We start from the raw sequence: 57,296 nt of genomic DNA, 5'->3' as shown, positions 1-57,296 counted from the left end.
CCAAGTGTCGAGATCGTGACTGGCCTCAAAGTCGTGGCGCTGGAACTCTTCGAACAGGATATGGTGGGCGTCAAAGGCTATGACGCGGCCATTCTCGAGGCGCTCAAGCGGCACAATGTCTGGATCGTGTCCAAGACTTCGAACGCCAATACGATCACCCACTATGTTCAGGCATCGCTCAAGGTTGTCCGGCGCGTGGCGCGCGATCTCGAAGAGATTTACCCCTCGGCCAAGGTCTCGGCCCGCACGCTATCGCTCGTGTCGCCCATCGGGCGTGATTTGAGCGGTCTGCGCGTGCTGAGCCGGGGTCTCGCGGCGCTGGAAGAGGCTGGCATCGAGGTGATCGCCGCGCATCAGACTCCGCGCAGCGTGGATGTCCAATTCGTCCTTGCCGCAAAAGAGATGGAGGCGGGTATCACCGCACTGCACCGGGCGCTGATCGAAAGCACGGTGGCGCAACTCCCTAGAAAGGCCGCCTGAGCGCGGCCGATTCACCGGGTGCGCTGAGCACAATTTGAAACGAATGCGCGGCAGTCTCTGTTTGGAGAGGCCGCGCATTTCGCGTATGATGGGATTGTTAGGGCCAGTATGGCCGAGACCTGATCAAGTTACACGTGTGGTGCGTAGGGAGCACGTGGGGAACGGAGGGTGTCGGCATAGGCTGGCATCCTCCGTTTGGGTCCTTCACAGGCGCTATCTGCTCCGCGTCAGTTCCAGAAACACATCCTGCAAATCCGCCTGTTCGGTTTTCACATCGCGGATGGTGATTCCTGCGGCACGGACAGCGGCAAGCACAGCTTCGGCAGGCGTCGCCCCGGATTTGTAGGAAATCGCCAGCGCGCCATCGCTGCGCCGCGTGACCGTAAGACCCTCACCCTCTGGCAGAAGCTCCGTAGGTTTGTCGGGCTGAATGATCATCGTCTTGGCATCCAGCCGGCCCAAGAGATTGGCGGTGCTGTCGCGCGCCACGACCTCGCCCAGATTGATGATTGCGATCTCGTCGCACATTTCCTCGGCCTCTTCGAGGTAATGCGTGGTCAGAATGATGGTCATGCCCTGCTGGTTCAGCCGCCGCACATTTTCCCACAGCATCTGACGCAATTCGATGTCAACGCCGGCGGTCGGTTCGTCCAGAACAAGGATATGCGGATGATGCACCAACGCCTTGCCCAGCAAAAGCCTGCGCCGCATGCCACCAGACAGCGTGCGCGCATAGGCCTCGGCCTTGTCCTCTAGCCCGATGAGGCGCAGAATTTCGTCGCTGCGCCGTTCGCGCCTGGGCACGCCGTAAAGCCCCGCCTGCACTTCGAGCGCGCCGCGTGGCGTGAAGAACGGATCGAGGTTCAGTTCCTGCGGCATGACTCCGATCGAGGCGCGGCTCTGACGCGGGTTGCGGTCCTGGTCAAAGCCCCAGATCGTCACCTGCCCCGCGGTTTTGACCACCAATCCCGCCAGAATGTTGATCAGTGTCGATTTGCCCGCGCCATTCGGCCCCAACAGGCCAAAAACAGACCCCTGCGGCACGTCAAGGTCGATCCCTTTGAGCGCCTGTTTGGCCGGGCTGTTGCGCCCCCCGCCATAAGTCTTGGTCAATCCGCGGATTTCAATGGCATTGGACGCCATGCTGCTCTTGCCCCTCGGCTTGTGTTCACTCATATTCGCACCTAGTGGAAAGCACGGCAAAAGGAAACGCCCCGATGGTAACGCAGGCCCCGGAAACCCGCATTGTGGACAGCTATCGCGTCGCCTGCGACGGGGGCGAGGGTGCCTTGGGCCATCCCCGCGTCTGGCTGCAGATCCCTCATGAGACGGGATTTGTCGAATGTCCCTATTGCGATGCCAAGCTGGTCCACAAGGATTTCGAGGGCAAGGTCTGAGCCATCGACCGGGCGCCCGGATCGGGCGTTGGGATATGAGTATTTACGCCAAGAAGAAGCCTGATCGGGAGGGCAATCCATGTCATTCGGAAAAGGCTGTCATCTGCATCTGATCGACGGCTCGTCGTTCATCTTTCGCGCCTATCATGCGCTGCCGCCGCTCACCCGCAAATCCGACGGGCTGCCCATCGGGGCGGTGTCTGGCTTTTGCAACATGCTGCAACGCTATGTCGAGGGCAACAACGGCCATGACGCGCCCACGCATGTGGCGGTGATCTTTGACAAGGGCAGCTATACGTTCCGAAACGAGCTCTACCCCGATTACAAGGCCAACCGAGAGGCGATGCCCGAAGATCTGCGCCCGCAGATTCCACTGACGCGTGAGGCCACGCGCGCCTTCAACATCGCCTGCGAGGAAAAAGAGGGATTTGAGGCCGATGACATCATCGCCACGCTCGCCTGTCAGGCGCGCGATCTGGGTGGACGGGTCACGATCATCAGCTCTGACAAGGACCTGATGCAGCTTGTCGGCGACGGGGTCGAGATGCTGGATGCGATGAAGAACCGGCGCATTGATGTCGAGGGCGTGCGCGAGAAGTTCGGCGTGGCCCCGGACCGGGTGGTCGATGTGCAAGCCTTGGCCGGGGACAGCGTCGACAACGTGCCCGGGGCGCCGGGGATCGGGATCAAGACGGCGGCGCTCTTGATCAACGAGTTCGGCTCGCTTGAGGCGCTGCTCGACCGCGCCGAAGAAATCAAACAGCCCAAGCGGCGCGATACACTTATTGAAAAGCGCGCGCAGATCGAGATGTCCAAGCGCCTGGTGCAGCTGGATTGCAAGACACCGCTCGACTTTACGCTCGACGACCTCGAAGTCCGCGATCCCGATCCCGAGGTCTTGTTGGGTTTTCTGGCGCAGATGGAGTTTCGCACCCTGTCGAAACGCATTGCCGAGGCCTTGGGCAAGGAGGCTCCGACCATTCCCGAGCCTGTCGCGCGACCCTCGGATGACACGCCCGAACAAACTGCCGATTGGCCCGCAATAGAGCCTGATACATACCACTGTGTGTCGGATCGCGCAGCGCTGGACGCCTGGATCGCCACCATCCGCGCCCAAGGTTATGTCGCCTTCGATACCGAGACCACCTCGCTCAACGAGATGCAGGCCGAACTGGTAGGAATTTCGCTGGCCACGGCACCGGGCCAGGCCTGTTACATCCCGCTGGCGCACAAGGACGGGACGGCGGATGACCTCTTTGGCTCGGACAAGCGGGCCGAGGGGCAATTGCCGCTGGAGGAGGTTCTGAAGGCCCTCAAACCCGTGCTCGAGGATGAGGCCATCCTCAAGATCGGGCAGAACATGAAATATGACGCCAAGATCCTGGCCGCCCATGGCATCACCGTGGCCCCCATCGACGACACCATGCTGATGTCCTACGCGCTGCATGCCGGTCTGCATGGGCATAGCATGGACACACTCTCGGAGCGCTATCTGAGCCATAGTCCGATTCCGATCAAATCCCTGCTGGGCAGCGGCAAATCCGCCGTCACCTTTGACCGCGTGCCGGTCGCCGAGGCGGTCAAATATGCCGCCGAGGATGCCGATATCACGCTGCGCCTCTGGCTGACGTTCAAGCCGCAATTGCACCGTGCCCAGGTCACCACCGTCTACGAGACGCTGGAGCGCCCGTTGGTGCCGGTTCTGGCGCGGATGGAGCGGCACGGCGTCTTGGTCGACCGCGACACGCTGCGCGCCATGTCGGGCAAGTTCGCGCAGAAGATGGCAGCGCTCGAATCCGAGATTCACGAATTGGCGGGGCGCAGCTTCAACGTCGGATCACCCAAACAGTTGGGCGAAATCCTCTTTGACGAAATGGGCTTGCCGGGCGGGGAGAAGGGCAAGACAGGCGCCTATGCCACCGGCGCCGACGTGCTGGAGGATCTGGCAACCGAGCATGATCTGCCGGCGCGCGTGCTGGACTGGCGGCAGTTGAGCAAGCTCAAGTCCACCTACACCGACGCGCTTCAGGATCACATCGACCCGGACACAGGCCGGGTGCACACCTCCTATCTGCAAACCGGGGCCAGCACGGGGCGGTTTTCGTCATCCGATCCCAATCTGCAGAATATCCCCGTGCGCAGCGAAGAGGGGCGGCGCATCCGCGAGGCCTTTGTCGCCGCGCCCGGCAACCGGCTGGTCAGTCTCGATTACAGCCAGATCGAGCTTCGAATTCTGGCGCATATCGCAGGAATAGAGACACTCAAGCAAGCGTTCCGCGACGGGCATGACATCCACGCCATGACCGCGTCAGAGATGTTCAACGTGCCGCTTGACCAGATGACGCCCGAGATTCGGCGGCAGGCCAAGGCGATCAATTTCGGGGTGATCTATGGCATCTCCGGCTTTGGTCTTGCGCGCAATCTGCGCATCCCCAGAGGCGAGGCGCAGGGATTCATCGACCGCTACTTCGAACGGTTTCCGGGCATCAAGGATTACATGGACGCCACCATCGCCTTTGCCAAGGATCACGGCTATGTCCAGACACTGTTCGGGCGGAAAATCCATACGCCCGAGATTGCCGCCAAGGGCCCGCGCGCCGGCTTCGCCCGCCGCGCCGCGATCAATGCGCCGATTCAGGGAACGGCGGCGGACATCATCCGCCGCGCCATGATCCGCATGCCCGAAGCGATCGAGGGGTTGCCTTGCAAGATGCTGTTGCAGGTTCATGACGAATTGATTTTCGAAGTGGCCGAGGACAGCGTAGATCGCTTGATCGACGTCGCGCGTGCCGTGATGCAAGGGGCCGCGGACCCGGCGGTGCATCTCGATGTGCCCCTAGTGGTGGATGCGGGCCATGGCAAGAATTGGGCCGAGGCGCATTAAAACTGCGCTTTAATGCCGAGAATCAAGTAATTTTCCGACAGAAGCAATCCGCAAGAGGATAGCGGAGCTCAGGCGAGGCTGCTTGCTCTATGCCCCCAAGGCGGTGTTCGTCGCCATGTTCGATCCGGGGGCAATGACCATTGTATGTCGCAATGTTTGCCATAAATTCACCGCCACTTGGTGTGCCCGGTTTCGATCCATTTCCGCTTTCGTGAAGACTCGGAAAGGGTGAATGTTTTCCGATTTTTTCCTGAATTTGCGTGAAACGCTCCACCAAACGCAAAGGGGCACGCTACCGCCTAAAAAGTCTAATGATAGCGCGCGCAGGAGCGGTTATACGCCATGAGGTCGAAGTGTAGACTGATTGGAGTGCATAAGTCAGTTCTTCTACGCAGCGCTGATACTCCGTCTCAAGATCTTGTTTCGCGCTCTCGATTACCCGCCTTTCCAACACAGCATTCTGGTGATCACGGTCTAAGGCAAGAAGGGCAGCTTCGAGATCGACTACCTGCTCCTGCAACTTGGAGCCAATATGTTTTTCATTCTCTAGTTCGGTATGAAGTTCTTCTACTTGGCCTTGCGACTCCGGGCACCGTTCCGCCAGCGTCGCCAATTCTTGAAGGTCTGCCTCAAGCCGAATTATGGTTTCCTGAGCCTGGCGCTCTGATATGAGTTGAGCGCTCAATGCCGACGCTAGAGCTTCTAGAGCTTCAGTATTGTCAGGCGTGTCAATAAACCCGCCACGGGTTGCAGCCTTTAGCTCTTCGGCCAACTCCCGAGTGGTAATATCCAAATCCAGTAGAAGTGCAGCTAGAGGTTCAAAGGTCTTGGCTCGTGCGGACCAATTCTGACACTTGGGCAGGGCTGTAGATTTTACTGCCTCGCCAAATGCCGCTTTCGCCTCAAGGTTGGGATTCTCCTCGTCGGGCGCTTCGAAAAAACTCATCCGGCGGCGGTACTTTCGCTGAAGTTGCAGCAAACTTGCTACGATCTTAGTCCAACCAGTCAAAGCATCAGCCGTGCTTGCGCTGGCGCTTAGCTCTGCCCCCAGAGCCTGAACCGGTGGCCGATAAAGTACTGACAGGTTTGAATCAGGCTTTTCCCGCAGAATAGAAGCCGCTTCGGATACGGTACAGGCGATTAACTTATCAGGTGTTCCAGTACTGGCAAAAATGCAAAAGCCATATCTGGACAAAGTGTCTTCGTTGTTGAGGAACGATGTCCAGTTTTTGTCCATGGTGTTGCCTACTCTCTTCGTTTGGGTGTCAAAGCCTAGTTCGGTGTATTGCTTTCTTTTATGAAGCAGCAAGACTATCTGGCGCAATGAGCGTTTCGGATGGTTGCCTCTCGAACTCCGACTCGTGCCTTGGATTTGTCGACCGCAAGTATCAAAACTGCGCTCACTTTTGCAGCCATTCGGTCTGCGTAGATAAAATCTAGCGCCAGCCTGTACGGCAGTTGCATTTAATTTATCGCTTTTGCTTTTAGCGTTGACTTGCTAATGCCCGTCCAAGACGGCAGTTGCAAAAAGGGAAATTGACATGAAAGTGATCATTCTGGGCGGGGACGGATTTTGTGGCTGGCCCAATGCATTGTATCTCTCCAACCGAGGGCATGATGTAATCATCGTCGACAATTTATCGCGTCGGAACATTGATGTTGAGCTAGAGGTCGAAAGCCTTACCCCGATTCGCCCTATTGGGGAACGGATTCGTGTCTGGAAAGAGTTGACCGGCAAGGAAATCAAATTTCATAACTTCACAGTAGGCGAGAATTATCATCGACTCCTGACGCTATTCAAAGAAGAACAGCCCGATGCGGTAATCCATTTCGCTGAACAGCGCGCGGCACCCTACTCGATGAAATCGAGTTATCATAAACGGTACACCGTCAACAATAATCTCAATGCAACCAATGACGTGTTGGCCGCAATCGTGGAATCCGATCTGGATATTCATCTTGTGCACTTGGGCACGATGGGCGTCTATGGCTACGGCACCGCCGGCATGAAGATCCCCGAGGGTTATCTCAAGGTCAAGATCGACACGCCCGAGGGCGAGGCTGAGCAGGAAATCCTGTATCCGACCAACCCCGGCTCTATTTACCACATGACCAAGTCGCAGGATCAGCTGTTCTTTCACTTCTACAACAAAAATGACCAGGTCAAAATCACCGATTTGCACCAGGGAATCGTCTGGGGCACCCAGACAGCAGAAACACGGATGGATGAGCGGCTGATCAACCGGTTCGATTATGACGGAGATTATGGCACTGTTTTGAACCGGTTCATTATGCAGGCAGCTGTGGAATATCCGATGACAGTACATGGCACAGGTGGACAGACCCGTGCGTTCATACACATTCAGGATACGTGCCGCTGCATCGAACTTGCGCTGGAGAATCCTCCGCAAAAGGGAGAGCGCGTGAACATCCTCAACCAGATGACCGAGACCCACAGGGTGCGCGATCTGGCGCAGATGATTCACGACATGATGGGTGCCGAGATCGCATACCTTGAGAATCCCCGTAATGAGGCGGCAGAAAACGATCTGCATGTGGCCAATGACCGCTTTCTCGGTATGGGTCTGGAGCCAATCAAACTCTCCGAAGGCGTGATGGACGAGGTACGTGAGATTGCGCAGAAGTATGCCGATCGGTGCGACAAGACTAAGATCCCTTGTGTGTCGCTCTGGCGCTAACCGATAGACTGAAGACCCAGATTGCCCAGTTTTTGGGCAATCTACACCCACCAAGACCGTGGACCCAGTTTAAGATTGATCCTGCTGCACTGCGGCAATATCAACGATTTCGATCAGATGAGGAATCTGTCCCCGCATCGGCAGGGAGAACCAATGGTACCTTTGGAGACCACAGCCAGGCTGGAAATGCGCAAGCGTGCGCAAGAGTTGACTGCCAGGCATGAGGGGCTGAGAGCCGAACAGGTTCTGAAGGAGGTCATCCGCCGGGACTTCCCAGGCCGGATCGGGCTTGTGTCCTCGTTCGGCGCAGAGGCAGCAGTACTCTTACACATGGTGGCGCGGATCGATCCCTATGTGCCGGTGATATTTCTAAACACTTGGAAGCATTTTCCCGAGACGCTTGACTATCGTGACCGGCTGATTGCTGATCTAGGTCTGTGCAACATCCAGACTGTACTACCGCGTCCCGACAGCCTGCGAGCCGAGGACCCCGATGGCACATTGTACGTGCGCAATGCCGACCTGTGCTGCCATGTGCGCAAGACACTGCCGATGATTAAGGCGCTGCGCGGTCTCGATTGCTGGATCACTGGGCGCAAGCGGGGACAGGCCGTAACCCGCTCCGACATGGAGCTCTTCGAGACACAGGACCGCTGGATCAAGGTAAATCCACTGATCGACTGGACACTCGACGATGTGGCCGCCTATTTCGCGGCCCATTCCCTGCCTGAACACCCGCTCAAGGCGCGGGGCTATCCGTCGATCGGATGTGCACCCTGCACCCGTGCGGTGCGTCCCGGCGAGGATGCGCGCTCAGGGCGTTGGGCTGACAGCGACAAGACCGAATGCGGCATCCATTTCGAGAATGGCAAAATTGTGCGGGGTCCGGTATAACCCGCAGCGATCACGTTGAGCATCCCGACTGCCTCAAAAATGCGCGATGCAAAAGACTAACCACTTGATACTTATAACAGGACGCATAACTCCATGACACATTCCCTGATCCTCGTCGGCGGCTTTGGCTTTGTTGGGCGAAACATACAGGACGCGCTGGCCGAGGATGAGAGATTTGCGCGTTCAGGCCGATAGTCATCGACGGTCTGTCTAATGCTTGCATGGAATATGAGGTCGACCTAGCCGCGACATATCAAGCCCGCTGCACAGGCCTTACTCGAGAGGCTGGACACGGGTAAGCACACCTTTGTTTTTCTCGTCGGAGAGAAGAACACGGAACTTGGAATTTAAATCGGAGACCAACATGATCATTTGCAACTCGAAAAATTTTATCTTTATTCACATCCCAAAAAATGGCGGGACTTCAGTAAGCAAGTGTCTAGAACGGAATTTGCGACCTCAAGACATATCGTTAAATCCAAACTTCGATGATGGTTGGGATAAATACGCTGAAAACTACAAAAAGAGATTTGGTCTTTTTAAGCATTCTCTTGCGAGAGACGTTGCAAAAGCCATGGGACCGGAAAGTTTCAAGGGATATTATGTCTTTACTTTTTCCAGAAACCCCTTTGCGCGGGCTTACTCGGCGTACACTTTCACGCTTAGGACTGATGCAAAATACAGACCTAATTCGGAGCGCTATCGAGAAATCAAGGACATGAGTTTTGAGGAGTTTCTAAAGAGCCGTTACGTCCAGAATCACGAACTTTTGCAGACAAAATTGCAGTCAAATTGGGTTAATGGATCGCCCAAACCGGTAGCAATTTACAGACTTGAAGAAGTCGAAGCTTCTTTGGTTAACTTGATGAAACGATTTTACGGCACAAATGATCATAAAGTCATTGTGCCCAAGGCAAATGCATTCAACGAACCTGATGCGTGGAAAAGAATGTCACCGGAAGCTGAAGAAATAATTCGCGCGCTCTATGCGGAGGATTTTATGACTTTCGGATATTCGGATCGTATTGAGAGATGAAAGGCGTACCTTGTTTTGAACGGAACCAAGGTGCGAGACTATGAATAAGACTATACCTAAAGCATTGGTCTCCCAAACCGATAAGTTTGTCGGCCGCCACACCCGCTATCCTGACCTGACTGGTAAGCGTCAGGCTGAGGGAGGCAAGCGCCTTCAAGGCGAAATCCCAGAAGGGCGGGAAGGCACGCCGCTGGTGACAATCATCACCGTATGCTGGAATTCGGCTAAGACGATCGAACAGGCCTTCCAATCAGTCCGCAATCAGACCTATTCCAACATCGAGTATGTAGTGGTCGACGGAGGGTCATCCGATGGCACGGTCGACCTTCTGAAAGCCCATGAAGACCTGATCGACTACTACGTGTCAGAACCGGACAAAGGGCTATATTTCGCTATGAACAAAGGGCTGGAGCTGGCCCGGGGCGATTACATCCTGTTTCTGAATTCCGACGACTGGTATGAACTGGAAACCGTAGAAAAGCTGGTTCAAGCCCATCAGGATAGTGGTTCCGATTTCGTTTCGGCCTTGGCCAACTACGTTGATGGCAACGGGCACTTCATCCGGGTGCAAGCACCATCGCCCTTCGATGCCGGGGTGGATTTCCGTATGCCCCTGCGTCATGAAACAATGCTGGTACCGGCATGGCTGTATGACGAATTTGGCCCCTATGACACATCCTATAGGGTGATTGCAGACCGGGTTTATACAGCGGGATTGTTCTGGAAGGGATACTCCCACTCCCTCTTACCCGAGCCACTGTTGAACTTTTCGATGGAAGGCGTGTCGAGCGTCAACCTCGACCAACTTTATGAAGAGCGTGAACGAGCACTGCGCGACCGTTACCCCAGCATGTCGGTGATGGCGATGCGTGACCTCACGGATCTCGAGCGGGTTTCGCCCGAGCGTCTGTGCGAAATTTCGCGCAATTATCGCAACCCGGAATTTCGCGCCGCCGCCACTGCCTATGCGTTGGATCGCGAGGCACAGGGCCACAAAGCCTGGCAGGACATAGATCTCAATGCCTTCTCCCCTACGCTGAAACCCCGCTCGGTCAATAATCAAGCCTCGGCCGCCGAACGCCGCGCCACTGACAGAAGACCCATCCCGACTGTCAGTGTGATTCTGCCGATCTACAACGCTCAAGAGACGTTGAGCGACTGCCTCAATAGCTTACTTGCCCAGACCCTTTCGGATATTGAGATCATCTGCATTGATGATGCCTCGCCGGACGGATCGGCTGCAGTCCTCGCCGATTATGCGCGTCGGGATAACCGCATCAGAATCCGCCGCAACGAAATTAACGTGGGCCTAGGGTCGACACGCAATCGGGGCATCGCTCTGGCCCGTGGAACGTACATCTTTCATATCGATCCAGACGATGTGATTCCGCCCGATGCGCTAAAGTCACTGGTTGAGCAGGCAGACAAAGATGGCGCCGACATGGTGCGGGGTGCTTTCATGCACGAACAGCTGTTGCTTGGGCAAGCATCCAAAGCCGTGCGCAAAGGGATTGATCCATCCGAAAGCCCTATCGTCAACACTTCCTTGGCCGCTCATCCAGACCTGCTGAAGTCGACTGAAGGGCACTGGTCGTATATTTACCGCACCAGTTTCGCAAAACGGGTGTTCTACCCTGAAGATTTGAAAATGGGGCAGGACAGTATTTTTCTTGTTCAGGCCCTCTGCCGAGCGCGAAAAGTCAGCGTGATCGCAGATGTCGTTTATAAGTATCGTGCAAATCCCAATAGTGCGATGAACGTGTTCAATTTTCGTAAATACCTTGACGAGATTGAGTGGCGGTATCGCGCTTGGACAGAACTGGTGGATAAGGAACACAGATCCCTCGGCGAACATCTGCTTTGCAACTATTGGAACATGAGGTTTTTCGAAACCCTGGATAGCCGGTTTGACGCCACGCAGAAATGCGATTTCTTCCGCCGCCTCGCCTATGCGTTTCAGGCTGCGGGAAATGGAGACCTTTCGAAAACCCGCAACTCAGCCCTTAGCTCATACTTCAAAGAGCGTCTGAACCATTTTGCTAAGATACCAGCGCGACAGAAGAAAACCGCCCAGATTAATGATACCTTGCGTATCGCCGTTCTCTCATCCAGCGACCATGGCGGTGCCGGTCTGGCTTGTTTGCGCAGCGTTGAAGCGCTACGGGCAAGGGGACATGAGGTGACGCTATACACTGTCTTTCCCCGCAAGAATGCGCCTTATATCTGGCGTGTGCCGATCAAAAGTGCTCATCATGCCATGGGTATCGAGGAAGAAACCCTTCGCAGTTCTTGGCGACGCATGGGTGTATTGAACCGGCAGGAAGAACCCGCTCTTTCCGCACGAGAGCTATTTTCGAAAACTGGCAGCGTCGTCGACCCCACCGCTCTAGGAGCCGTGATCGCCAATGCCGATATCGTGCATCTTCACTGGGTAGTGGGAATGCTCGACTATGATCGGATTGCCGAGTTGCTACGGGACAAACCCGTGGTCTGGACCTTACACGACATGAACTCGATCACCGGCGGATGTCATTATTCAGAAGGCTGTACGGGCTATGAAAAGGAATGCGACAACTGTCCACTTTTGACGGGACCCAGTGATCTACCACATAAGGCTTGGAAGAAAAAACAGCAGGCATTCGCAAAAATAAAGTCGCTGGATGTAATCTGTCCGTCTGAGTGGCTGGCAGGATGTGTGCGGCAATCATCGTTGTTGGGGAATCGGCAAGTCCATGTCATTCCAAACCTTTTCCCGTCAGATGACTTTGAGCCCATTAATAAGATAGTCGCACGTCGCACCCTTGGGCTGCCCCTGAATAAAAAGCTGATCGTTTTCGGCGCTGATAGTCTGGACAACCGACGCAAGGGTGGAGACATCCTGCGCGCGAGCCTGAAGCATCTGCGTGTAATGCCTAGAATGGCGGATGTAGAAGTCGTGTTTTTTGGGGGTAGCCAGCTAGACCTTGATATGCCAGTTCATAGCATGGGCTATGTCAATGATCCACACCGCCTATCACTGATCTATGCTGCAGCAGATGTGTTTGCTTTCCCATCGCGCGAAGACAACGCGCCGCAGACCCTTATCGAAGCCATGATGTCAGGCACCACCGCAGTAGCCTTCCCGGTTGGAAACGTCATCGAACTAATTAAGCATAAAGACACCGGATATATCGCGCGCTACGAAGATGCCGAGGATTTTGCCAAAGGTCTGGTCTGGGCACTCGCAGCCCCGCGCTCGCAGGAGGCGCTTGCGCGTGGCTTGCGCAGCCACCTCGTGGCACGTACGCACAACGATCCTGCCACCGCAGTTGCCCGTCATCTTCGCCTCTACCAAGAGATTTTGGAGAGCACACAACAGCCCCCAGGGGCCTGACCACTATTCTAAAGAGGACTGTGGTTATGAAAATTGCCATTCTTGGCGCGTCTGCCAGCGCGCAAACCATAACACACAACACTGGCGAGGTCACCGGCTACGCAGAGGTGATGCGCCGCGAACATACGGGTGCACTCGGGACCTGCGTGATTAAACAGTTCACTTATCCTGGTAACCGTCTGTCTGATGGTGGATTGCTGCGATTATCCTTCGGTTCAGGTTGGCTCAGCAACCCGACCCTACCGAAAAACCCGATGGCCACCGACAGCTACACCACGACTTGGGACGTCACCGATCTTGTTACCATCGACATGGGCCAGCGCACGCTCGATAACAAAGGGGTTCCATAGGCCACTTTCATTGGCCAAGGTCAAGAATGTGGCGCGGAAACCGTACGCCGCCATCGCATGACCATCGTAAGCGCTTTGCGCGACCTCGTAGAGAGCCATTGACTATGTCGAAAATAACCGAGGAAGACCCCGCTGTCGTCTGACCTCCACCGCCCGGAATCGCGCGCCTGCGCTAGGCCAGCACGTCGTGATCGGCGTAGTCCATGATGTAGCGAGTTTCGGTACCTTGGGCCGGATTTGATGACCTTGAAAGAGCGCTCGATAGCCTCGACCGGCAACAACCAAGCCTACAAACCTAGTTCTGGTATTGCGCGAGAAATCGTTCAGCCTAGGGCGAATAGGCCGGGGCTGATGTTGCGTCCGCTTCGCGATGATGAGGCGGTGAAGATCATCCGCGCCCCATGCTGAAATCACAGCAGAATTGCGAACTGGGTTTCGCGCCAATGTTCAGAGATGACCAATGCACAAGGGGTGTATAACTAGGGGAATGCGACAAGCCCTCTTGTCACTTTTTTTGTTATAAAACAATAACTTATCTGTTTTATATGGTGCCCAGGAGAGGACTCGAACCTCCACGGCCTTGCGGCCACTGGCACCTGAAGCCAGCGCGTCTACCATTCCGCCACCTGGGCAGGTGTCGTGAGGCAGGCGTTTATCGCTCGGCTCGGATGGTGTCAACGGCGATTTTGTCGCTTGGCTGCAATTGCCTTATCGTCTTGTCCAAATCGCGCGAGAGCGATAGGAACGTGAGGATACGCGCATAGCCTCGGAGGCCCGAATGTCAAAGCTTGTCACCATCTACGGCGGATCTGGGTTCGTTGGCCGCTATATTGCGCGGCGCATGGCGCAGGCCGGTTGGCGGGTGCGGGTAGCGGTGCGGCGCCCCAATGAGGCGATGCATGTCAAACCCTATGGCGTTGTCGGTCAGGTCGAACCGGTGTTCTGCAACATCCGCGATGATGCCTCTGTGCGTGCCGTAATGCAGGGGGCCGATGCGGTGGTAAACTGCGTGGGCACCTTTGACCGCAAGGGCAAGAACAGCTTTGACGCAGTGCAGGACAAGGGCGCCACACGGATCGCTCGGATCGCCACAGAAGAAGGGGTGGCACATCTGGTGCATTTGTCGGCGATTGGGGCGGATGCCACGTCGGACAGCCACTATGCCCGCTCCAAGGCGGCAGGTGAGGCAGGTATTCTCAAGCATTTCCCGGACGCTGTGATCCTTCGGCCCTCGGTGATCTTTGGCCCCGAAGATCAGTTTTTCAACCGCTTTGCCGGGATGACGCGGCTGGGCCCCATTCTGCCCGTGGTGGGTGCCGACACGCGGTTTCAGCCGGTTTATGTGGATGACGTGGCACAGGCTGCGGTCATGGGGGCCATGGGCCGCACCGCGCCGGGCATTTACGAGCTTGGCGGGCCGGAGGCGATCAGCTTTCGTGACCTCATGCAGCAGATGTTGCAGGTGATCCGTCGGCGGCGCTTGATCATCAATATTCCCTTTGGAGTGGCCGCGTTGATGGCGGGGGCGATGGAACTGGCTCAGACAGTTACCCTTGGCCTTGTGCCGCCGCAAATCACCCGCGATCAGGTGCGCAGCCTGCGTCGGGATAATGTCGTGGCAGAAGGGGCCAAAGGCTTTGACGCGCTTGGCATCACGCCGGTTGCGGTTGGGGCGGTGTTGCCGGATTACCTCTGGCGGTTCCGTCCGGCAGGGCAATATGCGGCAATCAAGGAATCGGCCAAGAACCTTCGTGCGCGCTGACCCTTAGCTATAGGCGATGGCCAACAGGGCCACGCCAAGCACCATGCGATAGATCACATAGGGCGTAAAGCTGACGCTGCGCAGGAGGCGCATCATCAGACTGAGCGCCAAGAGCGCGGCGACAAAGGCCAATACGGCGGCAATCGCGCCGTCGTGGATCACGCCCATATCCGCCTGCATCGCCGCCTCTGCCCCCAGCAATACACCGCTGGCGATGATCGTCGGCACCGACATGAGCATCGAGAGGCGCGCGGCATCTCCACGCGCAAAGCCCATCACCCGTGCCCCGGTGATGGTTATGCCAGACCGGGACGTGCCGGGAATGAGCGCGATGACCTGCCACAGACCCAGCAGAATGGCATCGCGCAGGGTCCAACCTTCGCTGGTTTTGACAGTTTCGCCTTTCTGATCCGCCCAATAGAGCAGCACGCCAAAGACAAGTGTGGCCCACCCGATCACCGCAATGGACCGCAGCGCGTCATTGAACCCAGACAGCTTGAGCAACAGGCCAGCGAGCATCACTGGAACCGCCGAAACGATCAAAAGCAGCGCAAGCCGCGCGCCGGGTGTGTCAGCGCGGCCCGTGATGAGGCGAGGCAGGCCAAGGATCGCACCGCGCAGGTCGGACCAGAAATAGAAGATCACGGCAAAGAGAGTACCCACATGCACCGCCACGTCAATGATCTGGCCTTGATCCGGGATGTGCAAAAGATTCGGCAACAGGATCAGATGACCAGACGAGGAAATCGGCAGGAACTCGGTGATTCCCTGCACGATGGCGACAAGAAAAATGTGAAAGAGCGCCATGCTGCCTGTCCCGAGTCTGTTTTTGAAATCGTATAAAGCATTGGCACAAAAAGGCAAAGTTGATTGTAGGTCCGAATCGGTATTAATTTATGAAAAAATACTGAACAATGCAGACGGATGGTTTGAGAATAATTCATAATAGGTCATAGTTTATGACTTTTAATCCAGAAGGGACTGCTGTAAACCTGCGCGACCAGTTGACTCGGGAGGAAAAGCCGTGGCCAAGCAACCCATGCTGAAATTCGTGACCGTTGAGCGGGACATGCCCGAGAAACGTGGCGCGGAGGATCGGCGGCAGGATTTCCATGAAATCTACGCCGAATTTGCAGATGCCAAGGCCAAGGAACAGGCCGGACGGTGCAGCCAATGCGGCGTGCCCTATTGCCAAAGCCATTGCCCATTGCACAACAACATCCCCGACTGGCTACGCCTGACGGCTGAGGGACGGCTGAAGGAAGCTTATGAAATCAGCCAGTTGACCAATACTTTCCCAGAGATTTGCGGGCGTATCTGCCCTCAGGACCGGCTCTGCGAAGGCAATTGCGTGATCGAACAGTCGGGCCATGGCACGGTCACGATCGGCGCGGTCGAGAAATACATCACCGACACTGCCTGGGAAGAAGGCTGGGTTGAAACCATCACGCCGAGCGTCGAACGTGTTGAATCCGTTGGAATTATTGGCGCGGGCCCCGGTGGTCTTGCGGCGGCGGATGTGCTGCGGAGGGCAGGGGTGCAGGTCACGGTTTATGACCGCTATGACCGGGGCGGCGGCTTGCTCACCTATGGCATACCCGGCTTCAAGCTTGAAAAGGACGTGGTCATGCGCCGGGTCGAACAGCTTGAGCAGGGTGGCGTGAAATTCGTGCTCAATTGCGATGTGGGAACGGACATCAGTTTTGACGAAATTCGCAAGAAACACAACGCCTTGCTGATTGCCACCGGGGTCTACAAGAGCCGTGATCTGGAAGGACCGGGGGCCGGCGCCAAGGGGATCGTGCGGGCAATTGATTACCTGACGGCGAGCAACCGGGTGTGCTTTGGCGATCAGGTGCCGGAATATGAAAGCGGCGAATTGAACGCGGCGGGCAAGCGCATTGTTGTGGTTGGCGGCGGCGATACCGCTATGGATTGTGTGCGCACGGCCATTCGGCAAGGGGCCAAATCGGTCACATGCCTCTATCGGCGTGACCGCGAGAACATGCCCGGCAGCCAACGTGAAGTGGCCAATGCCGAGGAAGAAGGCGTTAAATTTGAATGGCTTAGCGCGCCTGTCGGCTTTGTTGGTGATCCGGTGACAAGCGTCAAGGTGCAGAAGATGCGTCTTGGTGCGCCGGATGCCACGGGGCGACAGAGCCCGGAGCCGATTGAGGGCGCAGTCGAGGATGCGCCTGCCGATCTGGTGATCAAGGCGCTTGGATTTGAGCCTGAGGACTTGCCAAGCCTTTGGAATCAAAAAGAATTGGAAGTCACTCGTTGGGGTACGGTCAAGGCGGAATTCACCACCGGGCAGACCGCGATGGAGGGTGTTTTCGCGGTAGGCGACATCGTTCGCGGCGCATCGCTCGTGGTCTGGGCAATCCGTGACGGGCGCGATTCGGCGTCGGCGATTCTCGACTATCTGGGCGGCGCGCAGGCGGTTGCAGCGGAGTAGCGGTATTGCGTCGGTATCACGTCGGTATTCCGCCGGTGCCCCGGCGGAGCGTGACGAGACAATAAGACAGACAATCTGACTCACCGGGTAAAGGAAGGGTGAAGACAAGTGACAGGACCAATGACAGGACATTGCCTGTGCGGCGCGGTGACAATCACCGTGCTGTCGCATGCCGGTGCCGTCAGCGCCTGTCACTGTTCTATGTGCCGCCGCTGGAGCGGTGCCGCGATGTGGGTTCTGGAGGCTCCTGTGGAATCGGTCGAGGTTGCAGGGTCGGTGCAGCGCTATCGCTCGTCGTCTTTTGCCGAGCGGGCCTGGTGCGGCGCTTGCGGAACGCAACTTTGGATCAAAGACGATGACGGACCCTACGAACTGATGCCGGGATTGTTCGACGATGCGCGGGACCTGAGCCTGTCGCATGAGATCTACGTGGATCAGGCATTTGTCTCTGTCACGCTGTCTGGCGGGCATCGACGCATGACGCAGGCCGAGTATGAGGCGGCCGAACGGCATGTGGGGGGTGAGAAATGAGCGGGACCAAACGGATCGAAGGCAAGTGCCTGTGTGGCGCGGTGACAGTGAGCGCCTTGGTCGAAGAGCCCAACCTGCGCGCCTGTCACTGTGAAATGTGCCGCAAGCACACCAGTGGCATGTTCATCTCGGTGTCCACTCTACCCGGCAGCGTCGAGGCCACCGGCCCGTACACCTCTTTTCCGTCGTCGGCATGGGCGGAGCGCGGGTTTTGTCAAACCTGCGGATCGACGCTTTGGTACGGGACGGTTGCGGATGGTGTGCGCCACCCGTCGGCAGGATTGTTCGAGGACGCCGCGGGTGGCGAGATGACGCTCGAATTCTATGCCGACAAGTGCCCGCAGGGATACGAACTGGCCGGTGAGCACCGGAAACTGACGACAGAAGAAACCGAAGCGCTGTTTGCGCCGAATGAGGAGTGATCGCGATGTCAAACTTCGATAGCAATTGGGCGGCACGCGAGGCAGCCAAGCGCACTTGGATGGCTGAGAACGGGATGTATGCCGAGGAAGAGGAACATTCCTCTTGCGGCGTCGGTCTGGTGGTGTCGATTGACGGCAAGCCAAGCCGAAAAGTGGTCGAGGCGGGGATCAACGCGCTCAAGGCGATCTGGCACCGGGGCGCTGTCGATGCCGATGGCAAGACCGGTGACGGGGCGGGTATTCACCTGCAGATTCCGGTGTCGTTCTTTTACGATCAGATTCGCCGCACAGGGCATGAGCCGAACGAGAGCCGCTTGGTGGCGGTTGGCCAAGTGTTCCTGCCGCGCACCAATTTCGGCGCGCAGGAGCAGTGCCGGACCATCGTGGAAACCGAAGTGCTGCGCATGGGCCATACGATCTATGGCTGGCGGCACGTGCCGGTGGATATTTCCTGTCTGGGCGAGAAGGCCAATGCAACCCGCCCCGAAATCGAGCAGATCCTGATTTCCGATGCCAAGGGGCTGGACGAGGAATCCTTTGAGCGGGAACTCTATGTCATCCGCCGCCGCATCGAAAAGGCGGTGCAAGCGGCCGGGATCATGGGATTCTACATGGCAAGCCTGAGCTGCCGCAGCATCATCTACAAGGGCATGATGCTGGCCGAGCAGGTGGCGGTGTTCTACCCCGACCTGATGGATGAGCGGTTCAAGAGCGCCTTTGCGATCTATCACCAGCGCTATTCGACCAACACCTTCCCGCAATGGTGGCTGGCGCAGCCGTTCCGAATGCTGGCGCATAATGGCGAGATCAACACGCTCAAGGGCAATACCAACTGGATGAAGAGCCATGAAATCCGTATGGCAAGCGGCGCCTTTGGCGATCTGGCCGAGGATATCAAGCCGATCATCCCGCAAGGATCAAGCGACAGCGCGGCGCTGGATGCCGTGTTCGAGGTGCTGGTACGCGCCGGACGGTCCGCGCCCATGGCCAAGACCATGCTGGTGCCGGAATCCTGGTCGAAGCAGGCCGAGGAATTGCCGCAGTCGTGGCGCGATATGTATTCCTATTGCAACTCGGTGATGGAGCCGTGGGATGGCCCTGCGGCGCTGGCGATGACCGATGGGCGCTGGGTCTGCGCCGGGCTGGACCGCAACGGCCTGCGCCCGATGCGCTATGTGGTAACGGGCGACGGGCTAGTGATTGCAGGGTCCGAGGCCGGGATGGTCCCGATTGACGAACGCACCGTCAAGGAAAAGGGCGCGCTTGGGCCGGGTCAGATGCTGGCCGTGGATATGACCGAGGGCAAGCTCTATCACGATGCCGAGATCAAGAACCGGCTGGCGGATGCACAGCCCTTTGGCGAGTGGGTCGGCAAGATCAACGAACTGGACGACGCGCTCTCGGGTGTGAGCGAAGCGCCGCTCTATACCGGGGCGGAATTGCGCAAGCGCCAGATTGCAGCCGGTTACAGCATCGAGGAACTGGAGCAGATTCTGGCCCCCATGGCCGAGGATGGCAAAGAGGCCGTGGCGAGCATGGGCGATGACACGCCGAGTGCCGTTCTGTCCAAGCAGTATCGCCCGCTGAGCCATTTTTTCCGGCAGAATTTCAGCCAGGTGACGAACCCGCCCATCGACAGCCTGCGCGAATACCGGGTGATGAGCCTCAAGACGCGGTTCGGCAACCTCAAGAACGTGCTGGATGAATCGAGCGCGCAGACCGAGATTCTGGTGCTCGAAAGCCCGTTCGTGGGCAACGCCCAATGGGCCGAGATGATCAAGCAGTTCAACGCCGATGTGACCGAGATCGACTGTACCTTTGCGCCCGGCAAGAACGCCCTGCAAGAGGGGCTGGAGCGTATCCGCGCCGAGGCGGAGGATGCCATCCGTTCGGGCACCGGGCACCTGATCCTGACCGATCAATACCAGAACGAAAACCGCATCGGCATGCCGATGATTCTGGCAACGAGTGCGGTGCATAGCCACCTGACCCGCAAGGGATTGCGCACCTTCTCGAGCCTGAACGTGCGGTCCGCCGAATGTATCGACCCGCATTATTTCGCGGTGCTGATCGGGGCGGGGGCAACGGTGGTCAACGCCTATCTGGCTGAGGACAGCATCGCAGACCGCATTGCGCGCGGCTTGATTGACGGCAGCCTGACCGAGGCGGTCGCACGTTATCGCGCGGCGATTGATCAAGGCCTGTTGAAGATCATGTCGAAGATGGGGATTTCGGTGATTTCCTCGTATCGCGGCGGTCTGAATTTCGAGGCGGTGGGCCTGAGCCGCGCCATGTGCGCGGAATATTTCCCCGGTCTGACCAGCCGCATCAGCGGCATCGGCGTGAGCGGGATTCAGGCCAAGCTGGAAGAGGTGCACAGCAAAGGCTGGCGCGGGACGCAGGATATTCTGCCCATCGGCGGATTCTACAAGGCGCGGAAATCGGGCGAAACCCATGCCTGGGGTGCGCAGACGATGCATATCCTGCAAACCGCCTGCAACAAGGCGAGCTATGAGCTCTGGAAACGCTACAGCGCCGCGATGCAGGCCAATCCGCCCATTCATCTGCGCGACCTGATGGCGATCAAGCCGCTGGGCAAGGCGATCCCGATCGAAGAGGTCGAGAGCGTGACCGCGATCCGCAAGCGCTTTGTCACGCCGGGCATGTCGCTGGGGGCGCTCAGCCCCGAGGCGCATAAAACGCTGAATGTGGCCATGAACCGGATCGGCGCGCGCTCGGACAGTGGCGAGGGTGGCGAAGACCCGGCGCATTTCACGCCGGAGGCCAATGGCGACAACCCGTCGGCCAAGATCAAGCAGGTGGCCTCGGGCCGCTTTGGCGTGACGGCGGAATACCTCAACCATTGCGAGGAGCTGGAAATCAAGGTCGCCCAGGGTGCCAAGCCTGGCGAGGGCGGGCAGTTGCCGGGGATGAAGGTGACGAAGCTGATTGCACGGCTGCGCCATTCGACCGAGGGTGTGACCCTGATTTCACCGCCGCCGCATCACGATATCTATAGTATCGAGGATCTGGCGCAGCTTATCTATGACCTCAAGCAGATCAATCCGAACGTGAAGGTTTGCGTCAAGCTGGTGGCGCAATCGGGTGTCGGCACAATTGCCGCCGGTGTGGCCAAGGCCAAGGCGGATGTGATCCTGATTTCCGGTCATAACGGTGGCACCGGGGCAAGCCCGGCAACGAGCATCAAATATGCCGGCCTGCCTTGGGAAATGGGGCTGACCGAGGCGCATCAGGTGCTGAGCATGAACAATCTGCGCGAGCGGATCACGCTGCGCACCGATGGCGGGCTACGGACGGGCCGCGACATCGTCATGGCGGCGATGATGGGGGCCGAGGAATACGGTATCGGCACGGCCGCATTGATTGCCATGGGCTGTATCATGGTGCGTCAGTGCCAGTCGAACACCTGCCCCGTTGGTGTCTGCACGCAGGACGAGGCGCTGCGCGCCAAGTTCACCGGCAATGCCGACAAGGTGGTCAACCTCATCACCTTCTACGCGCAGGAGGTGCGGGAAATCCTGGCCTCTATCGGCGCGCGCAGCCTCGATGAGGTGATCGGGCGGGCGGATTTGCTGACGCAGGTCAGCCGGGGATCGGCGCATCTGGATGATCTCGACCTCAATCCGATGCTGATCACCGTCGATGGGGCGCAGCATCAGCGCTATGACCGGCTCAAGCCGCGCAACGAGGTGCCCGATACGCTGGACGCCGAAATCGTGCGCGATGCGCAGCGGTTCCTGAACGATGGTGAGAAGATGCAGCTGCATTATGCGGTGCAGAACACGCATCGGACGGTGGGCACGCGGGTCTCGAGCCATATCGTGCGCAAGTTCGGGATGCGCAACAGCCTGCAACCGGATCACCTGACGGTCAAACTGACGGGGAGTGCGGGGCAATCGCTGGGCGCCTTTGCGGCCCCCGGCCTCAAGATCGAGGTGTCCGGCGATGCCAACGACTATGTCGGCAAGGGTCTGTCGGGGGGCACCATCGTGGTGCGCCCATCCATGGCGAGCCCGCTGGTCGCGGCCGAGAACACGATCATCGGCAATACCGTGCTCTATGGTGCAACCGACGGCTATCTCTTTGCCGCGGGTCGCGCGGGCGAGCGGTTTGCGGTGCGCAACTCGGGTGCGCGGGTGGTGATCGAGGGCTGTGGCAGCAACGGTTGCGAATACATGACTGGCGGTGTTGCGGTGATCCTTGGCGACATCGGCGCCAATTTCGGCGCGGGCATGACCGGCGGCATGGCCTATCTCTATGATCCGGAAGGCCGTGCGCCAACGCTGGTCAATGGCGAAACCCTGGTCAGTTGTGCCGTGACAGAGCCGCATTGGGAAGCCGAGTTGAAAGGCCTGATCGAGCGGCATGTCGCCGAAACCGGAAGCCGCCGTGGGCAGGATATCCTGCAATACTGGGACCGGGAGCGGGCGCATTTCATCCAGCTTTGCCCCAAGGAGATGCTCAACAAGCTGAGCCACCCTCTTGGCATGACGCCAGAGGCGATTCCGGCGGAATAGAGACGAAATCCGGGGGCACCGCCCCCGGACCCCCGGAGTATTTTCGCCAAGAAGAAAACAGCCTACGCCAAAGGTGTTTTGCCCAGGCGCAGGGAGCGCTATAGCTGGGCCATGGCACGCGCGCGCAAATCCGCCCCCTCCCGGGCAAGGCCCCGATGGACCCCGACCGCATGGCTGATGCGGTGGGGCATTGTTGCGGTGCTGATCGTGCTGGGGGTGATCGCCCTGCATCGCGAGGTTGCGCCGCCCAAGACCTATTACATGGGTCAGGAAGAGCGGCGGCTGGGGCGGATCGCGCACGACTGGGTGCCAATGACGCGGATCGCGCCGGTGATGGCGCGGTCGCTGGTGGCGGCGGAGGATGCCAATTTCTGCCAGCACTGGGGCTTTGACATGGCCGCCATTCGCACCGCGATTGCCGAAGGGTCCGGGCGCGGGGCCTCGACCCTCAGTCAGCAGGTGATCAAGAATGTCTATCTCTGGCACGGGCGCAACTGGGCACGCAAGGCGCTGGAGGCGAGCCTGACACCAGCGCTGGAAACGCTCTGGCCAAAGCGGCGGATCGTCGAGGTTTATCTCAACGTGGCGGAGTTCGATGAGGGGGTTTTCGGGATCGAGGCCGCAGCACAGCACTATTTCGGCGTCAGTGCCGCCGATCTGAGCGCGGTGCAAGCGGCGCGGCTGGCGGCAGTACTGCCCGATCCCAAGGGGCGTTCGGCGTCAAAGCCAACAAAGGCGTTGCGCAATCGGGCCGCCGGAATCCTCGACGGGGCGGCAACGATTGACCGAGATGGGCGCGCGTCCTGTTTCGAGGATTGAAAATCACGCCCAAAGGGGGCATTGAAGGGCGACCCCCAAGACCACAGGTAATCGTCAATGGCCAAGCTCTATCATGTCCCGCTCTCGCCCTTTTGCCGCAAGGTGCGGCTAAGTCTGGCGGAAAAGCGGATCGAGTGCGAGCTGGTGGAAGAGCGCTATTGGGAGCAGGACCCCGATTTCCTGCGCCGTAATCCGGCAGGCAAGGTGCCGGTGCTGCGGATCGACGGCAAGACCATGTCGGAGAGCGCGGCGATCTGCGAATATCTGGAAGAGAAATATCCCGAACCCTCCCTGATGCCCAAGGGCACCGATGCCCGCTACGAGGTGCGGCGGCTGGTGGGATGGTTCGATGACAAGTTCCACCGCGACGTGACAGCCAAGCTGGTGTACGAGCGGGTGAACAAGAAGGTGATGAAACTGGGCTTTCCCGACAGCCGAAATGTCAAGGACGGGGCCAAGGCGATCAAGTATCACCTCGATTACATGGCATGGCTGTTGGATCACCGGCGCTGGTTGGCGGGGGATGTGATGACGCTGGCGGATTTCGCCGCCGCCGCGCATCTGAGCGCACTGGACTATATCAGCGACGTGGATTGGACACGCAGCGAGGCGGTCAAGGATTGGTACGCCAAGATCAAGTCGCGCCCGGCGTTTCGCGGGATTCTGGCGGACCAGGTGCCGGGATTCCCACCGCCCGCGCATTATGCCGATCTGGATTTCTAGATCGGGGGGCGCTGCCCCAGAGGTATGTTGCGCCAGATGACTATTGGGCTGAAACAGAGACTGATTGCGCAGGCGAAGGCCGAAGGGTTTGACGCCTGTCGTTTGTGTCGTCCTTGGGATGTGGGGCATGTGCCGGAGCGTTTGGCGGCCTTTCTCGGGCGGGGCTATCACGGGCAGATGGGCTGGTTGGCGGAGCGCAGCGCGTGGCGCGGCGCACCACAAGTGCTCTGGCCCGAGGCGCGCACTGTGATCATGCTGGGCGAAAGCTATACGCCCGAGGAGGATCCCCTGACCGGGCTGAAGCGGTCGGATTGCGGCAATATCTCGGTTTATGCCCGTAACAGAGACTATCACGATACGGTCAAGAAGCGATTGAAGCGGCTGGCGCGTTGGCTGATCGAGGCAGGCGGCGGCGAGGTGAAGGTGTTTGTGGACACCGCCCCCGTGCCCGAAAAGCCGCTGGGGCAGGCAGCGGGGCTGGGATGGCAGGGCAAGCATACCAATCTGGTGAGCCGTGATCTGGGAAGCTGGTTCTTTATCGGATCGGTGTTCACGACCCTTGAAATAGAGACTGATCTGGCGGAAGTCGATCATTGCGGGTCGTGCCGCGCGTGTCTGGATGTCTGCCCGACCGATGCGTTTCCGGCGCCCTATCAGTTGGACGCGCGGCGTTGCATTTCCTATCTGACGATCGAGCACAAAGGCCCGGTGGACGAGGAATTGCGCCCCGGTCTGGGCAACCGGATCTATGGCTGTGACGATTGTCTGGCGGTCTGTCCGTGGAACAAGTTTGCCGTGGCTGCGCGCGAGGTGAAGTATCACGCGCGCGACGACCTGCTGGCGCCACGGCTGGCGGACCTGGCCGCGCTCGACGATACGGCGTTTCGCGAACGGTTTTCCGGAAGCCCCATCAAGCGGATCGGGCGCGACCGGTTCCTGCGCAACGTGCTTTATGCGATTGGAAATTCCGGCGATGGTTCGCTGCGCCGTGTGGCGCAGGGCCATTGCGAGGATCCCGATGCGGCGGTGGCGGATGCGGCGCGCTGGGCCGTGCTGCGACTGGATCGTGACGCAAACGGGCTGGCATAGGCGGCAAAACCCGCTACACCCCTAGCCTGACAGGCAAAGAGGGCAGGCAGATGGCATTGTTGTTGGGCGTGGACACGGGTGGCACCTATACCGATGCCGTGCTGATCCGGGATGAGCGCGAGGTAATCGCAAGCGCCAAGGCGCTGACGACACGGCACGATCTGGCGATCGGGATCGGAGAGGCGGTTGAGACGGTCCTGCGCGAGAGCGGGGCGGATGTGGCCGAGATCGGACTTGCCTCGCTCTCGACCACGCTTGCGACCAATGCCTTGGTCGAGGGGCAAGGCGGGCGCGCAGGCCTCGTCTATATCGGGTTTCGCGCGGCGGATTTGCAGACGCATGGTCTGGCCGAGGCGCTGGGCGGTGATCCCGCCCTTGTCCTGACAGGCGGTCACAACCATGCCGGGGGTGAGGCACAGCCGCTGGACAAAGACGCGCTTTTGGCTTGGTTAGAGACTGGAACAGGGGCCGAAGCCTATGCGGTGGCCTCGCTCTTTGCCACGCGCAATCCGGCGCATGAACTGGCGGCGGCCGAGATGATCCGCGCGGCGACAGGGCGGCCTGTCAGCCTGTCGCATCACCTGTCGGCCAAGCTCAACGGGCCGAAACGGGCGCTGACCGCGCTGCTCAATGCGCGGCTGATCGGGATGATTGCGCGGCTGATTGACCGGGCCGAGGGCAAGCTGGGCGAGTTGGGCATCCATGCGCCGCTGATGGTGGTGCGGGGCGACGGGGCGTTGATCAGCGCGGATCAGGCGCGGGAACGGCCCATCGAGACGATCCTGAGCGGACCTGCGGCAAGCATTGTGGGCGCGCGCTGGCTGACCGGGGCGGAACATGCGCTGGTGTCCGATATTGGCGGCACGACGACCGATGTCGCCGTGCTGCGCGAGGGGCGACCGGCGATTGACCCCGAAGGCGCACGGGTGGGCGCGTGGCGCACCATGGTCGAGGCGGTGGCGATGCGCACCTTTGGCCTGGGCGGCGACAGCGAGGTGCATGTGCGTGACGAGGGGCTGGAGGGGGGCGTGACCCTTGGGCCGCGTCGTGTGGTTCCGGTGAGCCTGATGGCGGCGGAGGCCGGCGCGGCGGTGCGCGCCGTGCTGGAGGAACAACTGCGCGCGACAGCGCCCGGAGAGCATGACGCAAGGTTCGTTCGTGCGGTGCCGGGGATTGAGGCCGGTGGCCTTGGCGAGCGGGAAGAGGCACTGTTGGGCCGGATTGGGGACGATGTGCGCCCCGTGGGCAAGGTGCTCAAGACCCGGATGGATGGTGCGGCACTGACACGTCTGGTGCGGCGCGGGCTGGTGCAGGTTGCGGGCATCACGCCGTCAGACGCAAGCCATGTGCTGGGCGGATTGGACAGTTGGGATGCCGAGGCCGCGCGCATGGCGCTGGAACTGGTGGCACGCAAGCGGACGGGATCGGGCAACCGGCTGGCCGAGGGGCCGGAGCATTTGGCGCGGATGATTGTGGATCGGTTGACGTATCAGACAAGTTTGGCCTTGTTAGAGACTGCTTTTGCCGAGGAAGAGATGGATTTCGGCCTCTCTCCCGCGACCCTGGCCGAGCATGTTCTGATGCAGCGGGGCCTTGATGGGCATCGCGGGCTGGTGCGGATCGAAAGCGGGCTGGCGGTGCCGGTGATCGGGCTGGGGGCCTCGGCGGCCAGCTATTACGGCGCGGTGGGCGCGCGGCTGGGATGCGAGATGATCCTGCCCGCGCATGGCGGCGTGGCCAATGCGATCGGCGCGGTTGTGGGCCGGGTCACGATCCGGCGCGGCGGCACGGTGACATCGCCGTCCGAGGGCAAATACCGCGTGCATCTGGAGAGCGGGCCGCAGGATTATGCCGCCTCTGACGCGGCGATGACGGCGCTGGAGACGGTCCTGCGCGCCGAAGCGCAAGCCGAGGCCGAGGCGGCGGGGGCGGTCGATATCCATGTGACAGCACGGCGTGAGGTCAAGGAAGCGCAGGCCGAAGCGCGACGGGTGTTTCTGGAGGCGGAAATCGTGGTAGAGGCGAGTGGGCGGCCACGTATCGCCGTCTGACGGGATTGGGGGGCGCTGCCCCCCGTCGCCCGAGGGGCGACTCCCCCCGAGGTATTTGACGGCCAGATGAATGGGAGGGGACGATGAGCGCGGCGGATCGGTTTGAGGCGGACATGGCGGAGCGGCTGGAGGGTTTGCGCGCCGAAGGGCTCTACAAGAGCGAGCGGGTGATCGCCTCGATGCAGGCGGGCGAGGTGCGGCTTGCGGATGGGCGCGCGGTGGTGAACCTCTGTGCGAACAATTATCTTGGGCTGGCGGATAATCCGGAGGTGATCGCGGCGGCGCATGACGCGCTTGATCGCTACGGGTTCGGCATGGCCTCGGTGCGGTTCATCTGCGGCACGCAGGAGGAGCACAAGGCGCTGGAGGCGCGGATCGCCGGGTTTCTGGGCAAGGAGGATGCGATCCTCTATGCGGCGGCGTTTGATGCCAATGCCGGTCTCTTCGAGACCCTGCTGGGGCCAGAGGATGCTATCATTTCGGACGCGCTCAACCATGCGAGCATCATCGACGGCGTGCGGCTGTGCAAGGCGGAGCGCTATCGCTATGCCAATCGGGACATGGCGGATCTGGAGCGCTGCCTGAAGGAGGCGGCGGGCGCGCGGCATCGGATGATCGCCACGGATGGCGTGTTCTCGATGGATGGCTATTACGCGCCACTGGACGAAATCTGTGATCTGGCGGAACGGTATGACGCGATGGTGATGTTGGATGATTGCCATGCCACCGGGTTTGTCGGACCGACCGGGCGCGGCACGCCGGAGCGGTTTGGGGTCATGGACCGGGTGGATATTCTGACCGGCACGCTGGGCAAGGCGCTGGGTGGCGCCTCGGGCGGCTATACGGCGGCAAGCGCGCGGGTGGTGGATTGGCTGCGGCAACGCTCGCGGCCCTATCTGTTCTCGAACACGCTGGCGCCGGTGATTGCGGGGGCATCGCTCAAGGTCTTTGACATGCTGGAGGACGGCGCGGAACGGCGCGCGCGGCTGTGGGAAAATGCGTGGCATTTCCGCGAGAAGATGAGCGCGCTCGGGTTCGAGCTTTTGCCGGGCGAACATGCGATCATTCCGGTCATGCTGCGCGATCCGAAACTGGCGCAAGAGATGGCGGCACGGCTGAACGCGCGGGGTGTCTATGTGACCGCCTTCAGTTTTCCGGTTGTCCCCAAGGGGCAGGACCGGATCAGAACGCAGATGAGTGCCGGGCTGAGCCGCGACATGCTGGATCGGGCGATTGATGCCTTTGGCACCGTGGGCCGCGAATTGGGGGTGATCTGATGCAGAACGAGATGAAGGCACTGGTCAAGGCCAAGGCAGAGCCGGGGTTGTGGATGGAATATGTGCCGGTGCCCGAGGTGGGGCCGACGGATGTGCTGATCAAGGTGAAGAAATCCGCCATTTGCGGCACCGATGTGCATATCTGGAAATGGGACGAGTTCAGCGCGAAAACCGTGCCGGTGCCGATGGTGGTGGGCCATGAATTCGTTGGCGAGATCGTCGATACCGGGCCTGCGGCGGTGAAATACAAGATCGGTCAGCGGGTGAGCGGTGAGGGGCATATCGTTTGCGGCACCTGCCGGAATTGTCGCGCGGGCCGGGGGCATCTGTGCCGAAACACCAAGGGCGTGGGCGTGCACCGGCCCGGTTCCTTCGCGGAATATGTGTGCATCCCCGAGATGAACGTGGTCCCGATCCCGGAGGATATTCCCGACGAGATCGCGGCAATCTTCGATCCCTTTGGCAATGCGGTGCATACCGCGCTGAGTTTCGATCTGGTCGGTGAGGATGTGCTGGTCACGGGGGCCGGACCCATCGGGATCATGGGCGCGCTGGTTGCGCAAAAGGTCGGTGCGCGCAAGGTGGTGATCACCGATATAAACCCCTATCGCCTGGATCTGGCGCGGCGGATGGGGGTGCAGCATGTGGTGGATGTGGGCAATCAGCAGCTGCGCGATGTGATGGCCGAAATCGGCATGACCGAAGGCTTTGACGTGGGGCTGGAAATGTCGGGCGCCGCCCCCGCGATGCAGCAGATGATCGCGCGGATGAACAATGGCGGAAAGCTCGCGCTGCTGGGGATTGCGCCGACGGAATTCGCGGTGGATTGGAACGCAGTGATCTTCAAGATGCTGCATATCAAGGGCATCTATGGCCGCGAGATGTTCGAGACCTGGTACAAGATGATCGCGCTGGTGCAATCGGGGTTGGATGTATCGGGGCTGATCACGCACCGGATCGGGATCGACGATTTCGAGCAGGGCTTTGCCGCGATGATTTCGGGCAATTCCGGCAAGGTTGTGATGGATTGGTGAGGGATCAGAGCGGCAGCGCCGTGGTCTTGAACACGGTGCGCAGGGCAAAGCTCGATTGCATCTTGGCCACGCCGGGCAGCCGGGTGAGGTATTGCCGGTGGATACGCGCGAAATCCTCGGTATCCTCGGCCACGACCTTGAGAATGTAATCGGCGGTGCCGGCGGTGAGATGGCATTCGAGCACGTCCGGCACCCTCGATACCGCCTTTTCAAAGGCGTCGAGCACCTCGTCGGCCTGCGTGGTCAGGGTGATCTCGACAAAGATCGTGGCGGGAACGCCCATCTTACGGGCATCGAGCAAGGCGACATAGCCCTTGATATACCCCTCGGATTCGAGCCGCTGCACGCGGCGGTGACAGGCGGAGGCGGAGAGATTGACCTCTTCGGCGAGGTCGGCATTGGAAATACGGCCACGCCGCTGAAGAACATGCAACAAGCGACGATCTGTCGGATCAAGGGACATTCACGCAAGACCTTTCCAACTAATCAAACAATTCCAGAAGGATATTCACAGAATACCGTGAAAGGCGAGCAAAATTTCAATCTCCTTGCGTGCGTTCCGGTGCAGACTCCGCGCCAAATCTCGCAGGGAGGAGTTTACCATGAGAATCGGATGTCCGACAGAAATCAAACCGCAGGAATTCCGCGTGGGCATCACGCCTATTGCCGCGAAAGAGGCCGTGGGCCATGGCCACGAAGTTCTGATCCAATCCGGCGCAGGCCTTGGGGCCGGGTTTGACGATGCGGCCTATCAGGCGGCCGGGGCCAAGATCGTTGGCACCGCCCAAGAGATTTTCGCGCAAGCCGACATGGTGGTGAAGGTCAAGGAACCGCAGGCCGTCGAGCGCAAGATGCTGCGCGAGGGGCAGGTTCTGTTCACCTATCTGCATCTGGCACCGGACCCGGAACAGACCAAGGATTTGTTGGCCTCTGGGGCCACCTGCATCGCCTATGAGACAGTGACGGATCGCTCGGGCGGCCTGCCCCTGCTCGCGCCGATGTCTGAAGTTGCCGGACGTCTGGCACCGCAGGTTGGTGCATGGACGTTGCAAAAGGCCAATGGCGGGCGCGGCGTGCTGATGGGTGGCGTGCCCGGTGTGGGCCCGGCGCGGGTGATCGTGATCGGCGGCGGTGTCGTGGGCACCCATGCGGCCAAGATCGCGGCCGGCATGGGCGCGGATGTGACGGTGCTCGACCGCTCGCTGCCGCGTCTGCGCTATCTCGATGACGTGTTTGGCGGCACGTTCAAGACCGGCTATTCCTCGGCCGGGTTGCTGGAAGAGCTGCTGCCGCTGGCGGATATGGTGATTGGTGCGGTGCTGATCCCCGGTGCGGCCGCCCCCAAGCTGGTGCGCCGCGACCAGTTCGGAATGATGAAGCCGGGTTCGGTGCTGGTGGATGTGGCGATCGACCAGGGCGGATGCTTTGAGACCTCGCGCGCCACAACGCACCAGGACCCCATCTATGAGGTCGACGGGATCATGCATTACTGCGTGGCGAACATGCCGGGCGCGGTTGCGCGCACCTCGACGCTGGCGCTGGGCAATGCAACGATGCCCTTCATGCTGGCACTGGCCGACAAGGGCTGGAAACAGGCCTGTGCCGATGATGCCCATCTGCTGAACGGGCTGAATGTGCATGCGGGCCAACTGACCTATGCCGCCGTCGGTGAGGCGTTGGGGATGGCGACGGTCGACCCCAAATCGCTGGTTTGAGGAATTGCGCCCCCGGTCTGAACGGTCCGGGGGCGTTTTCTGACAAGGCGGTGTCGCAAATGATGCTGGACCGCCCGCGCCCTCTCGACTAGCGTCAGGAAAAACGCCAACAGGGGGCGGCCATGGCCATGTTCATCCTGCGCCGCGTCGGGGTTATGATCCTGACGGCGCTCTGCCTGACGTTTATCGTCTTTTTCCTGACGAACCTGTATCCCAATCTGGAAAAGCTGGCCAAGACCCAAGGCGATTTCCGCATGAGCGACGAGGAAGTGGCGAGCTACCTCGGGCGCAATGGCTATTTGCAGCCGATGACGGTGAAATACGGTCAATGGCTGGGTGTGGTGCCGGGTTTCGTGATCGAGGACCGCGACGGGGTCACACGCGGTCAGTGTATCACGCCCGACATCGCCCCCGAGGACGCGCCCCGGTTCTGCGGCATCCTGCAAGGCGACTGGGGCTATTCCACAGTGTTCCGCGAGGATGTGGGCAAGATCCTGAGCGACAAGCTGGCGCTGACCGGCAGGCTCATGTTCTGGGTGATGGTGCTGATGGTGCCATCGGCGCTGATATTGGGGATTCTGGCAGGGATGCGTGAGGGGTCGCGCACCGACCGCACGCTCTCGACCTTTGCCATCACCACCACGGCCACGCCGGAATATGTATCGGGCGTGCTTTTCATCGCGGTGTTTGCCAGCACCGCCGTTGGCCTCAAATGGTTCAAGGGCACGGCAACGGCGGCGATGGACAACCCGACGTTCGAGAATTTCTTTCTGCCGGTGCTGACCATCGCGCTCTATGGTATGGGCTATATCGCGCGGATGACACGGGCCAGCATGGCCGAGGTGATGACCGCGCAATATATCCGCACCGCGCGCCTCAAGGGCGTGAGTTTTCCCAATATCGTGATGAAACACGCGCTGCGCAACGCGCTGATTGCGCCCTTTACGGTGATCATGCTGCAATTTCCCTGGCTTTTGAACGGGGTGGTGATTGTCGAAACCCTGTTCAACTACAAGGGCTTTGGCTGGACGCTGGTGCAGGCGGCGGGCAACAACGACATCGAGTTGCTCTTGGGGGTGTCGGTGATTTCGGTTGTGGTGGTTCTGGTGACGCAGCTGATTTCGGACATCGGCTATGTCTTTCTCAATCCGCGCATCAGCGTGCGCTAAGGGGGTATCGAGGCCATGGAACCACTGAGCTGGAGCGAGATTGCCCTGCGGATGCTGGGGCTGTTCCTGCCGGTCTGGATCGCGCTGATCGTGACCTTTGCGGTGTCGATCGCGTTCAAGCGGCGTCTGGGCCTCTATGGCAAGCTGTTTGACAGCCCCATCGGGATGATCGGCTTTGCCATGGTGATGTTCTGGGTGTTCACCGGCATCTTTGGCGGGGCGTTCGACATGATCGTGACGCATGATGTGCTGTCACAATCCGCCACGATGAAGAACAAGGGGCCGGGCACGCCCTTTACGCAGTTGATGGGCACGCCCGATCCGGGGGCCTATCCCTATTACCTGTTGGGCGGGGACAACCTGGGCCGGGATGTGTTCAGCCGGATGGTGGCGGGCGCATGGGAAGTGATCAAGATCGCGCCCTTTGCCAGCATGTTCTCTTTCATGGTGGGGATCACGCTGGGCCTGCCTGCGGGCTATTATGGCGGGCGGCTGGATACGCTCTTGTCCTTCATGGCCAATCTCATCCTTGCCTTTCCGGTGATCCTGCTCTTTTACCTGCTGGTCACACCGGAAATCGTGCAGACGGGAATTCCGGTCTATATGGCGGCGGTGCTCTTTCTCTTTCCCATCGTGTTCCTGCTGCTGTTGTGGAACTCGCGCTATCACACGCAGCCCTCGCGGCGGAATGTCTATGTGGGGATCACGCTGGTGATCGGGCTCTGGCTCTATCTCGGGATTGCCTGGGATGCCGATCCGCTGGGGCTGGTCAGCTTTCCGCCCAACCTCCTGGTGGTGTTCGTGGCGGTTGTGTTCGTCAATTCGCCCACGGTGTTTCGCATCGTGCGCGGTCTGACCATGGACATCAAGACACGCGATTACGTCGCCGCCGCGCAGACAAGGGGCGAGCGGCCTTGGTACATCATGCTGTGGGAAATCCTGCCCAATGCGCGCGGGCCGCTCTTGGTCGATTTCTGTCTGCGGATCGGTTATACGACGATCCTTTTGGGCACGCTCGGATTCTTTGGTCTGGGCCTCAGCCCCGAGAGCCCGGATTGGGGCAGCACGATCAATGACGGGCGCAAATTGCTGACGATGTATCTGCATCCGGCACTTCCGCCTGCCTTTGCGCTCTTGTCGCTGGTACTGGGGCTCAACCTCTTGGCCGATGGTCTGCGCGAAGAAAGCCTGCGTGATTGAGTATTTGAAGAACGCTGAAAGAGGGCGGCAGCGCCCCGGTGAATATGGAGATGGACATGGCCAAGCTGGACTATGACGGGCCGATCCTCGAGATCGAGAACCTGTCGATTTCCTTTTTCACCCGGCTGCGCGAGATTCCGGCGGTGATGGATTTTTCCGTGACGGTGCAGCCCGGCGAGGCGGTGGGGCTGGTGGGGGAATCCGGCTGCGGCAAATCCACCGTGGCGCTGGGGGTGATGCAGGATCTGGGCGTGAACGGGCGCATCGTGGGCGGGTCCGTGCGATTCAAAGGCCGCGATCTGGGGCAGATGAGTGCTGCGGAGTTGCGCGACATTCGCGGCAACGAAATCGCGATGATCTATCAGGAACCAATGGCAAGCCTGAACCCGGCCATGCGGATCGGCAAGCAACTGATCGAAGTGCCGATGATCCACGAGGGCATTTCAGAATCCGAAGCCTGGGCGCGCGCGCTGGACGTGGTGCGCGATGTGAAGCTGCCGGATCCCGAGCGGATCATGCGCAGCTATCCGCATCAATTGAGCGGTGGGCAGCAGCAGCGGATCGTGATCGCCATGGCCTTGATGTCGAAGCCCGCGCTGCTGATCCTGGATGAGCCGACGACCGCGCTTGACGTGACGGTCGAGGCGGCAGTGGTGGAACTGGTCAAGGATCTGGGCAAGAAATACGGCACCTCTATGCTGTTCATCAGTCACAATCTGGGGCTTGTGCTTGAGACCTGCGACCGCATTTGCGTGATGTATTCCGGCGAGGCGGTCGAAACCGGCAGTATCGAGGATGTGTTCGACAAGATGCAGCATCCCTATACGCAGGCGCTGTTCCGGTCCATTCCCCTGCCCGGCGCGGATAAGAACACGCGGCCGTTGAAGGCCATTCCCGGCAATTTCCCCTTGCCGCATGAACGCCCAGAGGGCTGCAATTTCGGACCGCGCTGCGATTACTTTCAGGCCGGTGTATGCGATATGGGCGATATTCCCATGGCGGCGATCAAGGGCGATGACCGGCATTTCACCCGTTGCCTGCGGTTTGCCGAAATCGACTGGAACGCCCCGATCGAGGCCATGGCGCAGCACGCGGCGACCGCACCGGGCAAAGTCGTGCTCAAGATGGAGAATCTCAAGAAATATTACGAGGTGGCGGCCAACGCGCTCTTTGGTGGGAGCAGCGGCAAGAAGGTGGTCAAGGCCAATGAGACCCTGAGTTTCGAGGCGCGCGAGAGCGAGACATTGGCAATCGTGGGCGAGTCGGGCTGTGGCAAGTCCACATTCGCCAAGGTTCTGATGGGGCTCGAGACCGCGACCGAGGGGCAGATCCTGCTGGACAATCGCAGTATCGAGCAGGTGCCCATCGAGCAGCGTGACACGCAGACCGTGGCCGATGTGCAGATGGTGTTCCAGAACCCGTTCGATACGCTCAACCCGTCGATGACCGTGGGGCGCCAGATCATCCGCGCGCTTGAGGTGTTCGGTATTGGCGACACGGATCAGGCGCGGCGGGATGAAATGCTGCGCCTCCTCGATCTGGTGAAACTGCCGCGTGAATTTGCAGAGCGCATGCCCCGGCAACTCTCGGGCGGGCAGAAACAGCGCGTAGGCATCGCCCGCGCCTTTGCCGGCGGCGCACGGATCGTGGTGGCGGACGAGCCGGTGTCGGCGCTTGATGTCAGCGTGCAGGCGGCGGTGACGGATCTCTTGATGGAGATTCAGCGCAAGCAAAAGACGACGTTGCTGTTCATTTCCCATGACCTCAGCATCGTGCGTTATCTGAGTGATCGGGTGATGGTGATGTATCTGGGGCATGTCGTGGAACTGGGCACCACCGATCAGGTGTTCGCCCCCCCCTATCACCCCTATACCGAGGCGCTGCTTTCGGCCGTGCCAATTGCCGATACGCGGATCACCAAGAAGCATATCGTGCTGGAGGGGGATGTGCCCTCGGCCATGAATCCGCCGCCCGGATGCCCGTTCCAGACACGGTGCCGATGGAAATCAGAAGTGCCGGGCGGCCTGTGCGAACGCGAAGTGCCGCCCGTGCGCGAACTGGTGCCGGGGCATCAGGTGAAATGCCACCTGTCGCAAGAGATGTTCGATCAGATGGAGCCGGTGATCACGGTTGCGGCGGAATAGGGTCTGTTTGGTCAGAACCCCGAGAAAACCATGTCGAGCGCGCCGCGAATTTCACAGTCACGGTCCCGGAGATCAGCGACAGCCGGGACCGTAAGCACAGCCGATCTGACAGCGGCCATTTCCGCGACATGCAGGACATGCGCCGCACCGTCGAGTTCAAATATCGGCTCAAGACGGGTCAAAGGCGGTGGCCCACTCTTTAACGGCACCAGAGGGGCGACGATCCGTGTCCCGATGTCGATCAGGTCGGTCTGCACATCGAGAACGAGCGTCTTGTTCGGCAGGCGGTAAACGTGAAACTGCGCCATCAGTCGGTCTTGAGGACTTGGTACTCGGACAGAGGCAGGGCATTGTCCGCGCTCCAGATGCGGCGGGCCTTGATGGCCTCGGCATTCTCTTCGTTCCAAGCGCGCGCCTGTTCTGTCCGCACGGCGCGGGCCAAGGCCGCTTCGCTGATGGACGACACATTCAGTTTCAACGCGCGGGCCTCTGACAAGAGACCGGCGTCAACGGTGATATTGGTGCGTTGCTTTTCCCGAGCGGATCGCGGCATGTCTCACCCTCCGTTGCTATGCACGGATATACACATCTTTAGTGTGTCATTCAACGCACAAGGCCGCGACGGAGTAGGGTCTGCGCGCCAGCTAGAGCGTCAGCGCCCCGCGCGCGCGCAACACGCCCACGGTCATCATCACGCTGGCAAAGACGAAATAGACCGCGATGAGCACGAATTGCGTCTCGATCCCAAGGCCCAGATCAATACCAAGCCCGGTCAACCCCGGCCCGATGGCCGATCCCAGAACCATGACGGCAGCGGCCATGGCCTTGATACTGCCGAGATGCGCGGTGCCATAGAATTCCGCCCAGAAGGCATTGGGCAGCGTGCTGTTGGCCCCCGTGGTCAACGCCAGAAACACAAAGCCCAAGAGCAATAGGCCCGGCCCGTCAGACAGGGCAAAGAGCAGAAAGGCGGCAACCATCGGAAGTTGCATGAACGGCAAGAGCCGCGCCGTGCCCAGCCGGTCGAGCGCCCAGCCCGAGAGGATCATCGCGCCGATGCCCACCGCCGTATAGACCGGAAACATCGCCACCAGCGCCACATGGCTGACGCCCTTGACCTCGGCGATATGGACCTGATGAAAAAAGAACGCGGTGTTAAAGGCGGAAGGGCCCAGGAGGGCGGGCACCATGAACCAGAAGAGGTAATGTCGCAGCGTTTCCTTGCGGGTCCAGTGGCGCGCGTCCATGCCGAGCGATTGGCTGCTTCCGGCCCAGCTTTGCGGAGTGCGCTCTCGCCTCAGGAGCACCAGCAAGAGCGGGATGCCCAAACCGGCGACAAGCGCCGCCGCCACCCAGAGCAAGCGCCAGTCATAGACCGTCAAGAGTGACACGAAGATGAGCGGCAAGAACGCCTCGCCCAGCGCAAAGCCCAAGGTGGCGATGGACAGCGCCTTGCCGCGCGCCGCCACGAACCAGCGCGCCATGGCAACCACCGCCAGATGGCTCAGCATGCCCTGCCCCGTGAACCGCAACGCAAAGATCACCAGCGGCAGCAGCCACCAGACTGGGTTGACCGCCATGAAAAGGCACGCGCCGACCATGAGCACCAGAACCAGCGGTGCCAGACGGCGCACGCGAAAGTGGTCGGTCAGACCCCCGGCCCAGACCATCACCAGCGCCGACGCCGTGGTGCCCAGCATATAGATGCCGCCCCATTGTCCGTGGCTGAGACCAAAGGTGTCGCGGATTTCCCCGGCGAAAATCGAGATGAAATAGGTCTGCCCGAAGCTGCTGAGAAAGGTCAGCAGAACCCCGGCGGTGAGCCAGGGCGCATTGTCACGGAGAAAGGCGAGAATCGGCATGTGCCTTGTTCGCGCGAAACGCCGCTGAAGGAAAGAGGAGCCCGCAGAGGCGGCGCAAAATATGGGGGAATGACGTGACATTCCCCCCCAGACTTCGTATAAAATGGCAAAACTTCCGAAGGAAAATTCGCATGTCCGAACCCGCCGCCGCGCCCGAAGAATATGGTGCCGATTCCATCAAAGTTCTCAAGGGGTTAGAGGCAGTCCGCAAGCGTCCTGGGATGTATATCGGGGATACCGATGACGGCTCGGGTCTGCACCATATGGTGTATGAGGTCGTGGACAACGGCATTGACGAGGCACTGGCCGGTCATGCCGATGCCGTCAACGTCACGATCCATGCGGATTCCTCTGTTTCTGTCAGCGACAACGGGCGTGGCATTCCGGTAGATATTCACGAGGGTGAAGGCGTCTCTGCGGCAGAGGTCATCATGACCCAATTGCACGCGGGCGGGAAATTCGACAGCAATTCCTACAAGGTTTCCGGCGGTCTGCATGGGGTGGGCGTGTCGGTTGTGAATGCCCTGTCAGAGTGGCTGGAGCTGCGCATCTGGCGGGGAGGCAAGGAACACTATGCCCGCTTCGAGGGCGGCTTTACCGTAGAGCCGCTGCGCGTGGTGGGTGACGCGGGTGGCCGCAAGGGCACCGAGGTGCGCTTTCTCGCCTCGACCGAGACTTTTTCCAATCTCGAATACAGTTTCGAGACCCTGGAAAAGCGCCTGCGCGAACTGGCCTTTCTCAATTCCGGGGTGCGGATCATCCTGACGGATGAGCGCCCGACAGAGCCGCTCAAATCCGAACTGTTCTATGAGGGTGGCGTAAAGGAATTCGTCAAGTATCTCGACCGTCACAAATCCCCCGCCATGCCCGAGCCGATCTTTATCACCGGCGAGCGGGACGACATCGGCATCGAGGTGGCGATGTGGTGGAATGACAGCTATCACGAAACGGTGCTGCCCTTTACCAACAACATCCCGCAGCGCGATGGCGGCACCCATATGGCAGGCTTTCGCGGGGCATTGACGCGGACCATCAACACCTATGCCCAGACCTCTGGCATCGCGAAGAAGGAAAAGGTGACCTTCACCGGCGATGACGCGCGCGAGGGCCTGACCTGTGTTCTGTCGGTCAAGGTGCCCGATCCCAAATTCTCGTCCCAGACCAAGGACAAGCTGGTCAGCTCCGAGGTGCGCCCGGCGGTCGAGGGGTTGGTGGGCGAAAAGCTGGCCGAATGGTTCGAGGAAAATCCGCAGATCGCCAAGGTGATCGTCGGCAAGATCATCGAGGCCGCCCATGCCCGCGAGGCCGCGCGCAAGGCGCGTGAACTGACGCGCCGCAAGAACCCGATGGATGTGAATTTCTTGGCGGGCAAGCTCAAGGATTGCTCAAGCAAGGACCCCTCCAAGACCGAACTGTTCCTCGTCGAGGGTGACAGCGCCGGCGGCTCTGCCCAGACGGGCCGTGACCGGGGCACCCAAGCGGTGCTGCCGCTGCGCGGCAAGATCCTCAATGTCGAACGCGCGCGGTTCGACCGGATGCTCGGCAGTCAGGAAATCGGCAATCTGGTGATGGCGCTGGGCACCGGCATTGGCCGCGATGAATTCGACATCAAGAAACTGCGCTACCACAAGATTGTCATCATGACCGATGCCGACGTGGACGGCGCGCATATCCGGACGCTGCTGCTCACGTTCTTTTACCGCCAGATGCCCGAACTGATCGAGGGCGGATACCTCTATATCGCGCAGCCGCCGCTCTACAAGGTGATGCGCGGCAAGTCCGAGGTCTATATCAAGGACCAGATGGGGCTGGAGGATTACCTGATCGCCCAAGGCACCACCGATGCCGCCTTGCGCCTTGGCTCGGGCGAGGAAATCGCCGGTCCGGACCTTGTGCGCGTGGTCGAAGAGGCGCGGCAAGCGCGGCGTATCCTCGAGGCGTTTCCGACGCATTATCCCCGCCACATCCTAGAACAGGCCGCGATTGCCGAGGCGTTCCTGCCCGGTCGCGTGGACAGTGACCTGCAGGGCGTGGCCGATACCGTGGCAAGCCGGCTCGACATGATCTCGAACGAATACGAGCGTGGTTGGCAGGGGCGCCCGACGCAGGACAAGGGGATGCGCCTGTCGCGCATCGTGCGCGGGGTCGAGGAAATGCGCACGCTGGATGGTCCAGTGCTGCGCGGAGGTGAGGCGCGCAAACTGGCGCAACTGACCACGCAACTCCGCGATATTTACCGCGAGCGGGCCACGCTGATCCGCAAGGACCGGGTGCAGGCCATCTTTGGGCCGCTCGACCTGTTGGATGCGATCCTCAAGGAGGGGGAAAAGGGGCTGAGCCTGCAACGCTATAAGGGTCTGGGCGAGATGAACCCCGATCAGCTCTGGGAAACCACGCTTGATCCCGAGGCGCGCACGCTGTTGCAGGTCAAGATCGACGATGTGGCCGAGGCTGACGATCTCTTTACCAAGCTGATGGGCGATGTGGTCGAGCCGCGCCGCGAGTTCATTCAGGACAACGCGCTCAACGTCGCCAATCTGGATTTCTGACGGAGACCGCCTATCTCACGCGCAGGGTGCCATGGGTTCGGTTGGGGCACCCGCGCAGCAAAAGGGCCACTGACATGCGATACCTGCTGCTGATCCTGTCGCTCTTGGCCGCGCCCGCCCAAGCCCGAAGCGTCACCGACAGCGCGGGGCGCGTGGTTGAGGTGCCCGAAACGGTCGGGAGCGTCTTTGCCGCTGGACCGCCTGCCGCGATCCTTGTTTACATCCTCAAGCCCGAGGCCCTGACCGGCTGGCCTAGGGCGCTGCGCCCGGAAGAGCGCGCCTATATCGCCGAACCCTATCGCGATCTGCCCGAAACCGGGCGGATCACCGGGCGCGGCGGTGAGGCCAACCTTGAACGTGTGCTTGCGATCAAGCCCGATCTCATCCTCGATTTCGGCTCGGTACGCGACACCTATGTTGATCTTGCCAACCGCGTGCAGAACCAGACGGGGATTCCCTATCTGCTGATCGACGGACGATTTGAGAAGACGCCCGAGGCGCTGAGACTCCTTGGTGCCGCGCTGGGCGTGCCCGAACGGGCCGAAGCGCTGGCAACCCATGTCGAAAGCGTCTTTGCCCGGATCGACGGCCTGCTCGCGGATGTGCCCCAAGAGACCCGCCCGCGCGTTTATCTCGCCCGCGGTCCAGAAGGGCTTGAGACCGGGATGAAAGGCTCCATCAACACCGAGATCATCGAACGCGCCGGCGGGCGCAATGTTGCGGATGACGGGGGTGCGACGCGCGGGCTGGTTCAGGCCTCGATGGAGCAGATTCTGGTCGCCAACCCCGAGATCATCTTGACCTGGGACCGGAATTTTCATGCCGGTGTGTTTGACAATCCCCTCTGGCAAGGGATCGATGCGGTACGCAACGGGCGTGTGCATCTGTCGCCCACGGCACCCTTTGGCTGGATCGACCGGCCTCCGTCGCTCAACCGGATGATGGGGCTGATCTGGATGGCGGGATTGCTCTATCCCGAGCACTGGCGCGGCGATCTGCGCGCGGAAACACGCGCGTTTTACAAGCTCTATTACCATGTTGATCTGAGCGATGCGGAACTGGAAAGGCTGCTGGAATGGGCCGAGGGACGACCGCCGAACTAACCCGGCAAAAGCCGGTGCTGACCTTGACGGGGGCGCTGGCGCTTGGCGTTGCGATCTTGGCCTTTGGTGCCCTGATGCTGGGTCCCTATGCGCTGACACCTGCCGAAACGCTCGCCGCTCTTTTGGGACGCGGGGACAGTCAGGCACAGATCGTCGTCTGGAACATTCGCCTGCCGCGCGTGGCGGCGGCCATTCTGGTCGGGGCCGCGCTGGCGGCGGCCGGGGCCAGCTATCAGGCGCTCTTTCGCAACCCGCTTGTCTCGCCCGATATTCTTGGGGTGTCTTCTGGCGCGGGGCTTGGGGCGGTGGCCGGGATCTTTCTGTCGCTGCCGGTGGCGGCGATTCAAGCCTCGGCCTTTGTCGGCGGCATGGCTGCGGTTGGGGTTGTCACCCTCGTCGCGGCGCTGGTCCGCAATACCGACCGGACGCTGACATTGGTGCTGATCGGGGTCGTGATCGGCGCATTGGCGGGGGCGGCCACCTCGCTGCTCAAGGTGATGGCCGATCCCTATGACCAATTGCCCGCCATTACCTTTTGGCTTCTGGGCTCTCTCGCCGCGATCACGACCGAGGATATTCGCCCTGCCCTGCCGCTTGTCCTGCTTGGGCTGGTGCCGCTGGTCCTGTTGCGCTGGCGGATCAATGTCCTCAGCCTCGGCGATGAAGAGGCCCGCGCGCTGGGTGTCGAGGTTGGGCGCACGCGGTTCCTTGTGATCGCGGCCGCCACGCTTATCACCGCGAGTGTGACAGCCCTCGCCGGGGTCGTGGGCTGGGTTGGCCTTGTCATCCCGCATATCGCGCGGATGCTGGTCGGGCCGGGCTTTGGCCGCCTCTTGCCCACCTCGGTGCTGATCGGTGCGGCCTATCTGCTGATTGTCGATACTGCCGCGCGACTGATGGCACAGACCGAGGTGCCGTTGGGTATCCTGACCGCCGTGATCGGCGCGCCCTTCTTTGTCTGGTTGCTGGCGCGCGGGCGGCGAGGCTGGTCATGATGCTGCGGGCGCGGGATCTGAGCGTCGGCTATGGCGCGGCCGTCATCGGCACGGGGATCGGGCTGGACGTGCAGGCCGGTGAGATCCTGTGCCTGCTGGGGCCGAACGGCTGTGGCAAGACCACGCTCTTTCGCACGCTTTTGGGCCTGTTACCGGCGCGCGCGGGCACGGTCCTGTTGGGAGGCAAGCCGCTTACGGCGCAGGCCCGCGTTGAGATTGCCCGTCAGGTCGCCTATGTCCCGCAGGCCCATGCGCCGCCCTTTCCCTTTGAGGCGCTCGAAGTGGTGCTGATGGGGCGCACGGCGCGTTTGGGGCTCTTTGGCCAACCGGGGGCGCGGGATCGCGCGGTGGCGCGCGATGCGCTGGACCGGCTTGGCATCGGCGCGCTTGCGCATCGCGATTACGCGCGGCTGTCGGGTGGCCAGCGACAGCTTGTCCTGATTGCGCGCGCATTGGCCCAAGAGGCGCCCCTGATCGTCATGGACGAACCCACCGCCAGTCTCGATTTCGGAAATCAGGCGCAGGTTCTGGCGCAGATTCGCGCGCTGGTGACCGAAGCGGCCAGCGAGGGCCGCAGTGTCATCCTGTCGACCCATGATCCCGATCAGGCCTTTGCCCTGGACGCCCGCGTTGTGGTGATGAAGGACGGGCGCATCTTTGCCCAAGGGGATGCAGACGCGGCGCTGACCAGCGCCACGCTCAGCGCGGTCTACGGGATCGACATCACGGTCGAGACAACGTCATCGGGGCGCAAGGTATGCCTGCCGTCGCTGCGCCACCCCGCGCGACCGCCCCTCAATTCGCGGAATGCGCCCAGTCCCAATAGAGTTGACGCACCTTTTCGGTGACGGGGCCGGGTTTGTATTGCGTGTCCTCAAAGGCCGAGACGGGTGTGACCTTCATCAGGTTGCCGGACAGGAACACCTCGTCCGCCGCGTGAAAATCGTCGAAGGTCATCACGGTTTCATGCACCTCGATGCCTGCGCGGCGCAGGTTCTCGATATGCCGCGCGCGGGTGATACCCGCCAGAAACGTCCCGTTGGGAATGGGTGTGAAGACCGCGCCATCCTTGACGGCAAAGACATTGGCGGTCGCGGTTTCCGCCACATTGCCCAGCGCATCCGCGACCAGCGCATTGCCAAAGCCACGCCCGCGCGCCTCTTTCAGCATCCGTGCATTGTTGGGATAAAGGCATCCCGCCTTGGCATTGACCACCGCATCCTCGAGCACCGGACGCCGAAACCGCGTGCGGCAGAGCGTCGTGCTGAACCCCTCTGGCGGCATCGGAATTTCCTCGAGGCTGATGGCGAAACCGGTGGCGCCCTCCTTGGGCACGATCCCCAGGTCGCCCCCTTCGAGCGCCCAATACATCGGCCGGATATACACCGCCGCCTCTTTGGGATAGGCGCGCAACCCCTCCCAGACGATCTCGACCATATCCGCCGCTTCGACGGTCGGCGTGATCATCAACGCATGGGCCGAGGCATTGACGCGGGCGCAATGCTTGGCCAGATCCGGGGCAATGCCATCGACATAGCGCGCGCCGTCAAACACCGTCGTGCCGAGCCATGCGCCATGGTCCGCCGCGCGGATTACCGCCGGATCGCCCGCCTGCCATGACCCGTTGAAATATGTGCGAATATTCGTGCCCGTCGCCATCTGCGCGCCCTCTCCTGATACGATGAGCGCAGCCTAGGCCCTGCGCGACGGATCGTCTAGCCCTCTGCCGGGGCGTGTGACAAAAGCTCTTTCAAATCAATGGGATCATTGACCATAGCCAGATTGCCCGCCGCATCCCGTGGCCATTCGGATTCGGGACGATCGCGGTAGAGCTCCACACCATTGCCATCCGGGTCACTGACATAAATCGCCTCACTTACCCCGTGATCCGCAGCCCCCTCGATGGTGATCCCGGCCCGGATCACCCGGCGCAGGGCATCGGCCAGTTGCGCCCGGTCGGGATAGAGAAAGGCGGTGTGATAGAGGCCCGTATGCCCCCTGGGCGCAGGCGTGCCGCCCAGGCTCTCCCAAGTATTCAGGCCAAGGTGGTGATGATAGCCCCCCGCCGACAGGAACGCCGCCCGGGTGCCGAATTTCTGTTGCAGTTCAAAGCCGAGCACACCGGAATAAAATCCGATGGCGCGGTCCAGATCGGCCACTTTCAGATGCACATGGCCGATACGGGCCTCAGGGTGAACGGGGGTCATTTGCGGCTCCAATCTTGGGTTTTCCCCAAGATGGTCGCAACCGCCCCCGCGCTCAATTCCCCGATTCTGCCCAGCTTCTGTGCAAAAATGCGCGGCTCAAACCGCCGCTTTCAGGCTCTCGTCCAGATAGATTTCGCGCAACCGCGCGGCAACCCGCCCCGGCGTGCCATCGCCCAAGGTCGCGCCGTCAATCTCGACCACCGGCATCACAAAGGCGCTGGCCGAGGTGACAAAGGCCTCGTCCGCCACCTTGGCCTCGTCAATCGTGAAGGCGCGTTCCTCGACCTCCATCTGCGCCTCGCGGGCAAAGCGCAGCACGGCGGCGCGGGTGATCCCGTGCAGGATGTCATTGGACAGCTGCCGCGTGATGATGCGGTTGCCCTTGACGATATAGGCGTTGTTGCTGGTGCCTTCGGTCACATGGCCGTCTTCGACCATCCAGGCGTCATCGCAACCGGCCTTTTTGGCCATCATCTTGCCCATAGAGGGATAGAGAAGCTGCACCGTCTTGATATCCCGCCGACCCCAGCGAATATCCTCGATGCTGATGATCTTGATGCCTTTTTTCGCCACCGGATTAACTGCCAGACCGGGTTTGGACTGGGTAAACAGCACCAGCGTCGGCTCTGTGGTTTCTACATCAGGAAAGACGAAATCGCGGTCGCCATCGCTGCCGCGCGTGACCTGAAGATAGACCAGACCATCGGTGATCTCATTGGCGCGCACCAATTCGCGGTGAATCTCCAACAGATCGTCGAAGGCCGCCGGTTTCTTCATGTCGAGCTCGTTCAGCGACCGCTCCAGCCGCGCCAGATGCCCGCCGAAATCAATCAGCTTGCCGCCCAGCACGCTTGTCACCTCGTAAACGCCGTCAGCCATCAGAAACCCCCGGTCGAAAATCGAAACGGTGGCCTCGGTTTCCGGCAGATACTTGCCGTTTACATAGACAGTGCGCATGGTCTCATCCCCATAGTTCTGGCCGTGGCGGATGCACGCCCGCGGCATCGAAAATCAAAGCGTTCTCGCGGTCTTCGGCCAGAAGCAGCGGGCCGTCAAGGTCTGTCACCATCGCCCCTTGGGCCACGAGTGTCGCAGGCGCCATGGCAAGCGAGCTTCCGACCATGCAACCGACCATGATTCCATAGCCTTGGGCGCGCGCGGCATCGCGCAACGCCAGCGCCTCGGTCAGACCGCCGGTCTTGTCCAGCTTGATGTTGACCACGTCATACTTGCCCTTGAGTTTGGGCAGGCTGGCGCGGTCATGGCAGGATTCGTCGGCACAGACCGGAACGGGCCGCGCCATCCCGATCAGCGCCTCATCCGCGCCAGCGGGCAACGGTTGCTCGACCAGCGCCACGCCAAGCCGCACCAGATGCGGGGCGAGATCAGCATAGACCGCCGCACTCCACCCTTCATTGGCATCGACGATGATCTTGGCCTGTGGAGCGCCGCGTCGGACGGCCTCTAGCCGGGGCATGTCATCCGGCGTGCCCAGCTTGATCTTGAGCAAGGGGCGATGCGCGTGTTTCGCGGCCTGAGCCTGCATCGCCTCGGGTGTATCGAGCGACAGCGTATAGGCCGTGATCTCGGGCCCCGGCGCGGGCAGCCCGGCCAGATCCCAGACGCGGCGTCCCGCGCGCTTGGCCTCAAGATCCCAGAGCGCGCAATCCACCGCGTTGCGCGCCGCCCCGGCCGGCAAGAGATCGTAGAGCGCGGCGCGCGTCAGAGTGCCCGTCAGCCCCTCGATCTGCGCCGTCACGCTCTCTAGTGTTTCGTCATAACGGGCATAGGGCACGCATTCGCCCCAGCCCGTCACGCCGCCCTCGGTTATCCGCACGGTCAAGACCTTGGCCTCGGTCCGCGATCCCCGGCTGATGGTGAACACCTGCGCCAGTCGGAACACATCCCGTGTCACATCAATCTGCAAGGCTGCCCCCTTTCATCGTTCTTCGAATACTCAAATCGCGGCCAAGGCAGCCACCAGCGGCGCGGACCCGAACCGATAGGGATCGGTTGCGGGCAATCCCATCTCGGCCTCGACACGGGCCAGATAGGCGCGCGCCTCTTCCTCGGTCATATGCTGGGTATTGACCGACACGCCCACCACCTGACAGGCGGGGTTGGCGATCCGCGCGATGGGCAGCGCCATGTCGCGCAGCGCCTCGAGCGAGGGCGGCGTGTAGTCGGGCAGGCCGCGCATATGGGCGCGTGTGGGTTCGTGACACAGGATCAGCGCATCGGGCTGACCCCCATGAATGAGGGCCATCGTCACCCCGGAAAAGGACACGTGAAAGAGGCTACCCTGCCCCTCGATCAGATCCCAGTGGTCGGGATCATTATCCGGCGTCAGCCATTCCACCGAACCGGCCATGAAATCCGCGACGACCGCATCGAGCGGCACGCCATCGCCGGTGATCAGGATCCCCGTCTGGCCGGTCGCCCGAAAGGTGGCCTTCATGCCTGCGGCGATCATCTCGCGCTCCATCGCCATGGCGGTATACATCTTGCCCACCGAGCAATCCGTGCCCACGGCCAAACAGCGCTTGCCGGTGCGATTCTTGCCATCCGCGATGGGATATTTCACCGAAGGTACGCGCACATCATGCAGTTTGCGCCCTGTCGCCTCGGCCACCGCGCGCAGATCGGCCTCGTCACGCAAGAGGTTGTGCAGGCCTGCCGCCAGATCGAACCCTTCTTCCAGCGCCGCCACCAGCACCTTTTTCCAGGCTTGGCTGATGATGCCGCCCCGATTGGCCACGCCGATGACCACGGTCTTGACGCCCGCCGCCTTGGCCTCGGCCAGGGTCATGTCGGGCAGACCCAGATCGGCACCGCAACCGGGCAGGCGGATTTGACCAAGTGCATTCTCGGGCCGCCAGTCACGGATGCCGATGGCGACCTTGGCAGCCAGCATGTCGGGCGCATCGCCCAGGAACAACAGATAGGGGGTCTCGATCATGGCACATCCTTTCGCTATAGCTTGGCGACAGTTTCCAACGAAATCTTTGTGATTTTCTGTTTGATTTCATGTAATCCACATAATCTCCACATATTCCTTCGACATATGTGTCAGTTCTTCGAATTTTCTTCACTATGCCTTTTCTGCGCGCATCCGGGATGCCGGGAAAACCGCCTTGCAGAGCCCTGCGCAATTTCATAACCACAGCCGCGATAATCCCGCAATTTCCTTATGTAACGGAGCCACCCGCCCATGAGCTTTCGCCTGCAACCGCCCGCCCCTGCCCGCCCGAACCGCTGCCAGCTTTTTGGCCCCGGCTCCAACACCAAACTGTTTGAAAAAATGGCGGCCTCGGCGGCGGATGTGGTGAATATCGACCTTGAGGATTCCGTTGCCCCCTCGGACAAGGACATCGCCCGCAAGAATACCATCGAGGCGATCAATACCGTGGATTGGGGCAAGAAGACCCTCTCGGTGCGGATCAACAGCCTCGATTCCCCGTTCTGGTATCGCGATGTGGTGGACCTGCTCGAGAACGCCAGCGAGCGGCTGGATCAGATCATGATCCCCAAGGTCGGCTGCGGCGCGGATATCTATGCCGTGGATGCGCTGGTCACCGCGATCGAGGCCGCGAAGGGCCGGAAAAAGCGGATCGCCTTTGAAGTCATCATCGAATCCGCCGCCGGTATCGCGCATGTCGAAGAGATCGCCGCCGCTTCGCCCCGGCTTGAGGCGATGAGCCTGGGTGCCGCAGATTTCGCGGCCTCGATGGGGATGCAGACCACCGGCATCGGCGGCACGCAAGAGGATTACTATATGCTGCGCGAGGGCCAGCGCTATTGGTCCGATCCGTGGCATTGGGCGCAGACCGCCATTGTCGCCGCCTGCCGTACCCATGGGCTCTTGCCCGTCGATGGGCCGTTCGGCGATTTCTCGGATGACGAGGGTTTTCGCGCGCAGGCGCGGCGCTCGGCCACACTTGGTATGGTGGGCAAATGGGCGATTCACCCCAAGCAGATCGCGCTTGCCAACGAGATTTTCACGCCCTCCGAAGCGGCCGTGCAAGAGGCCCGCGAGATCCTGAAAGCGATGGAAGAGGCCAAGGCACGCGGCGAGGGCGCGACCACCTACAAGGGTCGCCTTGTCGATATCGCCTCGATCAAACAGGCCGAAGTGATCGTCAAACAATCCGAGATGATCGCAGGTCAGTAAAGCATCAGAGGGCGGCCCAGTGGGCCGCCCTTATCTCTGCCGCCGCAGATAGACGTAATAGGCCCCGCCGCCGCCGTGTTTCAGATGCGCCTCGGTGATCTGCAACACCAGCGAGGCCAGCGGCGGCATCCGCAGCCATTGCGGCACGTTGTGGCGCAACACGCCGTGCCGCACCGGGATCGGCCCGCCCGTGTCGCGATCCTTGCCCTTGCCCGTCACCACCAGCACCAGCCGCAACCCCGCCGCATGGGACCGCAGGATGAACCCGGTCAGTGCCGGATGCGCGCGGTCCATGGTCATGCCGTGCAGGTCGATCTTGGCCTCGGGGATCAGCTTGCCGCGCTTCATCCGGTGAAACGCCTTCTTGTCCATCTGCACGGGGGCTGTGGCCACCCGCTCGGAGAGGCCGGGCAAGACATCATGCGCGGGTGGCGCGCCCGCCGCCTTCTGCCCGATCTGGAAATCCTCGATGCGGGGCGTGGGCGGGGCGCTGCGCGGGTTGCGGATCATCGGTTCGGGGTGCGGCGCGGGCGCAGGCGCGCGAGTCGCGGCCTCGGGACGGATGCGCTGCGCGGTGCGCGCCACCTGCTGCCAAAGCTCCAGCTCTTCCGGCCGGACACGCCGGCGGCTCACGGCGTCTGCTCCGGCAGCATGGCATAGGCGCGTTGAATGGGCATCAGCACCACCATCCGCCCCGGATCGCGCAACCGCCCCGCGGCCTGACCCGCCGCATCGCCCGTGCCAAAGAAAATATCGGCGCGCTGCGCGCCCTTGATCGCCGATCCGGTATCCTGCGCCACCATCAGGCGGCGGATCGGACCATCGCCCTCTTTTTCCACCCACACGGGCGCGCCCAGGGGCACAAAGGCCGGATCGACCGCCACGGTGCGCAGGGTCGTCACCGACCGGTTCATCGCTCCCAAGGGGCCGCGCTCTGCGGGGACATTATTCAGCTTGCGAAAGAACACATAGGACGGGTTGTGAAAGAGCAACTCGCGCCCCTCTTCGGGATTGCGCCGCACCCAGTTCTTGATCACCTCAGCGGACACCTGATGCACCGAATAAATCCCGCGCTGCACCAGTTCGACCCCGATCGAGCGATAGGGATGGCCATTGGCCCCCGCATAGCCCACGCGGATCACCTGACCATTCTCAAGCCTGATCCGCCCGGAGCCTTGGATCTGCAGGAAAAAAAGCTCGACCGGGTCATCGACCCAGGCAATCTCGAGCCCGCGCCCGCGCATGACATCGGTGGTCTCGATCTCGCGGCGGGTGAGCCAGGGATTCGACAACCGCGCCTCGGGCGGTTCGCGATACACCGGATAGCGATAGCGCCCGCTGGGGCGCAACGCGCCATGCAGCTCTGGCTCGAAATAGCCGGTGAAGAGCGCAGGCTTGCCCTCGGACACCATGACGGGGCGAAAGAACAGTTCGAAGAATCCCCGTGCATCGGGGCGCTGCTGCGCCAGAGCACAGAGCGACCGCCAATCGGGGTCCTTCATATCAGGGCAGGTGTTGAGAAAAACGGAAAGGGCCGCGGCGTGATCATCCTCGGCCCATCCATCAAGATCGTCAAAGCTCAGGATTTCGTGGGTCACGTCCTGCGCCATGGCCGGTGTCGCACACACCAGCCACAGCCCCAGACCAATTCCCCACAGCCTCCGGATCATTCGCCCGTGGCAACAAGCCGCCAGTTGGGATCATCCGATCCCATGATCCGCTCATAGGTCCAGACATCCTTTTGACGTTTCGACTGGCCCGGCGCCCCTTCGACGATCTCGCCGTTGCTGTCGCGCACGACCGAAATCAGCTCGCCCACGTAACGCACAGAGATTTCCGCGCGCCGCGTCTGGCTATCGAACTGCGCATCCGCCAGCGCCAATTCCCGCACGCCGATGAATTCCGCCTCGATCGTCAACCCCTGCTGTTCCCGGGCATCGACCACCTGCGCAAAGGTCTCGTAGACATCGCGGTCAAGAAACGGCGTCACCTCGTCCAGCTTGCCACGCTCAAAGGCCATGAGGATCATCTCATAGGCCCCGCGCGCGCCTTGCAGAAAGGTCGTGACGCTGAAGTCCGGCTCGATCCGCTTCATCTCGGCCAAGGCTCCGGCAGCATCGGAATCCTCGGGCACATGATCGACGATGTCATGGTCCGGCCCCCCCTCGATCACCTCGAACTCGCGGCGGCGGCGGGTGTCGGGCGCGGGCGCGCTGCGCGTCGGCCCCTCGAACCCGTCACGCGTGCCCAGAACATTCTTGAGACGCAAAATCAGGAAAATGGCGATACCGGCGAGCACCAGTAACTGCAAGATGGGCGAATTCATGGACACCTCTTGTTGTGCGGGGCATGGTAAGCGTCTGCGCTCAGTCCTATGTAGGGGCTGGACAGGGTCAAGTCCACCGTAAGGGTCATAAAACAAAGGAGGGCCGCGCATGTGGCTTTTTCTGGCATTCCTCGCCGTTCCGCTGATCGAAATCGCGCTCTTCATTCAGGTGGGCGGATTGATCGGCCTGTGGCCCACGTTGGCCATTGTCGTGCTGACCGCCGTGATCGGCACATGGCTCTTGCGGATGCAGGGGGCGGTCGCGATGTCGAACCTGCGCCGCTCCTTCTCGGACCTCGACGATCCGTCGGAACCTCTGGCGCATGGGGCGATGATCCTCTTTGCGGGCGCGCTACTGCTCACGCCGGGGTTCTTTACCGATGGGCTGGGCTTTGCGCTCTTGATGCCGCCGGTGCGCCGCGCGGTGTTCCGGCAGATCCGTCAGCGCGTGCATGTCCAGCGCTTCGAGATGGGCGGCCGCCCGCCCCCCGCCCGCGACGATGTGGTCGAGACCGACTATGAGGACGTGACGCCCGATCGCACGCCCCAAGACCCCAATCGCAGACTGCACTAGCGCCCGACGCCCCCCGCGACACCGCCAACCTTGGGGCAAGCGCCTGTCAGGGCGGCATTGGCGCGTCCTGCTCAAATATGTTGACCCGCAAGAGGAGCGCAGGCAAGCTGCTTGCCAAGGCGCTGGCCCCGGAGGCAAGGCACCGGTTTGAATTAGCGATACTTCGGGCATGATTGTCGAGAGAGTTGTCATGACGCCTCATATTCATCTCAGACGCTGGATTTCAGCACTTGTCATGATGGCCCTGGTCGCATGCTCGCCCGCACCACAGATCATCGGCATCCGCAACGCAGAGGTCCCGGTCGAGTCGGTCGCAGAGCTGACCAAGAATCGAATCTTCATCATGTCCACCCGGGGCTCGTCGGAAGTGGCGGGCGCGTTCTATTCGTCGCAGCGTGCGCCGGATCTGGGCATGGCCTCGGTCGATGCCACCGTGCCGCCCACGCATGTATTGGGTGTGCTGGAGCGGCCAAAGCGCTTGCCGCCCGACCCGCGCCGCGAATTCACCGTCGTCAATCCCGTCGTCTACAGCACCGACGACGCCTTTATCGCGGGCATAAACCGCGAGCTGGCCAAGCGCGCGCCGGGCAACCGCAAGCTCCTGATCTTCGTCCACGGCTTCAACAACACCGCCAGCGATGCCGTGCTGCGCCTGTCGCAATTCGTGGAGGACACGGGATTCCAGGGTGTGCCGGTGCTCTTCACATGGGCCTCGGCGGCCAAGGGAACGCGCTATGTCTACGATTTGAACAGCGCACTTATCGCCCGGCCCCAAGTCCGGACAATGGCCGCAACCCTGAACCGAACCAACGCTGAACGGATCGATGTCTTTGCGCATTCAATGGGCACCTTCCTCACGATGGAAGGGCTTGTGAGCCAGCAGGTGGCAGGGCGTCTTGGCACAGGGATCCCCATAGATCACATCGTGCTGGCCGCGCCAGACATCGACATTGACCTATTCCGCACCCAAATTACCGCCCTGCACCCATCAATAAAGAAGCGCATGTTTCTCCTGATTTCCAAGGATGACGCCGCACTGCGCCTGTCGCGGCGCATTGCCGGTGGCGTGCCGCGCGTCGGGGCCGCAGATGCGCTGCTGCTGGAAAAGCTCGGCGTGACGGTCATCGACCTCTCGCAGATCGACGATTCAAACTCCGGCAGCCACTCCAAGTTTGCAGGCTCGCCCGAAGTCGTGCAACTGATCGGCGCTGGACTGAACTCCAACCGTCGGTTTGGTAAAACCGGCAGCAGCACGACCTTTCAGGAACTTCTCGCCAACACACCCATCATGATCCTTGGGAACTGACACGGTCACGGCCAAGTTTGCTCTATAAGCGGGGTGACCCACACAAACGCAGAGTTTTCCAACCTCACGTTCTAATCATGATTTTGAACAGGAAAGTGGTGCGCTGAAGGGACTCATATTCAGTAATTAACAAATTGTTTCATATGTTTATTATTGTGTGGCCACCACACGATGCCCCCAATAATGCCCCCAAACCGAAATTTGCCCCCGGTTACGGTACTGAACTCTTCAGATAACTATCAACGTGTCCTAAGAGTGATGCTTACCTTAAGCCAAGTCAACAGCGATGCCTGTCGCAATAAGTGCGACTAAGTTTACATCCAAGCCATATAGCATTTTCAGCCGAACAAGATCATCTGACTGAAATGTGCCCTCCTCGTGATCAAGTTATTCCCTTAGTACCCCCGGCACTCTTGTAACTTCAACCAAGCAATGTCTGAACCGTGTTTAGACGATCCTATGATCTTAGATTCCACCCAAGAACCAGACACTGTCACGGAAGTTTATCGGCGCTTCTACTTCAACTTCATTTTGTTTGCCCGACAACCGCTGCGCCCTTTTCGAACACTTCGCTTCGGTGCCATTCTAGGCGGGCACGGTGCTTGTCTGTCAGGCGAATTGGGGTCTGCCATCGCAATTCGGCAGTGGCTGCTTCGCTCAGCTGCATCGAATATTGTGGGCGGCCGCCGTCATCGAAGGTAACGAGGCCGCGGTCGAATGCGGCATCCCAAAGCGCCGACAGAAGCAGGCCGTTGTGCACGTCCAGTCGATCCTCGTCGCGTTCGCAATCCTTCCACGGCTTGATGTGGGAGGCCCGCAGCAAGGCTTGGTCGGAAATGCCCGTCAGCGGGCAACTGCCCTGCCAATAGGTGATTAGACGGTCTCGGAATATGTCCTGTCCAACACGCTGTACCACCAGACGCTCGGCCTCAGTCGTCCTAGGCATCTCACTCGTCCGATGTAGGAACTCTTGGAGCGGAGCGTCAGGTAGACTGACGGCGAGTTCGTATAGTCGGGGCATAACCGCGTAGATCGGTGTCAGCGATGCGAACCGAAAGCGGGCCAGCCCGGGTCCACCGGAGTCGGACATCTCGAGACCGATTTCTCCCAACACACCGGCATGGTCGAGCGCAAGCAGCCAATTCCCGTTGCCCTCTGCCGCCAGCCAGATTGAGCCCTGCGCTGTGGTCGAGCTGTATCGCCGCCAGCCGTCAGTTTCGCCATGCGACCGGCGAAACCCGTTCTGGAAGGCGATCTTGTCGCACTCCTGCCGGGTTACAAAAGACTGTGGGTTTTCTACTTTGCTCAATGGATAAAACATCCAATTCTATTGCGCTAACGCATCAAGTTCATCCATCAACCTTGAGAAGCGCCTAAGCTGATCATACTGATCTTCGTCGATACCGTCCGGATCGAAATGCATCACGTCATTCCGGATCTCTCGGACTTTGTCCATCTCCGCACAGAACACAGTTCTATCCACGCGAAGTCCAAGTAGATCCCAGTGTTCTGGCTTCTGAATGATCCGGAGATATTCACCAAATGTAAGATCCGCTATGGACTGTATCCGCTCCTTTCGTTCCAAGTCGTTTTCGTTGCAGACGCCCTGCAAAATCTCCACTGAGTATTTTCCATTCATCAGGTTTCGAACCTGGTTCTCGATCTGTCCGATCAACAGAAACGGTTCCGATAGGAATTGAAACTGTTCACTCAGGTCGGTCGCGGTCACGATCCCTGTGACTTTCTTGTCGTTGGACGATCGGACAAAGACGAATTCATGATCAATGATCAACTTAGTTGCCTTGAAAAGCGCCTCCGAATCTTCCACAGCAACAGCAGCTTCCATGGCATCTTTTACTTCCACGAGATGGTTTTCATGGCTCAGTCGTTTTCCGATTGTCTTCCAACTGATCGCTCCGTTCAGCGTTCGCTCATTTGACATGACAGCCAGCTGTGAGAAATCATGCGCCAACATCAGGGTAATGGCCTTCTCGACGGTATCCTGCGGCTTCACCGAAATGACGCCGCAGTTTGCAGCTTTGAGCATGCTGATCAGGAAGTTCGCGTCTTTGGCCGTATAGGTCGTGGCAGAGCCGCCCTGATCATCCCAGGCTGGTACTGGCACGGCCGCAGCCTCCGGCACCTTTTTGAAAGTAATCTCTGCGTCGATCCAGACCTTGGTGAAGTCAGGGCTTGTCACAATACCAGCACCTTCCAACTCGCTTTGAATGCGCTTCACTGCTCCGGTGCGGCGCCTGCGGACGCCGAACCAGCGGAGCAGTTCTCGCACAGTGGTCGTGGGTTCCTTGCCCTCGCCAACGTCGTTTTTGACCTCGTCGAACTCTTTGCTCATATTGATACTCCGTTGGTCATCACATCCCCAGCGCCGTGAATTCGCCGTCAGCTTCCATCCGGTCCCAGGCGGCGAGGACGAGGCGGCGGGTGCGGTATTCGTTGTAGAGCCGGTATTCCTTTTCCTTCAGGACGCGGAAGGTTTCGGAGGGGTAGTCGGGGCCCTTCACGTCGGCGGGGTCGAGGATGTAGCGCAGCTCGTCGCGGGTCAGGCCGTAGGCGCGGGCGTAGAAGGCGTCGAGATCGGCGCGCAAGAGGGCGCGGCGGTCCTCGTCCCAGGCGCAGGGCGCGCCGTCATGTTGCCTCGCGCCCATCAGAGCCGATCCCATGCTTCTTCGATCAATCGCTGGGTTCGAAAATCGTTGAATTCGCGCATTTCGGCGTTGCGGAGCGCCTTGAACGTCTCAACCCCACAATCCTTGCCTAGAACGTTATCGGGGTCGAGTATGTACAGCATTTCCTGCTTCGTTAACCGTCGGCGATACCCCCCTTCACTTTCGCGGCATGGTTTCCTTTTGCGCTCGTCGTCGTTTGCTCAGGCATGAGTTTGGATTGATCAAGTCGCTCAGGATCAACCAAGGGGGTAAGGGGGTTTTCTTTTGACGGTTTCTGATGGTTATATGATCGTTCGGGTGCAGCTCCTGCGGGGGAGGGGGTGCAGCTTTTGCGGGGGGGGAGGTGAATCTCTTGCGGGGTGAATCTCCTGCGGGGATGCACTTCCTGCGGGTGTCAAACGCAAGACATAAACATTCGTGCCGCGCTTCCCCGCGTTCACCTCCACGTCGATATATCCCTTGGCCTGGAGTTTCTTGATGCTGGTCTGAATAGACCGGGGGCTGAGACCAGTGCGCTGCGCTAGGCGAGCAATGGAGGGATAACAGCGCCCAGCGGCATCAGCATGATCTGCCAGAGCCAACAGAACAAAGCGAGGGGTTGGCGCCAGATCAATGGCGTTGAAGGCATTGTTGAGGTAAAGAATACTCATTTTGAGGTCACAGGCGTGTCTTGGGTCGCGTTGTTGCGTACAGCCCCGCACACTGAGCATCGGTGACCAACGCCTGCATTCTCAGTCTCATACAGAGCGCGAATTTGCTCTGCCGTCCAGACAGTCGTGCAGGGCCCCAGCTTGCGAGGCTTGGGGAAGCGGCCATCCTTGACGCCCTGCCACCAAGTCGATTTGGAAACGGGGATCGGCCCTTTCGGGGCCAGAATGGACGACAAGCGGACATAGCCTGTCAGGGGAAAGGGTATGTTGGGCATTTTGGTGCACCTCATAGCGATTGCGTCTGAGGTGATGCTGCCAAGTCCGACCAAGTCGGAGGGCGATCAGCGTTTTCGCTAACCAAATAGGGATGTGGCCCGACTTATTCCGTCTTAACGCGGGTTCTAATCCTTCTTAATCCGCCCAGAGGCCCCGATATCCTCCAGCACCTCATCATCAAGCAGTGCTGAACCGCTCCTGAGGTGTTTTCTGATCGTTTCAAGATTGATCCCGATGCCAAGAAGATTCATATCTGATTCGATTTCAGAAGGTATTGTGCTGCGTTCTGCCTTGGGATCGTAACCATACCCATTTACGGCCAGAGCGATGATCAACTTCAGCATTGTGGACCTTTCCCTTGGGTCCAGCGGCTTGTCATCAGCAGCATGAGAACGGCCCAGCTTTGACTTCTTTCCAATGCCGAGAGCATGATATTTGTCAGCCGCTGCCAGAAGCTGTTCCGGCACGTCCAGTTCAGCCTTGTCAAACCAACGCACCAAGTCCGGAACGCTGTTCCTGCTTGGCACAGCGACACTGCCCCAATC

General features: G+C 60.3%; 51 protein-coding genes and 1 tRNA gene (2 of these 52 only partly in view). 30 read left to right on the top strand and 22 right to left on the bottom strand.

The genetic code is table 11. The features are described from left to right. Positions 1–480, top strand: partial view of an aspartate kinase gene (locus tag AACZ65_RS02600; RefSeq protein WP_339667774.1) — the 3' portion only. It extends 957 nt beyond the left edge of the window; 480 of the gene's 1,437 nt are visible here — the last part of the coding sequence; the start codon falls outside the window, past its left edge; it ends in the stop codon at positions 478–480. 213 nt (positions 481–693) lie between these two features. Here the strand turns inward: AACZ65_RS02600 and AACZ65_RS02595 are convergent, their stop codons facing one another. After that, on the bottom strand, positions 694–1,623 hold the full coding sequence (locus AACZ65_RS02595) for an ABC transporter ATP-binding protein (protein ID WP_339667773.1): 930 nt from the start codon (positions 1,621–1,623) through the stop codon (positions 694–696). A gap of 74 nt (positions 1,624–1,697) precedes the next feature. On the opposite strand from AACZ65_RS02595, the gene AACZ65_RS02590 reads away from it, so the two are divergent. Together AACZ65_RS02590 and polA are read left to right on the top strand one after the other, a co-directional pair. Then, on the top strand, positions 1,698–1,877 hold the full coding sequence (locus tag AACZ65_RS02590; RefSeq protein ID WP_037276823.1) for a zinc-finger domain-containing protein: 180 nt from the start codon (positions 1,698–1,700) through the stop codon (positions 1,875–1,877). A 79-nt stretch (positions 1,878–1,956) separates the two neighbouring features. Beyond that, positions 1,957–4,761 (top strand): DNA polymerase I, encoded by a 2,805-nt coding sequence (polA, locus tag AACZ65_RS02585; protein WP_339667772.1) that lies wholly within the window; start codon positions 1,957–1,959, stop codon positions 4,759–4,761. A 292-nt stretch (positions 4,762–5,053) separates the two neighbouring features. Here polA and AACZ65_RS02580 read toward each other — a convergent pair whose 3' ends face one another. Beyond that, on the bottom strand, positions 5,054–5,998 hold the full coding sequence (locus AACZ65_RS02580; RefSeq protein ID WP_339667771.1) for a hypothetical protein: 945 nt from the start codon (positions 5,996–5,998) through the stop codon (positions 5,054–5,056). 304 nt (positions 5,999–6,302) lie between these two features. Here AACZ65_RS02580 and AACZ65_RS02575 point away from each other — a divergent pair, with 304 nt between their 5' ends. The 5 genes from AACZ65_RS02575 to AACZ65_RS02555 all read left to right on the top strand — a co-directional run bounded on the left by AACZ65_RS02575 (position 6,303) and on the right by AACZ65_RS02555 (position 13,113). After that, entirely contained in the window at positions 6,303–7,460 is a 1,158-nt protein-coding gene (locus AACZ65_RS02575) for an NAD-dependent epimerase/dehydratase family protein (protein WP_037276020.1), read from the top strand. Positions 7,461–7,613: 153 nt separating this feature from the next. After that, positions 7,614–8,354, top strand: coding sequence for a phosphoadenylyl-sulfate reductase (locus AACZ65_RS02570; protein WP_339667770.1), 741 nt, complete (start codon positions 7,614–7,616; stop codon positions 8,352–8,354). 364 nt (positions 8,355–8,718) lie between these two features. Beyond that, positions 8,719–9,390, top strand: a complete 672-nt coding sequence (locus AACZ65_RS02565; RefSeq protein ID WP_339667769.1) for a sulfotransferase family 2 domain-containing protein — start codon at positions 8,719–8,721, stop codon at positions 9,388–9,390. Positions 9,391–9,430: 40 nt separating this feature from the next. After that, a complete protein-coding gene (locus AACZ65_RS02560; protein ID WP_339667768.1) occupies positions 9,431–12,763 on the top strand; it encodes a glycosyltransferase in 3,333 nt (1,110 codons plus the stop codon). 26 nt (positions 12,764–12,789) lie between these two features. Then, positions 12,790–13,113, top strand: coding sequence for a hypothetical protein (locus tag AACZ65_RS02555; protein ID WP_339667767.1), 324 nt, complete (start codon positions 12,790–12,792; stop codon positions 13,111–13,113). Between the two features lie 546 nt (positions 13,114–13,659). Here AACZ65_RS02555 and AACZ65_RS02550 read toward each other — a convergent pair. Continuing rightward, a tRNA-Leu gene (locus AACZ65_RS02550) sits at positions 13,660–13,745 on the bottom strand. A gap of 146 nt (positions 13,746–13,891) precedes the next feature. On the opposite strand from AACZ65_RS02550, the gene AACZ65_RS02545 reads away from it, so the two are divergent. Then, on the top strand, positions 13,892–14,875 hold the full coding sequence (locus AACZ65_RS02545; protein WP_339667766.1) for a complex I NDUFA9 subunit family protein: 984 nt from the start codon (positions 13,892–13,894) through the stop codon (positions 14,873–14,875). A 3-nt stretch (positions 14,876–14,878) separates the two neighbouring features. On the opposite strand, the gene AACZ65_RS02540 is transcribed toward AACZ65_RS02545, so the two are convergent. Continuing rightward, the gene (locus tag AACZ65_RS02540; RefSeq protein ID WP_339667765.1) at positions 14,879–15,682 is read right to left on the bottom strand and encodes an undecaprenyl-diphosphate phosphatase; all 804 of its coding nucleotides are present in this window, start codon (positions 15,680–15,682) and stop codon (positions 14,879–14,881) included. A 217-nt stretch (positions 15,683–15,899) separates the two neighbouring features. Between AACZ65_RS02540 and AACZ65_RS02535 the strand changes: the two genes are divergently transcribed. The 10 genes from AACZ65_RS02535 (at position 15,900) to tdh (ending at position 29,817) form a co-directional block, all read left to right on the top strand. Further along, on the top strand, positions 15,900–17,333 hold the full coding sequence (locus AACZ65_RS02535; protein ID WP_339667764.1) for an NAD(P)-dependent oxidoreductase: 1,434 nt from the start codon (positions 15,900–15,902) through the stop codon (positions 17,331–17,333). Between the two features lie 120 nt (positions 17,334–17,453). Next, complete coding sequence (locus AACZ65_RS02530) at positions 17,454–17,864, top strand: GFA family protein (protein ID WP_339667763.1); 411 nt, start codon at positions 17,454–17,456, stop codon at positions 17,862–17,864. Continuing rightward, positions 17,861–18,286 (top strand): GFA family protein, encoded by a 426-nt coding sequence (locus AACZ65_RS02525; RefSeq protein WP_339667762.1) that lies wholly within the window; start codon positions 17,861–17,863, stop codon positions 18,284–18,286. The genes AACZ65_RS02530 and AACZ65_RS02525 overlap by 4 nt, the downstream gene beginning before the upstream one ends. A 5-nt stretch (positions 18,287–18,291) precedes the next feature. Continuing rightward, entirely contained in the window at positions 18,292–22,824 is a 4,533-nt protein-coding gene (gene gltB, locus AACZ65_RS02520) for a glutamate synthase large subunit (RefSeq protein ID WP_339667761.1), read from the top strand. Positions 22,825–23,001: 177 nt separating this feature from the next. Beyond that, the gene (mtgA, locus tag AACZ65_RS02515) at positions 23,002–23,643 is read left to right on the top strand and encodes a monofunctional biosynthetic peptidoglycan transglycosylase (protein ID WP_339667760.1); all 642 of its coding nucleotides are present in this window, start codon (positions 23,002–23,004) and stop codon (positions 23,641–23,643) included. 57 nt (positions 23,644–23,700) lie between these two features. Further along, a complete protein-coding gene (locus AACZ65_RS02510; RefSeq protein ID WP_037276049.1) occupies positions 23,701–24,366 on the top strand; it encodes a glutathione S-transferase family protein in 666 nt (221 codons plus the stop codon). 36 nt (positions 24,367–24,402) lie between these two features. Then, positions 24,403–25,455: a tRNA epoxyqueuosine(34) reductase QueG gene (gene queG, locus AACZ65_RS02505; RefSeq protein WP_339667759.1), complete on the top strand. Its 1,053-nt coding sequence runs from the start codon at positions 24,403–24,405 to the stop codon at positions 25,453–25,455. Positions 25,456–25,505: 50 nt separating this feature from the next. Continuing rightward, on the top strand, positions 25,506–27,506 hold the full coding sequence (locus AACZ65_RS02500; RefSeq protein ID WP_339667758.1) for a hydantoinase/oxoprolinase family protein: 2,001 nt from the start codon (positions 25,506–25,508) through the stop codon (positions 27,504–27,506). Positions 27,507–27,589: 83 nt separating this feature from the next. Further along, a complete protein-coding gene (locus AACZ65_RS02495; protein WP_339667757.1) occupies positions 27,590–28,783 on the top strand; it encodes a glycine C-acetyltransferase in 1,194 nt (397 codons plus the stop codon). Between the two features lie 11 nt (positions 28,784–28,794). Continuing rightward, on the top strand, positions 28,795–29,817 hold the full coding sequence (tdh, locus tag AACZ65_RS02490) for an L-threonine 3-dehydrogenase (protein ID WP_339668010.1): 1,023 nt from the start codon (positions 28,795–28,797) through the stop codon (positions 29,815–29,817). A gap of 4 nt (positions 29,818–29,821) precedes the next feature. Here tdh and AACZ65_RS02485 read toward each other — a convergent pair whose 3' ends face one another. After that, complete coding sequence (locus AACZ65_RS02485) at positions 29,822–30,280, bottom strand: Lrp/AsnC family transcriptional regulator (RefSeq protein WP_037276058.1); 459 nt, start codon at positions 30,278–30,280, stop codon at positions 29,822–29,824. Positions 30,281–30,419: 139 nt separating this feature from the next. On the opposite strand from AACZ65_RS02485, the gene ald reads away from it, so the two are divergent. The 4 genes from ald (at position 30,420) to AACZ65_RS02465 (ending at position 36,045) form a co-directional block, all read left to right on the top strand. Next, the gene (gene ald, locus AACZ65_RS02480) at positions 30,420–31,532 is read left to right on the top strand and encodes an alanine dehydrogenase (protein ID WP_339667756.1); all 1,113 of its coding nucleotides are present in this window, start codon (positions 30,420–30,422) and stop codon (positions 31,530–31,532) included. A gap of 122 nt (positions 31,533–31,654) precedes the next feature. After that, positions 31,655–32,701, top strand: a complete 1,047-nt coding sequence (locus AACZ65_RS02475) for an ABC transporter permease (RefSeq protein WP_037276062.1) — start codon at positions 31,655–31,657, stop codon at positions 32,699–32,701. Positions 32,702–32,716: 15 nt separating this feature from the next. Further along, a complete protein-coding gene (locus tag AACZ65_RS02470; protein ID WP_339667755.1) occupies positions 32,717–33,901 on the top strand; it encodes an ABC transporter permease in 1,185 nt (394 codons plus the stop codon). 56 nt (positions 33,902–33,957) lie between these two features. Next, the gene (locus tag AACZ65_RS02465) at positions 33,958–36,045 is read left to right on the top strand and encodes an ABC transporter ATP-binding protein (protein ID WP_339667754.1); all 2,088 of its coding nucleotides are present in this window, start codon (positions 33,958–33,960) and stop codon (positions 36,043–36,045) included. A gap of 11 nt (positions 36,046–36,056) precedes the next feature. Here the strand turns inward: AACZ65_RS02465 and AACZ65_RS02460 are convergent, their stop codons facing one another. The 3 genes from AACZ65_RS02460 to AACZ65_RS02450 form a co-directional block, all read right to left on the bottom strand. Next, entirely contained in the window at positions 36,057–36,353 is a 297-nt protein-coding gene (locus AACZ65_RS02460; RefSeq protein ID WP_339667753.1) for a CcdB family protein, read from the bottom strand. Next, entirely contained in the window at positions 36,353–36,598 is a 246-nt protein-coding gene (locus AACZ65_RS02455; protein WP_339667752.1) for a type II toxin-antitoxin system CcdA family antitoxin, read from the bottom strand. The genes AACZ65_RS02460 and AACZ65_RS02455 overlap by 1 nt, the downstream gene beginning before the upstream one ends. A 91-nt stretch (positions 36,599–36,689) precedes the next feature. Then, on the bottom strand, positions 36,690–37,907 hold the full coding sequence (locus AACZ65_RS02450; RefSeq protein ID WP_339667751.1) for an MFS transporter: 1,218 nt from the start codon (positions 37,905–37,907) through the stop codon (positions 36,690–36,692). Between the two features lie 131 nt (positions 37,908–38,038). Between AACZ65_RS02450 and gyrB the strand changes: the two genes are divergently transcribed. The 4 genes from gyrB (at position 38,039) to AACZ65_RS02430 (ending at position 43,402) form a co-directional block, all read left to right on the top strand. Further along, entirely contained in the window at positions 38,039–40,456 is a 2,418-nt protein-coding gene (gene gyrB, locus AACZ65_RS02445; protein ID WP_037276076.1) for a DNA topoisomerase (ATP-hydrolyzing) subunit B, read from the top strand. 74 nt (positions 40,457–40,530) lie between these two features. Next, positions 40,531–41,559, top strand: coding sequence for an iron ABC transporter substrate-binding protein (locus AACZ65_RS02440; RefSeq protein ID WP_339667750.1), 1,029 nt, complete (start codon positions 40,531–40,533; stop codon positions 41,557–41,559). Continuing rightward, positions 41,532–42,554, top strand: coding sequence for an iron ABC transporter permease (locus AACZ65_RS02435; RefSeq protein WP_339667749.1), 1,023 nt, complete (start codon positions 41,532–41,534; stop codon positions 42,552–42,554). The genes AACZ65_RS02440 and AACZ65_RS02435 overlap by 28 nt, the downstream gene beginning before the upstream one ends. Further along, positions 42,554–43,402: an ABC transporter ATP-binding protein gene (locus AACZ65_RS02430; RefSeq protein WP_339667747.1), complete on the top strand. Its 849-nt coding sequence runs from the start codon at positions 42,554–42,556 to the stop codon at positions 43,400–43,402. The genes AACZ65_RS02435 and AACZ65_RS02430 overlap by 1 nt, the downstream gene beginning before the upstream one ends. On the opposite strand, the gene AACZ65_RS02425 is transcribed toward AACZ65_RS02430, so the two are convergent. The 5 genes from AACZ65_RS02425 to dgcN all read right to left on the bottom strand — a co-directional run bounded on the left by AACZ65_RS02425 (position 43,350) and on the right by dgcN (position 47,720). After that, a complete protein-coding gene (locus AACZ65_RS02425; RefSeq protein ID WP_339667746.1) occupies positions 43,350–44,213 on the bottom strand; it encodes a branched-chain amino acid aminotransferase in 864 nt (287 codons plus the stop codon). The genes AACZ65_RS02430 and AACZ65_RS02425 overlap by 53 nt on opposite strands. Before the next feature lie 56 nt (positions 44,214–44,269). Then, on the bottom strand, positions 44,270–44,761 hold the full coding sequence (locus AACZ65_RS02420) for a VOC family protein (protein ID WP_339667745.1): 492 nt from the start codon (positions 44,759–44,761) through the stop codon (positions 44,270–44,272). Between the two features lie 96 nt (positions 44,762–44,857). Continuing rightward, positions 44,858–45,718, bottom strand: coding sequence for a D-amino-acid transaminase (locus tag AACZ65_RS02415; protein WP_339667744.1), 861 nt, complete (start codon positions 45,716–45,718; stop codon positions 44,858–44,860). A gap of 4 nt (positions 45,719–45,722) precedes the next feature. Continuing rightward, positions 45,723–46,688: an N-acetyl-D-Glu racemase DgcA gene (gene dgcA, locus AACZ65_RS02410; RefSeq protein WP_339667743.1), complete on the bottom strand. Its 966-nt coding sequence runs from the start codon at positions 46,686–46,688 to the stop codon at positions 45,723–45,725. Positions 46,689–46,718: 30 nt separating this feature from the next. Continuing rightward, positions 46,719–47,720, bottom strand: coding sequence for an N-acetyltransferase DgcN (gene dgcN / locus AACZ65_RS02405; protein ID WP_339667742.1), 1,002 nt, complete (start codon positions 47,718–47,720; stop codon positions 46,719–46,721). A gap of 252 nt (positions 47,721–47,972) precedes the next feature. Here dgcN and AACZ65_RS02400 point away from each other — a divergent pair, with 252 nt between their 5' ends. Then, positions 47,973–48,932 (top strand): L-malyl-CoA/beta-methylmalyl-CoA lyase, encoded by a 960-nt coding sequence (locus AACZ65_RS02400; protein WP_339667741.1) that lies wholly within the window; start codon positions 47,973–47,975, stop codon positions 48,930–48,932. A gap of 30 nt (positions 48,933–48,962) precedes the next feature. Here AACZ65_RS02400 and AACZ65_RS02395 read toward each other — a convergent pair whose 3' ends face one another. From AACZ65_RS02395 to AACZ65_RS02385, 3 genes are read right to left on the bottom strand one after another with little or no spacing between them, the layout of a single operon-like run. Continuing rightward, the gene (locus AACZ65_RS02395) at positions 48,963–49,565 is read right to left on the bottom strand and encodes a Smr/MutS family protein (protein WP_339667740.1); all 603 of its coding nucleotides are present in this window, start codon (positions 49,563–49,565) and stop codon (positions 48,963–48,965) included. Next, a complete protein-coding gene (locus AACZ65_RS02390; RefSeq protein WP_339667739.1) occupies positions 49,562–50,602 on the bottom strand; it encodes a murein transglycosylase A in 1,041 nt (346 codons plus the stop codon). The genes AACZ65_RS02395 and AACZ65_RS02390 overlap by 4 nt, the downstream gene beginning before the upstream one ends. Further along, positions 50,599–51,258, bottom strand: coding sequence for a Tim44/TimA family putative adaptor protein (locus tag AACZ65_RS02385; RefSeq protein ID WP_037276101.1), 660 nt, complete (start codon positions 51,256–51,258; stop codon positions 50,599–50,601). The genes AACZ65_RS02390 and AACZ65_RS02385 overlap by 4 nt, the downstream gene beginning before the upstream one ends. Positions 51,259–51,367: 109 nt before the next feature. On the opposite strand from AACZ65_RS02385, the gene AACZ65_RS02380 reads away from it, so the two are divergent. Next, positions 51,368–51,832, top strand: coding sequence for an FxsA family protein (locus tag AACZ65_RS02380; RefSeq protein ID WP_339667738.1), 465 nt, complete (start codon positions 51,368–51,370; stop codon positions 51,830–51,832). A 238-nt stretch (positions 51,833–52,070) separates the two neighbouring features. Further along, positions 52,071–53,138, top strand: coding sequence for an alpha/beta hydrolase (locus AACZ65_RS02375; RefSeq protein WP_339667737.1), 1,068 nt, complete (start codon positions 52,071–52,073; stop codon positions 53,136–53,138). A 526-nt stretch (positions 53,139–53,664) separates the two neighbouring features. Here AACZ65_RS02375 and AACZ65_RS02370 read toward each other — a convergent pair. The 6 genes from AACZ65_RS02370 to AACZ65_RS02345 form a co-directional block, all read right to left on the bottom strand. Next, positions 53,665–54,459, bottom strand: coding sequence for an HNH endonuclease (locus AACZ65_RS02370; RefSeq protein WP_339667736.1), 795 nt, complete (start codon positions 54,457–54,459; stop codon positions 53,665–53,667). Positions 54,460–54,465: 6 nt separating this feature from the next. Then, positions 54,466–55,491 carry a CBS domain-containing protein gene (locus tag AACZ65_RS02365; protein ID WP_339667735.1) on the bottom strand — a complete coding sequence of 342 codons (1,026 nt, stop codon included), beginning with the start codon at positions 55,489–55,491 and terminating at the stop codon, positions 54,466–54,468. Between the two features lie 19 nt (positions 55,492–55,510). Then, on the bottom strand, positions 55,511–55,819 hold the full coding sequence (locus tag AACZ65_RS02360; protein WP_339667734.1) for a hypothetical protein: 309 nt from the start codon (positions 55,817–55,819) through the stop codon (positions 55,511–55,513). Further along, the gene (locus AACZ65_RS02355) at positions 55,804–55,947 is read right to left on the bottom strand and encodes a hypothetical protein (RefSeq protein WP_339667733.1); all 144 of its coding nucleotides are present in this window, start codon (positions 55,945–55,947) and stop codon (positions 55,804–55,806) included. Before AACZ65_RS02355 ends, AACZ65_RS02360 begins: the two co-directional genes overlap by 16 nt. A gap of 524 nt (positions 55,948–56,471) precedes the next feature. Further along, the gene (locus AACZ65_RS02350; protein WP_339667732.1) at positions 56,472–56,750 is read right to left on the bottom strand and encodes an AlpA family phage regulatory protein; all 279 of its coding nucleotides are present in this window, start codon (positions 56,748–56,750) and stop codon (positions 56,472–56,474) included. Between the two features lie 126 nt (positions 56,751–56,876). Continuing rightward, a protein-coding gene (locus tag AACZ65_RS02345; protein WP_339667731.1) for a hypothetical protein crosses the window boundary here: on the bottom strand, positions 56,877–57,296 show its end. Its footprint extends 519 nt past the window's final position; only the last 420 of its 939 coding nucleotides appear in the window; its start codon lies beyond the right edge, outside the window; it ends in the stop codon at positions 56,877–56,879.

The organism is uncultured Roseovarius sp. (assembly GCF_963972555.1).
GTDB lineage: Bacteria > Pseudomonadota > Alphaproteobacteria > Rhodobacterales > Rhodobacteraceae > Roseovarius > Roseovarius mucosus.
Note: the sequence above shows the minus strand (reverse complement) of the source record. Positions and strands in the feature narration are given on the sequence as shown.

What these genes read in the sequence shown, in the direction of transcription:
- AACZ65_RS02595 (WP_339667773.1), bottom strand. Translation starts at nt 1,623, where the DNA reads ATGGCGTCCAATGCCATTGAAATCCGCGGATTGACCAAGACTTATGGC.
- AACZ65_RS02590 (WP_037276823.1), top strand. Translation starts at nt 1,698, where the DNA reads ATGGTAACGCAGGCCCCGGAAACCCGCATTGTGGACAGCTATCGCGTC.
- polA (WP_339667772.1), top strand. Translation starts at nt 1,957, where the DNA reads ATGTCATTCGGAAAAGGCTGTCATCTGCATCTGATCGACGGCTCGTCG.
- AACZ65_RS02580 (WP_339667771.1), bottom strand. Translation starts at nt 5,998, where the DNA reads ATGGACAAAAACTGGACATCGTTCCTCAACAACGAAGACACTTTGTCC.
- AACZ65_RS02575 (WP_037276020.1), top strand. Translation starts at nt 6,303, where the DNA reads ATGAAAGTGATCATTCTGGGCGGGGACGGATTTTGTGGCTGGCCCAAT.
- AACZ65_RS02570 (WP_339667770.1), top strand. Translation starts at nt 7,614, where the DNA reads ATGGTACCTTTGGAGACCACAGCCAGGCTGGAAATGCGCAAGCGTGCG.
- AACZ65_RS02565 (WP_339667769.1), top strand. Translation starts at nt 8,719, where the DNA reads ATGATCATTTGCAACTCGAAAAATTTTATCTTTATTCACATCCCAAAA.
- AACZ65_RS02560 (WP_339667768.1), top strand. Translation starts at nt 9,431, where the DNA reads ATGAATAAGACTATACCTAAAGCATTGGTCTCCCAAACCGATAAGTTT.
- AACZ65_RS02555 (WP_339667767.1), top strand. Translation starts at nt 12,790, where the DNA reads ATGAAAATTGCCATTCTTGGCGCGTCTGCCAGCGCGCAAACCATAACA.
- AACZ65_RS02545 (WP_339667766.1), top strand. Translation starts at nt 13,892, where the DNA reads ATGTCAAAGCTTGTCACCATCTACGGCGGATCTGGGTTCGTTGGCCGC.
- AACZ65_RS02540 (WP_339667765.1), bottom strand. Translation starts at nt 15,682, where the DNA reads ATGGCGCTCTTTCACATTTTTCTTGTCGCCATCGTGCAGGGAATCACC.
- AACZ65_RS02530 (WP_339667763.1), top strand. Translation starts at nt 17,454, where the DNA reads ATGACAGGACATTGCCTGTGCGGCGCGGTGACAATCACCGTGCTGTCG.
- AACZ65_RS02525 (WP_339667762.1), top strand. Translation starts at nt 17,861, where the DNA reads ATGAGCGGGACCAAACGGATCGAAGGCAAGTGCCTGTGTGGCGCGGTG.
- gltB (WP_339667761.1), top strand. Translation starts at nt 18,292, where the DNA reads ATGTCAAACTTCGATAGCAATTGGGCGGCACGCGAGGCAGCCAAGCGC.
- mtgA (WP_339667760.1), top strand. Translation starts at nt 23,002, where the DNA reads ATGCGGTGGGGCATTGTTGCGGTGCTGATCGTGCTGGGGGTGATCGCC.
- AACZ65_RS02510 (WP_037276049.1), top strand. Translation starts at nt 23,701, where the DNA reads ATGGCCAAGCTCTATCATGTCCCGCTCTCGCCCTTTTGCCGCAAGGTG.
- queG (WP_339667759.1), top strand. Translation starts at nt 24,403, where the DNA reads ATGACTATTGGGCTGAAACAGAGACTGATTGCGCAGGCGAAGGCCGAA.
- AACZ65_RS02500 (WP_339667758.1), top strand. Translation starts at nt 25,506, where the DNA reads ATGGCATTGTTGTTGGGCGTGGACACGGGTGGCACCTATACCGATGCC.
- AACZ65_RS02495 (WP_339667757.1), top strand. Translation starts at nt 27,590, where the DNA reads ATGAGCGCGGCGGATCGGTTTGAGGCGGACATGGCGGAGCGGCTGGAG.
- tdh (WP_339668010.1), top strand. Translation starts at nt 28,795, where the DNA reads ATGAAGGCACTGGTCAAGGCCAAGGCAGAGCCGGGGTTGTGGATGGAA.
- AACZ65_RS02485 (WP_037276058.1), bottom strand. Translation starts at nt 30,280, where the DNA reads ATGTCCCTTGATCCGACAGATCGTCGCTTGTTGCATGTTCTTCAGCGG.
- ald (WP_339667756.1), top strand. Translation starts at nt 30,420, where the DNA reads ATGAGAATCGGATGTCCGACAGAAATCAAACCGCAGGAATTCCGCGTG.
- AACZ65_RS02475 (WP_037276062.1), top strand. Translation starts at nt 31,655, where the DNA reads ATGGCCATGTTCATCCTGCGCCGCGTCGGGGTTATGATCCTGACGGCG.
- AACZ65_RS02470 (WP_339667755.1), top strand. Translation starts at nt 32,717, where the DNA reads ATGGAACCACTGAGCTGGAGCGAGATTGCCCTGCGGATGCTGGGGCTG.
- AACZ65_RS02465 (WP_339667754.1), top strand. Translation starts at nt 33,958, where the DNA reads ATGGCCAAGCTGGACTATGACGGGCCGATCCTCGAGATCGAGAACCTG.
- AACZ65_RS02460 (WP_339667753.1), bottom strand. Translation starts at nt 36,353, where the DNA reads ATGGCGCAGTTTCACGTTTACCGCCTGCCGAACAAGACGCTCGTTCTC.
- AACZ65_RS02455 (WP_339667752.1), bottom strand. Translation starts at nt 36,598, where the DNA reads ATGCCGCGATCCGCTCGGGAAAAGCAACGCACCAATATCACCGTTGAC.
- AACZ65_RS02450 (WP_339667751.1), bottom strand. Translation starts at nt 37,907, where the DNA reads ATGCCGATTCTCGCCTTTCTCCGTGACAATGCGCCCTGGCTCACCGCC.
- gyrB (WP_037276076.1), top strand. Translation starts at nt 38,039, where the DNA reads ATGTCCGAACCCGCCGCCGCGCCCGAAGAATATGGTGCCGATTCCATC.
- AACZ65_RS02440 (WP_339667750.1), top strand. Translation starts at nt 40,531, where the DNA reads ATGCGATACCTGCTGCTGATCCTGTCGCTCTTGGCCGCGCCCGCCCAA.
- AACZ65_RS02435 (WP_339667749.1), top strand. Translation starts at nt 41,532, where the DNA reads ATGGGCCGAGGGACGACCGCCGAACTAACCCGGCAAAAGCCGGTGCTG.
- AACZ65_RS02430 (WP_339667747.1), top strand. Translation starts at nt 42,554, where the DNA reads ATGCTGCGGGCGCGGGATCTGAGCGTCGGCTATGGCGCGGCCGTCATC.
- AACZ65_RS02425 (WP_339667746.1), bottom strand. Translation starts at nt 44,213, where the DNA reads ATGGCGACGGGCACGAATATTCGCACATATTTCAACGGGTCATGGCAG.
- AACZ65_RS02420 (WP_339667745.1), bottom strand. Translation starts at nt 44,761, where the DNA reads ATGACCCCCGTTCACCCTGAGGCCCGTATCGGCCATGTGCATCTGAAA.
- AACZ65_RS02415 (WP_339667744.1), bottom strand. Translation starts at nt 45,718, where the DNA reads ATGCGCACTGTCTATGTAAACGGCAAGTATCTGCCGGAAACCGAGGCC.
- dgcN (WP_339667742.1), bottom strand. Translation starts at nt 47,720, where the DNA reads ATGATCGAGACCCCCTATCTGTTGTTCCTGGGCGATGCGCCCGACATG.
- AACZ65_RS02400 (WP_339667741.1), top strand. Translation starts at nt 47,973, where the DNA reads ATGAGCTTTCGCCTGCAACCGCCCGCCCCTGCCCGCCCGAACCGCTGC.
- AACZ65_RS02390 (WP_339667739.1), bottom strand. Translation starts at nt 50,602, where the DNA reads ATGATCCGGAGGCTGTGGGGAATTGGTCTGGGGCTGTGGCTGGTGTGT.
- AACZ65_RS02385 (WP_037276101.1), bottom strand. Translation starts at nt 51,258, where the DNA reads ATGAATTCGCCCATCTTGCAGTTACTGGTGCTCGCCGGTATCGCCATT.
- AACZ65_RS02380 (WP_339667738.1), top strand. Translation starts at nt 51,368, where the DNA reads ATGTGGCTTTTTCTGGCATTCCTCGCCGTTCCGCTGATCGAAATCGCG.
- AACZ65_RS02375 (WP_339667737.1), top strand. Translation starts at nt 52,071, where the DNA reads ATGGCCCTGGTCGCATGCTCGCCCGCACCACAGATCATCGGCATCCGC.
- AACZ65_RS02370 (WP_339667736.1), bottom strand. Translation starts at nt 54,459, where the DNA reads ATGTTTTATCCATTGAGCAAAGTAGAAAACCCACAGTCTTTTGTAACC.
- AACZ65_RS02365 (WP_339667735.1), bottom strand. Translation starts at nt 55,491, where the DNA reads ATGAGCAAAGAGTTCGACGAGGTCAAAAACGACGTTGGCGAGGGCAAG.
- AACZ65_RS02360 (WP_339667734.1), bottom strand. Translation starts at nt 55,819, where the DNA reads ATGGGATCGGCTCTGATGGGCGCGAGGCAACATGACGGCGCGCCCTGC.
- AACZ65_RS02355 (WP_339667733.1), bottom strand. Translation starts at nt 55,947, where the DNA reads ATGCTGTACATACTCGACCCCGATAACGTTCTAGGCAAGGATTGTGGG.
- AACZ65_RS02350 (WP_339667732.1), bottom strand. Translation starts at nt 56,750, where the DNA reads ATGCCCAACATACCCTTTCCCCTGACAGGCTATGTCCGCTTGTCGTCC.